Origin of the sequence: Paractinoplanes ovalisporus, from assembly GCF_016834655.1 — a bacterium.
Classification (GTDB): domain Bacteria; phylum Actinomycetota; class Actinomycetes; order Mycobacteriales; family Micromonosporaceae; genus Actinoplanes; species Actinoplanes ovalisporus.
In genome coordinates this window covers 1-56,643 of sequence record NZ_JAENHP010000017.1, presented here as the reverse complement: position 1 = coordinate 56,643, position 56,643 = coordinate 1, and the positions used below count along the sequence as shown (strand labels likewise).

The 56,643-nt window shown below is 70.6% G+C and carries 46 protein-coding genes, 1 tRNA gene and 3 pseudogenes (1 of these 50 only partly in view); 29 read left to right on the top strand and 21 right to left on the bottom strand.

Annotated features, from left to right (window positions below; genetic code table 11):
* The 4 genes in view from JIG36_RS36155 to JIG36_RS36140 are tightly spaced (at most 20 nt apart) and all read right to left on the bottom strand, a layout consistent with a single transcriptional unit that may run on beyond the window.
* On the bottom strand, positions 1-412 hold the beginning of the coding sequence (locus JIG36_RS36155; protein WP_307873050.1) for a LacI family DNA-binding transcriptional regulator. 623 nt of this gene lie to the left of the window's left edge; 412 of the gene's 1,035 nt are visible here — the first part of the coding sequence; the start codon lies at positions 410-412; the stop codon falls past the left edge of the window.
* A gap of 20 nt (positions 413-432) precedes the next feature.
* Positions 433-1,323 carry a carbohydrate ABC transporter permease gene (locus tag JIG36_RS36150; protein ID WP_203380936.1) on the bottom strand — a complete coding sequence of 297 codons (891 nt, stop codon included), beginning with the start codon at positions 1,321-1,323 and terminating at the stop codon, positions 433-435.
* Between the two features lie 2 nt (positions 1,324-1,325).
* Positions 1,326-2,222 (bottom strand): carbohydrate ABC transporter permease, encoded by an 897-nt coding sequence (locus JIG36_RS36145; protein WP_203380935.1) that lies wholly within the window; start codon positions 2,220-2,222, stop codon positions 1,326-1,328.
* The gene (locus JIG36_RS36140; RefSeq protein ID WP_203380934.1) at positions 2,219-3,526 is read right to left on the bottom strand and encodes an ABC transporter substrate-binding protein; all 1,308 of its coding nucleotides are present in this window, start codon (positions 3,524-3,526) and stop codon (positions 2,219-2,221) included. The genes JIG36_RS36145 and JIG36_RS36140 overlap by 4 nt, the downstream gene beginning before the upstream one ends.
* Before the next feature lie 253 nt (positions 3,527-3,779).
* Here JIG36_RS36140 and galT point away from each other — a divergent pair, with 253 nt between their 5' ends.
* The 3 genes and pseudogenes from galT to JIG36_RS54395 all read left to right on the top strand — a co-directional run.
* Positions 3,780-7,040 carry a galactose-1-phosphate uridylyltransferase gene (galT, locus tag JIG36_RS54400; RefSeq protein WP_203380933.1) on the top strand — a complete coding sequence of 1,087 codons (3,261 nt, stop codon included), beginning with the start codon at positions 3,780-3,782 and terminating at the stop codon, positions 7,038-7,040.
* 232 nt (positions 7,041-7,272) lie between these two features.
* On the top strand, positions 7,273-7,824 hold the full coding sequence (locus JIG36_RS36130) for an EF-hand domain-containing protein (RefSeq protein ID WP_203380932.1): 552 nt from the start codon (positions 7,273-7,275) through the stop codon (positions 7,822-7,824).
* A 117-nt stretch (positions 7,825-7,941) separates the two neighbouring features.
* Positions 7,942-8,580 (top strand): annotated as a pseudogene (locus JIG36_RS54395) (phosphatase PAP2 family protein); the annotation flags it as partial.
* Positions 8,581-8,622: 42 nt separating this feature from the next.
* On the opposite strand, the gene JIG36_RS36120 reads toward JIG36_RS54395, so the two are convergent.
* Positions 8,623-9,306 (bottom strand): response regulator, encoded by a 684-nt coding sequence (locus tag JIG36_RS36120; protein ID WP_203380931.1) that lies wholly within the window; start codon positions 9,304-9,306, stop codon positions 8,623-8,625.
* Positions 9,307-9,313: 7 nt separating this feature from the next.
* On the bottom strand, positions 9,314-10,696 hold the full coding sequence (locus tag JIG36_RS36115; RefSeq protein ID WP_203380930.1) for a sensor histidine kinase: 1,383 nt from the start codon (positions 10,694-10,696) through the stop codon (positions 9,314-9,316).
* 177 nt (positions 10,697-10,873) lie between these two features.
* Here JIG36_RS36115 and JIG36_RS36110 point away from each other — a divergent pair, with 177 nt between their 5' ends.
* Positions 10,874-11,329 carry a nitroreductase/quinone reductase family protein gene (locus JIG36_RS36110; RefSeq protein WP_203380929.1) on the top strand — a complete coding sequence of 152 codons (456 nt, stop codon included), beginning with the start codon at positions 10,874-10,876 and terminating at the stop codon, positions 11,327-11,329.
* Between the two features lie 3 nt (positions 11,330-11,332).
* On the opposite strand, the gene JIG36_RS36105 is transcribed toward JIG36_RS36110, so the two are convergent.
* Entirely contained in the window at positions 11,333-12,673 is a 1,341-nt protein-coding gene (locus tag JIG36_RS36105) for an FAD-dependent oxidoreductase (RefSeq protein WP_203380928.1), read from the bottom strand.
* A 12-nt stretch (positions 12,674-12,685) separates the two neighbouring features.
* Positions 12,686-12,781, bottom strand: a pseudogene (locus JIG36_RS52640) (superoxide dismutase, Ni); the annotation flags it as partial.
* Positions 12,782-13,093: 312 nt separating this feature from the next.
* On the opposite strand from JIG36_RS52640, the gene JIG36_RS36100 reads away from it, so the two are divergent.
* The 8 genes from JIG36_RS36100 to JIG36_RS36065 all read left to right on the top strand — a co-directional run bounded on the left by JIG36_RS36100 (position 13,094) and on the right by JIG36_RS36065 (position 22,033).
* Positions 13,094-14,023 (top strand): hypothetical protein, encoded by a 930-nt coding sequence (locus JIG36_RS36100; RefSeq protein WP_203380927.1) that lies wholly within the window; start codon positions 13,094-13,096, stop codon positions 14,021-14,023.
* A 109-nt stretch (positions 14,024-14,132) separates the two neighbouring features.
* A complete protein-coding gene (locus JIG36_RS36095; RefSeq protein ID WP_203380926.1) occupies positions 14,133-14,900 on the top strand; it encodes a vWA domain-containing protein in 768 nt (255 codons plus the stop codon).
* Positions 14,893-15,720 carry a protein phosphatase 2C domain-containing protein gene (locus JIG36_RS36090; protein ID WP_203380925.1) on the top strand — a complete coding sequence of 276 codons (828 nt, stop codon included), beginning with the start codon at positions 14,893-14,895 and terminating at the stop codon, positions 15,718-15,720. Before JIG36_RS36095 ends, JIG36_RS36090 begins: the two co-directional genes overlap by 8 nt.
* Complete coding sequence (locus tag JIG36_RS36085; RefSeq protein ID WP_203380924.1) at positions 15,717-16,970, top strand: protein kinase domain-containing protein; 1,254 nt, start codon at positions 15,717-15,719, stop codon at positions 16,968-16,970. The genes JIG36_RS36090 and JIG36_RS36085 overlap by 4 nt, the downstream gene beginning before the upstream one ends.
* Complete coding sequence (locus JIG36_RS36080; RefSeq protein ID WP_203380923.1) at positions 16,967-17,575, top strand: 4Fe-4S single cluster domain-containing protein; 609 nt, start codon at positions 16,967-16,969, stop codon at positions 17,573-17,575. The genes JIG36_RS36085 and JIG36_RS36080 overlap by 4 nt, the downstream gene beginning before the upstream one ends.
* Complete coding sequence (locus JIG36_RS36075; RefSeq protein ID WP_203380922.1) at positions 17,572-18,618, top strand: hypothetical protein; 1,047 nt, start codon at positions 17,572-17,574, stop codon at positions 18,616-18,618. Before JIG36_RS36080 ends, JIG36_RS36075 begins: the two co-directional genes overlap by 4 nt.
* On the top strand, positions 18,606-20,501 hold the full coding sequence (locus JIG36_RS36070; protein ID WP_203380921.1) for an AAA family ATPase: 1,896 nt from the start codon (positions 18,606-18,608) through the stop codon (positions 20,499-20,501). The genes JIG36_RS36075 and JIG36_RS36070 overlap by 13 nt, the downstream gene beginning before the upstream one ends.
* Complete coding sequence (locus JIG36_RS36065) at positions 20,498-22,033, top strand: hypothetical protein (protein WP_203380920.1); 1,536 nt, start codon at positions 20,498-20,500, stop codon at positions 22,031-22,033. Before JIG36_RS36070 ends, JIG36_RS36065 begins: the two co-directional genes overlap by 4 nt.
* A 39-nt stretch (positions 22,034-22,072) precedes the next feature.
* On the opposite strand, the gene JIG36_RS36060 is transcribed toward JIG36_RS36065, so the two are convergent.
* Positions 22,073-22,336 carry a hypothetical protein gene (locus tag JIG36_RS36060; protein WP_203380919.1) on the bottom strand — a complete coding sequence of 88 codons (264 nt, stop codon included), beginning with the start codon at positions 22,334-22,336 and terminating at the stop codon, positions 22,073-22,075.
* 280 nt (positions 22,337-22,616) lie between these two features.
* Between JIG36_RS36060 and JIG36_RS36055 the strand changes: the two genes are divergently transcribed.
* From JIG36_RS36055 to JIG36_RS36045, 3 genes are all read left to right on the top strand, one after another.
* Positions 22,617-23,303 (top strand): sigma-70 family RNA polymerase sigma factor, encoded by a 687-nt coding sequence (locus tag JIG36_RS36055; protein WP_203380918.1) that lies wholly within the window; start codon positions 22,617-22,619, stop codon positions 23,301-23,303.
* The gene (locus JIG36_RS36050; RefSeq protein ID WP_236048944.1) at positions 23,296-24,726 is read left to right on the top strand and encodes a nitric oxide synthase oxygenase; all 1,431 of its coding nucleotides are present in this window, start codon (positions 23,296-23,298) and stop codon (positions 24,724-24,726) included. Before JIG36_RS36055 ends, JIG36_RS36050 begins: the two co-directional genes overlap by 8 nt.
* 67 nt (positions 24,727-24,793) lie before the next feature.
* Entirely contained in the window at positions 24,794-26,116 is a 1,323-nt protein-coding gene (locus JIG36_RS36045) for a TIGR04013 family B12-binding domain/radical SAM domain-containing protein (RefSeq protein ID WP_203380917.1), read from the top strand.
* Here JIG36_RS36045 and JIG36_RS36040 read toward each other — a convergent pair.
* Positions 26,097-26,693: a sigma-70 family RNA polymerase sigma factor gene (locus tag JIG36_RS36040; RefSeq protein ID WP_203380916.1), complete on the bottom strand. Its 597-nt coding sequence runs from the start codon at positions 26,691-26,693 to the stop codon at positions 26,097-26,099. The genes JIG36_RS36045 and JIG36_RS36040 overlap by 20 nt on opposite strands.
* Positions 26,694-26,740: 47 nt before the next feature.
* Between JIG36_RS36040 and JIG36_RS36035 the strand changes: the two genes are divergently transcribed.
* Both JIG36_RS36035 and JIG36_RS36030 read left to right on the top strand, forming a co-directional pair.
* Positions 26,741-28,222, top strand: a complete 1,482-nt coding sequence (locus JIG36_RS36035) for a serine/threonine-protein kinase (protein ID WP_203380915.1) — start codon at positions 26,741-26,743, stop codon at positions 28,220-28,222.
* 84 nt (positions 28,223-28,306) lie between these two features.
* Positions 28,307-28,714: a hypothetical protein gene (locus JIG36_RS36030; protein ID WP_203380914.1), complete on the top strand. Its 408-nt coding sequence runs from the start codon at positions 28,307-28,309 to the stop codon at positions 28,712-28,714.
* On the opposite strand, the gene JIG36_RS36025 is transcribed toward JIG36_RS36030, so the two are convergent.
* Positions 28,711-29,118 carry a nuclear transport factor 2 family protein gene (locus tag JIG36_RS36025; protein WP_203380913.1) on the bottom strand — a complete coding sequence of 136 codons (408 nt, stop codon included), beginning with the start codon at positions 29,116-29,118 and terminating at the stop codon, positions 28,711-28,713. The two genes, JIG36_RS36030 and JIG36_RS36025, sit on opposite strands and share 4 nt — an antisense overlap.
* Before the next feature lie 195 nt (positions 29,119-29,313).
* Between JIG36_RS36025 and JIG36_RS36020 the strand changes: the two genes are divergently transcribed.
* Positions 29,314-30,165: a helix-turn-helix domain-containing protein gene (locus JIG36_RS36020; RefSeq protein WP_203380912.1), complete on the top strand. Its 852-nt coding sequence runs from the start codon at positions 29,314-29,316 to the stop codon at positions 30,163-30,165.
* Between the two features lie 194 nt (positions 30,166-30,359).
* Here the strand turns inward: JIG36_RS36020 and JIG36_RS36015 are convergent, their stop codons facing one another.
* The 3 genes from JIG36_RS36015 to JIG36_RS36005 form a co-directional block, all read right to left on the bottom strand.
* Positions 30,360-31,841 carry an LPXTG cell wall anchor domain-containing protein gene (locus JIG36_RS36015; RefSeq protein ID WP_203380911.1) on the bottom strand — a complete coding sequence of 494 codons (1,482 nt, stop codon included), beginning with the start codon at positions 31,839-31,841 and terminating at the stop codon, positions 30,360-30,362.
* 129 nt (positions 31,842-31,970) lie between these two features.
* The gene (locus tag JIG36_RS36010) at positions 31,971-35,489 is read right to left on the bottom strand and encodes an NB-ARC domain-containing protein (RefSeq protein WP_203380910.1); all 3,519 of its coding nucleotides are present in this window, start codon (positions 35,487-35,489) and stop codon (positions 31,971-31,973) included.
* 31 nt (positions 35,490-35,520) lie between these two features.
* Positions 35,521-35,757, bottom strand: coding sequence for a hypothetical protein (locus JIG36_RS36005; RefSeq protein WP_203380909.1), 237 nt, complete (start codon positions 35,755-35,757; stop codon positions 35,521-35,523).
* Between the two features lie 110 nt (positions 35,758-35,867).
* On the opposite strand from JIG36_RS36005, the pseudogene fdh reads away from it, so the two are divergent.
* From fdh to nrfD, 3 genes and pseudogenes are all read left to right on the top strand, one after another.
* A pseudogene (fdh, locus tag JIG36_RS36000) lies at positions 35,868-39,119 on the top strand (formate dehydrogenase); the annotation flags it as partial.
* Positions 39,118-40,209 carry a 4Fe-4S dicluster domain-containing protein gene (locus JIG36_RS35995; RefSeq protein WP_203380907.1) on the top strand — a complete coding sequence of 364 codons (1,092 nt, stop codon included), beginning with the start codon at positions 39,118-39,120 and terminating at the stop codon, positions 40,207-40,209. The pseudogene fdh and the gene JIG36_RS35995, both read left to right, overlap by 2 nt.
* A gap of 245 nt (positions 40,210-40,454) precedes the next feature.
* Positions 40,455-41,420, top strand: coding sequence for an NrfD/PsrC family molybdoenzyme membrane anchor subunit (gene nrfD, locus JIG36_RS35990; RefSeq protein ID WP_203380906.1), 966 nt, complete (start codon positions 40,455-40,457; stop codon positions 41,418-41,420).
* Here the strand turns inward: nrfD and JIG36_RS35985 are convergent.
* Entirely contained in the window at positions 41,359-41,751 is a 393-nt protein-coding gene (locus JIG36_RS35985; RefSeq protein ID WP_203380905.1) for a MerR family transcriptional regulator, read from the bottom strand. The two genes, nrfD and JIG36_RS35985, sit on opposite strands and share 62 nt — an antisense overlap.
* 153 nt (positions 41,752-41,904) lie before the next feature.
* Positions 41,905-42,918: a selenide, water dikinase SelD gene (gene selD / locus JIG36_RS35980; protein ID WP_203380904.1), complete on the bottom strand. Its 1,014-nt coding sequence runs from the start codon at positions 42,916-42,918 to the stop codon at positions 41,905-41,907.
* A 55-nt stretch (positions 42,919-42,973) separates the two neighbouring features.
* Between selD and JIG36_RS35975 the strand changes: the two genes are divergently transcribed.
* Positions 42,974-43,066 (top strand) — tRNA-Sec (locus tag JIG36_RS35975).
* A gap of 2 nt (positions 43,067-43,068) precedes the next feature.
* Here the strand turns inward: JIG36_RS35975 and JIG36_RS35970 are convergent.
* The 3 genes from JIG36_RS35970 to JIG36_RS35960 are packed head-to-tail and all read right to left on the bottom strand — an operon-like array spanning position 43,069 to position 45,000.
* Positions 43,069-43,851, bottom strand: a complete 783-nt coding sequence (locus tag JIG36_RS35970) for a hypothetical protein (RefSeq protein ID WP_203380903.1) — start codon at positions 43,849-43,851, stop codon at positions 43,069-43,071.
* Positions 43,841-44,083, bottom strand: a complete 243-nt coding sequence (locus tag JIG36_RS35965; RefSeq protein ID WP_203380902.1) for a hypothetical protein — start codon at positions 44,081-44,083, stop codon at positions 43,841-43,843. Before JIG36_RS35965 ends, JIG36_RS35970 begins: the two co-directional genes overlap by 11 nt.
* A 14-nt stretch (positions 44,084-44,097) precedes the next feature.
* Positions 44,098-45,000 carry a LysR family transcriptional regulator gene (locus tag JIG36_RS35960; RefSeq protein WP_203380901.1) on the bottom strand — a complete coding sequence of 301 codons (903 nt, stop codon included), beginning with the start codon at positions 44,998-45,000 and terminating at the stop codon, positions 44,098-44,100.
* A 72-nt stretch (positions 45,001-45,072) separates the two neighbouring features.
* Here JIG36_RS35960 and JIG36_RS35955 point away from each other — a divergent pair, with 72 nt between their 5' ends.
* On the top strand, positions 45,073-45,486 hold the full coding sequence (locus JIG36_RS35955) for a RidA family protein (RefSeq protein WP_236048940.1): 414 nt from the start codon (positions 45,073-45,075) through the stop codon (positions 45,484-45,486).
* An 88-nt stretch (positions 45,487-45,574) separates the two neighbouring features.
* Here the strand turns inward: JIG36_RS35955 and selB are convergent, their stop codons facing one another.
* Positions 45,575-47,536: a selenocysteine-specific translation elongation factor gene (gene selB, locus JIG36_RS35950; protein WP_203380899.1), complete on the bottom strand. Its 1,962-nt coding sequence runs from the start codon at positions 47,534-47,536 to the stop codon at positions 45,575-45,577.
* 137 nt (positions 47,537-47,673) lie between these two features.
* Positions 47,674-48,969, bottom strand: coding sequence for an L-seryl-tRNA(Sec) selenium transferase (gene selA / locus JIG36_RS35945; protein ID WP_203380898.1), 1,296 nt, complete (start codon positions 48,967-48,969; stop codon positions 47,674-47,676).
* A 31-nt stretch (positions 48,970-49,000) separates the two neighbouring features.
* Here selA and JIG36_RS35940 point away from each other — a divergent pair, with 31 nt between their 5' ends.
* From JIG36_RS35940 to JIG36_RS54390, 6 genes are all read left to right on the top strand, one after another.
* On the top strand, positions 49,001-49,783 hold the full coding sequence (locus tag JIG36_RS35940; RefSeq protein ID WP_203380897.1) for a hypothetical protein: 783 nt from the start codon (positions 49,001-49,003) through the stop codon (positions 49,781-49,783).
* Positions 49,784-49,787: 4 nt separating this feature from the next.
* Positions 49,788-52,610: an ATP-binding protein gene (locus tag JIG36_RS35935; protein ID WP_203380896.1), complete on the top strand. Its 2,823-nt coding sequence runs from the start codon at positions 49,788-49,790 to the stop codon at positions 52,608-52,610.
* Positions 52,603-53,613, top strand: coding sequence for a class I SAM-dependent methyltransferase (locus tag JIG36_RS35930; protein WP_203380895.1), 1,011 nt, complete (start codon positions 52,603-52,605; stop codon positions 53,611-53,613). Before JIG36_RS35935 ends, JIG36_RS35930 begins: the two co-directional genes overlap by 8 nt.
* A 43-nt stretch (positions 53,614-53,656) precedes the next feature.
* Entirely contained in the window at positions 53,657-54,286 is a 630-nt protein-coding gene (locus JIG36_RS35925) for a dienelactone hydrolase family protein (protein ID WP_203380894.1), read from the top strand.
* Entirely contained in the window at positions 54,283-54,915 is a 633-nt protein-coding gene (locus tag JIG36_RS35920; protein WP_203381064.1) for a phosphoribosyltransferase, read from the top strand. Before JIG36_RS35925 ends, JIG36_RS35920 begins: the two co-directional genes overlap by 4 nt.
* A 151-nt stretch (positions 54,916-55,066) precedes the next feature.
* Positions 55,067-56,125: an MFS transporter gene (locus JIG36_RS54390; RefSeq protein ID WP_307873049.1), complete on the top strand. Its 1,059-nt coding sequence runs from the start codon at positions 55,067-55,069 to the stop codon at positions 56,123-56,125.
* The last annotated feature ends 518 nt before the right edge of the window (positions 56,126-56,643 follow it).

Below are 56,643 nucleotides of genomic sequence, written 5' to 3'. Positions count from 1 at the left end.
GGGACACCAGCAACACGCCGTCGACGTGGCCACCGGAGAGGTAGGCGACCGTACGGGTGCGCTCCTCGGGGGTCGAGGCGATCATCAGAATCAGCGTCAGCTCACGGTCGGACAGCGCCTGGGCCACCCCGCGCAGCAGCACGGAGAAGTTCGGGTCTTCGAACAGCAGGTGCTGCGGCTCGGTGAGCAGGAAGGCGATCGACCCCGACTTGCCGGTGGCGAGCGAGCGGGCGTGCGGGTTCGCCGTGTATCCCGTACGGGAAATGGCCTCGCGGACGCTGCGGACGGCCTCGGGACTCACCCACTCGCGGCCGTTGAGGACGCGGGAGACGGTGGCGTAGGAGACCCCGGCCTCGCGCGCGACGTCGCGGATGGTGGGCCGCTTGCGCCCAGGTCCGGACGGGGTTGGCACGGTGGGGATCATAGCTGTCATCAGGCTTTCACCGCGCCCGCGCCGAGGTCGACCCGCCAATAGCGCTGCAGGGTCAGGAACAACACGACGAGCGGGATGATCGACAGGAACGCGCCGGTGACGACCGAGGTGTACATGGCGGGCTGGGTGGCGCCCTGGTTGAGCAGTCCGCTGAGCCCGACCGTGACCGGGAACAGCTTGTCGTCGCCGAGCATGATGAACGGCAGCATGTAGTTGTTCCAGATCGCCACGAACTGGAACAGGAACACGGTCACCAGGCCCGAGCGCATCATCGGCAGCGCGACCCGGACGAAGGCGCGCCAGTCGTTCGCGCCGTCCATCCGGGCCGCCTCCAGGACCTCGTTGGGCACGGTGGCAGCGGCGAAGATCCGGCACAGATAGATCCCGTACGGGGAAATGAAGCTCGGCAGGAGCACGGCCCAGTAGGTGTTGGTCATCCCCACCTTGGCCAGCAGCAGGTATTGCGGCACGGCCAGGATCACCGCCGGAACCAGCACGCCCGCCAGCACCAGGTTGAAGACGAGCGACTTGCCGCGGAACGTGTACTTGGCCAGGGCGAAGCCGGCCATCGCGCTGACCAGCGTCGACACCGCGGCGCCGCCCCCGGCGAAGACGGCCGAGTTGACCATCCAGCGCCAGTAGAGCCCGTCGCGATAGCTGCTCAGGAACGCGATGTTGTCGAACAGGTGGGTGCTGGGCATGAACGTGAACGTGTTGAACAGCTCGCTCGCGCTCTTGGTCGAGGCGACGAGGACCCAGAGGACCGGCAGGAGGCAGTACGCGGCCCCGAGCAGCAACAGCACGGTGGCGGTGGGGCTGGTCCGTCGGAAGGCCGCGGGTTTCGGAGCCGGCCGGGCGGCGACCGGAACCGGCGCGATGTCAACCGCCATGATCAGTTCTCCTGACTGAAGGCCCGCGAGCCCACGAGCTTGAGGAACCCGTAGGAGATGACGAACGTGGCGGCCGCGATGATCACCGAGGTGGCCGCCGCGGAGTAGATGTCGTTGCGCACGAACGCGTCCCGGTAGACCTTCATCAGCGGGGTCCAGGTGGTCGAGATGGTGTTGCTGAGCGGCCGCAGCGTCATCGGTTCGGCGAAGACCTGCAGCGTGGCGATGAGCGAGAACAGGAACGTCATGACCAGCGACGGCCCGATCACCGGGATCTTGATGCGCAGCGCGATCTGGATGTCCGAGGCGCCGTCGATGCGGGCCGCCTCGAACAGGTCGGTCGGGATGGCCCGCAGCGCGGTGTAGAGCACGATCATGTTGAAGCCGGTGCCGCCCCAGACCGCGATGTTGGCGACCGCGTAGAGCACCCAGGAGGAACTGAGCGCGTCCGGCGCCGTGATGCCGACGCGGTCCAGCACGTCGACGATCGGGCTCACCCGCGGCAGGTAGAGAAAGCCCCACAGGAGCGAGGCGATCACGGCCGGGACGGCGTACGGAAGGAAGATCGAGGTTCTCGCGAACGTGCCCACCCGGGTCCGTCCGGCGTCGAGCAGCAGGGCCATGACCAGCGCCAGGCCGAGCATGACGGGAACCACGATCAGCCCGTACGCCCCCACGCGCAGCACACTGGGCACGAACTCGGGGTCGGTCAGCGACCGGGCGTAGTTGCCGAGCCCGGCCCACACCTCGGTGCGGGCGCCCGCACCGAGGCCGAGGCCGCTGACCTTGACCCGGCGCAGGCTCAGATAGCCGGCGTAGACGATCGGTGCCGCCAGGAACGCCGCGAACAGCACCAGCGCCGGGGCGAGGAAGGCGTACGGCGCCCCTTTGGTTTTCATCCGGCGACGGTGAATCCGGCGTTCTTCAGGTCACCGACGGTGGCCTGCTGGATGGTGTCGAGCGCGGCGCCGAAGTCGGCCGCCTTCTTGCCCTCGGCCGCCTTGCCGAACGCGTCGTTGTACGAGCTGTAGGCCACGTTGACGTTGGGGCCGTAGGTGAACGGCTTGGTGATCTTCCCGGCCTCGGCGGCGATCGTGTAGAAGTCGGGCTGGTTGCTGAAGAAGGCCGGCGGCTGGGTCAGCGCGACGCTGGTGGCGTCGTTGGCGGCCGGATAGACGTTGGCCGTGCCGGCGAGGGCCTTGACCGCGGCCGGGTCGGTGTTGAGCCACTTCACGAACTCGGCCGCCTGGGCCTTGTGCTTGCTCTGCGAGGTGACGCTGGTGGCCGAGCCGCCCCAGTTGCCGTTGGCCGGGGCCGCGGCGTCCCAGTTGGGCAGCAGCGCGGTCTTCCACTTGCCCTTGGTCGAGGCCGCGTTGCCCTCCAGCACGCCCGGGCCCCAGACCGCACCGAGCCAGCCGACCTGGGTGCCGTCGTTGAGGGCGGCGTTCCACTCGGGCGTGTACATCGGCTTGTTGTCGATCACGCCCTCCTGCACCAGGCCACCCCAGTAGTCGGCGACCTTCTTCGTGGTGGCGTCGTTGATCGCGACCGTCCACGACTCGCCCTGCACGCCCCACCACGAGGCGCCCGCCTGCTGCGAGAGGCCCGCGAACCAGCCCGGGTCGTTGGAGGAGAACGTGCCCAGGTACTGCTTCGGGTTCTTCTGGTGGATCGTGCGGGCGGCCGCCGCGTACTCGTCCCAGGTCTTCGGCACCTGCACGCCGGCCTTGTCGAAGACGTCGGACCGGTAGAAGAACATCATCGGGCCCGAGTCCTGCGGCACGCCGTAGAGGGCCTCGCCGCCCAGGGTGACCGCGTTCCAGGCCGACTCGGGGAACTTCGCCTTGAGGTCGCCCGCCTCCTTGGCGATGTCGGCCACGGCGTCGGCCGCCACCAGGGTCGGGATCTTCTGGTATTCGGCCTGCATGACGTCGGGGGCGCCGCTGCCGGCCTTGATCGCGGTGAGCAGCTTGGCCACGGCCGGGTCGCCGCCGTCCTGCTTGTTGACGGTCACCTGGATGTTCGGGTGCGAGGCGTTCCAGCCCTCGACGACCTTGTCCATGTTCGGCGCCCAGCTCCAGTAGGTGAGCGCGACCTTCTCGTCGGGGTTGGCGGCGGGGGTGTCGTCGGAGTCGTCGGAACTGCACGCGGCGGTCGTCAAAATCAGCGCCGCGGCGAACACCGAGGCGAGCGTCTTCTTCATCGGTACTCCTCGATCGATGGGGCCGCGGAGGCGCGCGACCTGGTCGCTGCCGGAAGAGACGTGCGTCACCGAACAGGACCTGTGACCGGTTACAGTGATGGTCCTTTTCATGATTGTCAAGGCCTTGCGTCGGGGCGGTTAAGCCGATGTATCGTGCGGGCTCAGGAGCCTGTGACCGGTTACAGGTATTGAGGGAGGCCCCGTGCTGTCAGTCGCACATCGTCCGTGGTCCGAGCCGCCGCGGCGGCCGCGGATGAGCAACGACGAGGACGTACGGCCGGGGGTTGCCCTGACCAGCCGGTCGGTGCTGAAGAGCGGCGTCCCGGTCATCCCGGTCTCGGGCGAGCTGCACTACAGCCGGGTGCCCCGCGACCGCTGGGCCGAGCGGCTGCGCCAGATGCGCGCGGGCGGCGTCACGGTCGTCGCCAGCTACGTGTTCTGGCTGCATCACGTGCCGCGCCGCGGCCAGCCCCGCTTCGACGGCAACCTCGACGTGGCCGCCTTCCTCGACGAGGTGCGCAACGCCGGGCTCGACATGGTGCTGCGGATCGGCCCGTGGTGCCACGGCGAGAGCCGCAACGGCGGTTTCCCCGACTGGGTGCAGCGGGCGCCGGTCGCGCACCGCACCGACGACCCGGCCTATCTGGAGCTGGTCGAGGAGTGGTTCGGGCAGCTGGCCGCGCACACCGGCGGCGCCGAGCTGCTCGGTGTGCAGCTCGAGAACGAGCTCTACGACCAGCCCGGCCACCTGGTCACGCTCAAGCGGCTGGCCCGCGCGGCCGGCATCACGGCCCCGCTGTGGACGGCGACCGCGTGGGGCGGCGCCGACCTGCCCGAGGGTGAGGTGCTGCCGCTCTACGGCGGTTACGGCGACGGGTTCTGGGTGGACGCCGGCGCACCCTGGGACCCGACGTTCCGCGACCACTACTTCTTCTCGCACGTCTGGGACGACCCGGGCATCGGCGCCGACCTGCGGCGCATGCACGAGGCGAAACTGAGCACACCCCAGCCGCGTACGCCGTCGCCGCTGTTCCCGCCGGCCACCTGCGAGCTCGGCGGCGGCATGGCGACCGCCTACCACCGGCGGCCCTGGCCCGGCGCGCTCGACGTGGCGACGATCGCGCACTGCAAGATCGGCAACGGATCGGCCTGGCAGGGCTATTACATGTACGCCGGAGGGACGAACCCGGCGCTGCCCGGCGGCGCCCAGGAATCGCACGCCACGGGTTACCCGAACGACCTGCCGCCCCTGGGATACGACTTCCACGCGCCGATCGGGGAAAGCGGGGTCCTCACCGCCAGCCACGCCGAACTGCGGCGGCAGCACGCCTTTCTGGCTGCCTTCGGAGACCGGCTCGCGGAAATGCCGTCAACCCTTCCCGCCGTACGGCCTCAGGGCGTGGAAGATTCGACCACGATGCGCTTCGCGTTGCGCGGCGACGGGGAGAGTGGATTTCTCTTCCTCGCTTGGCACCAGCCGCATTTCCCGTTGCCGCCGTACGCCCGGGCCCAGTTCCGGGTCGACCTCGGAAACCACGAACTGACGCTGCCCTCGTCCCCGGTCGACATCCCGGCCGGAACGATTGCCTGCTGGCCCCTGCGGCTGAGGCTCGGCGGCGGGCTCCTGGACTGGGCCACCGCCTCGGCGCTGACGGTGCTGCCCGGCGACGTGCCGACCCTGGTGCTCGTCGCGGCCGAGGGCGTCGACGTGACGTACTCGGCCGACGGGGTCGTCGCGGCCGCTTCCCCGGGCCTTTCCCCGGTGCGGCTCGGCGCTTTCGACCTGCTCGTTCTGCCCGCCTCGGAGGCGGCCGCGGTCTGGGTCGACGAGGACGGCCCGCGGCGGCGCCTGCTGCTTTCCGGAGACGAATTGCGGTGGGGCGCGGACGGCCGGGTCGACGTTCTCACGACCGGCACGCCGTCGGTGCGGTTCTACGATCCGGTGGCCGGGGATTTCACGGACCTCCCGCTCGACGGCGAGGTTTCCGGGTTCACCACCGAGGCGGCCCGGGAATGCGTTCGCCCGGCGGCGGCGACCGTTCCGGTGGCGTACGGGAAATACGACGGCCGGCAGTCGGCGCCCGGCCCGGAAACGTTCGACGAGCTGGCCGCCGTTCACCGCCTGACCGTTCCGCCGCTGACCGAGGGAATCGACGCCGTTCTGCGTATCGAATGGGCGGGCGACGTCGGGCAGCTGCGCGTGGACGGGCGCCCGGTCACCGACCGGTTCTGGGACGGCTCGGCCTGGACCGTGAACCTGCGCGACATCGGCTGGCGGCCCGGCGCCGAGCTGACCCTGCACCTGCTGCCGCTGGCCGCGGGGTCGACCGTGTCGCTGCCGCACGAGGCCCGCGAACGTCTGCTCGCCGCCGACGGGCAGCAGCTGCTCGAGGTCGGCGCGGTGCGGGTGATCGGGCGGGCGACCTGGCGCGAGCGCGGGCACCGGGTGCGCAGGACGGTGCGGCACATGGCGGACGGGCGCGAGATCATCTACTACGACGACACCTGGCCGTTCGTACCGCGCAAGGCCGTTGACCCTCGGCCGCTGCCGGTGGGCGGGGCGCAGCCGGAGATGCGGCTCGACCCGCTGACCGGGGAGTGGATCGCGATCGCGGCGCACCGCAACGACCGGACCTTCCGGCCCACGGCCGACCCGTTGGCGCCGACGGTCCCGGGCGGCGTCCCGACCGAGGTGGCCGAGGCCGCGTACGACGTGGTGGTCTTCGAGAACCGCTTCCCCGCGTTCTCGCCCCGGGCGACGGGCACGCTCGAGCTGATCGACGGGGACCCGCTGTGGCCCGTCCGGCCGGCCTCCGGGCGTACGGAAGTGGTCTGCTTCTCGTCCTCTCTGGAGGGCTCGTTCGGCACCCTGTCGCCGTCGCGCGCGCGGACCGTCATCGACGCCTGGGCCGACCGTACGGTGGCGCTGTCGGCTCTTCCCGGCGTGGAGCACGTGTTCGCGTTCGAGAACCGGGGACGCGAGATCGGGGTGACGCTGCCGCACCCGCACGGGCAGATCTACGCGTTCCCGTTCGTGCCGCCCAAGATGGCGCGGATGCTGTCACGGGCGGCCGCCCACCCCGGCCGGCTGTTCGCCGACATCCTCGCGGCCGAGCGACGCGCCCGGACCCGGGTCGTGGCGTCGACCGAGCACTGGACCGCGTACGTGCCGGCGGCCGCGCGCTGGCCGGTCGAGGTGCACCTGGCGCCGCACCGCGACGTGCCCGACCTGCCCGCGCTGACCGACGACGAGCGTGACGACCTGGCCGTGATCTATCTCGACGTGCTGGGGCGGCTCGACCGCTACTACGACGAGCCGCTGCCTTATATTTCCGGGGTCTTCCAGGCGCCCGTCCGGCAGGGGCGCGACCTGTTCCGGCTGCACCTGCAGGTGTTCTCGGTGCTGCGCGCGCCCGGCAAGCTCAAATATCTGGCCGGGGTCGAGTCGGCGATGGCGTCCTGGGTCAGCGACACGACCCCGGAGCGGGTGGCCGAGCGGCTGCGTGCGCTCTGAGGGCGCGTCGCGCCGCAGCTCTTTGTGCGGGCCGATCAGGAACGCCCGGTCGCCGGGCGGGGCGGGTTCAGCCGGGCGCCGGCGGGAGCCCTCGCCGGCGCCCGGGCCCCTGCAATGTCCCACCGTAGATACATGATGGTCAATAAGTTGGCTGCGCAGGTTTGTTGCAGCAGCCGTCGCCCTCTCCCTCGGATAGGTTGGTGCCAAGCTACGTATATGGGGGCGAAGGCATATGACCGACAGCGCTGATGATCCGATCGCCGTCAAGCTGGGGCATCTCTTCGGGGCGAGCGACACCGACCGCGACGGATTCGTCGACTGGAGCGACTATGAGCGCCTGATCAGTCGCTACCTCGACGGGTACGGCATCGCGGCCGAGGACAGCCGTGCGCATGCGTTGTGGGCTGCCTATCAGACGTACTGGTCGGAACTGCTGCGCCAGGTGGACGGCGTCGATCGGCTGTCCAAAGAGCAGTTCGTGGCGGCGAACAAGGCGGCGGGCGCCGACCGGAGCGGGTTCACCATGGCCGAGCTGGTCCCGCAAGCGATCTTCGACGTGATGGACACCGACGCCGACGACACCATCAGCAAGCCGGAGTACAAGGTGTTCCTGGAGGCGTGGGGAGTGTCGGACCTCGAGGCGCTGAACGTGTTCCTGGAACTGGACACCGACGACGACGGCCGGATCAGCCGCAGCGAATTCGTCGGTGCCATCCGGGATTTCTTCACCTCACCCGAGCTCGACTCGCCCGCCAGCCTCTTCTTCGGCCACATCGAACGGTAGATCGCCGGGCTCCCGGGGAAGGGGGACGCAGGTCGGTCAACCCTGACGATCGTCGGGGGTGCGGGATTGTCGTTCGAGTCGGGTTTCCCGTTGTTTCCGCTTCTACGGTCGGCCCCCATGAAACGAGAAACACGAGCAACCCGCGGGACTGGTCGATTGCTGGCTGCTGTTGGCGTTCTGGGAGCGGGGGCGGCGTCAGTCGCCTGGCTTTCCCCGGACGGGTGGGGTCGGGCCGGGGTGGTGCAGGTTACCGGCGGTGTTTCGGTGTCCGGCTACCGAGCGGTCATCGGGGCGGTAGGCGACATGCCGTCGTGGTTCGGGCCGGCGCTGGAGGTTACTACCGACGGAACGCTGGTGTTCCTCGGCCTGCTGCTGACTGGGATGTGGTGGATGGCGATGCGCCGCGAGGACCTACGAGGGGTTGCCGGGGCGGGGCTCACCGGCGTCGGCACCGTGGTGGCTTACGTCGTCAGCGAAGCGCTCAAGCTGGTCGTTGATGAGGAACGGCCGTGTCGCGTGTTGCGTACGGGGATCGAGCTGACCGCCGATTGTCCTGAGAGCGGGGATTGGTCGTTCCCGAGCAACCACGCCACCTTGGCCGCGGGGCTGGCCGTTGGGCTGGCGGTGCTGTGGCCGCGCCTTGCCGCGTTGACGCTACCGGTGGCCGGGGCGGCCGCGTTGCTGCGGGTGCTTGTGGGAGTTCACTACCCGCACGATGTCCTGGCCGGTGCGACGCTCGGCGGGGCGGTGGTGGCGGCTGCAATTCTGGCGTTCCTGCTTCCAGCTCAGCGGGCGGTGTCAATACTGCTGCGGAGGCGGTGGAGCAGCGACCCCCGCTTCGTGGGCGACCACCGCGGCCGCGGCCCGATTCTCCACACCGAGTCTGGCCAGGATGGAACTCACGTGCGCCTTGACCGTTCCTTCGACCACGTGCAGCCGTCGGGCGATCTGCCCGTTGGACAGTCCGCTGCCGAGGAACACCAGCACCTCCCGTTCCCGGGGGCTGAGACCGTCGACCCGGTTCCGGGCGCTGGAGCGGCGCGTGGCCTCGGTGCCCGCGCCCGTCGCGGCGAGGTGGGCTACGACGCGGGCCGCGACTGCCGGTGACAGGTAGGCGGCGCCGTCGGCCACCGCGCGGACGCCCCTGATCAGTTCCTCGGGCTCGCCCGACTTGATCAGGAAGCCGGCCGCACCACCGCCAAGCGCCCGCAGGATGTAGTCGTCCTCCCCGAACGTCGTCAAAATGATCACCTGCGTGGCCGGCACGGTTCTGCGGAGCTCCGCCATCGCCTCGATGCCGTTCATGCCGGGCATCCGAATGTCGAGGACAGCCACCGCAGGCCGGTGCCGCCGCGCCAGCTCGACGGCGTGCCGGCCGTCGCCGGCCTCACCGATCACCTCGATGTCCGCATCAGTGGTGAGAACCGCGCGTAGTCCGGCCCGGATCATCGGCTCGTCGTCGGCAATCAGTACGCGAATCATCGGCAGCTCACGAGATGAGCGAGTCGCGGGACACCAGCACGTCGTCGCGGAAGCAAAGCCGGTAGGCGTCTCCGGACCGGTCGTCGAAGCGATCGGCCGTCATCGCGTAGTACTCGCACGTCAGACCCTTGTCGATCGGCTCGGCGGCCGCCGGCGGGTTGCGCGCCTGCCGATGTGGCAGGACACTCTCCAATTCGGATCGATCCTGCCCGATGCGCAGACGGGCGTAGTCGCCCGGGTGCAGGACCGCCCGTGCCGCGGACAGTGTCTCCCAGCCCGCCAGAGCCCCGCTCAGCAATCCCCCGGTCAACAGCGGCACCATCACCGCTATGCCCAAGGACCGCCCCGCCCTCCGCCGGACGCGGCGATGCTCCTGCGGCAACGGCCGGTCGGCCCGAGAGGCCACCGGGGGTGGCACCGTGGTCCGCGGGATCCGCGCCGTGACGGCGAAACCTCCGTGGTGCGGACCGTACTCGAATGTGCCGCCGACCAGCCGCATCCGTTCGGCCAGGCCGACCAGACCACGCCCGCCGCCGGGCCGGGCCGGCCCTCGGGCCGGTGACGGGCCGTTCTCCACCACGATCGTCATCTCGGTCGCCGTGTACGTCACGGAAATGGTCGCCGTCGCCCCGGGCGCGTGCTTGGCCACATTGGTCAATGCCTCCTGCGCGACCCGGCGCATGGCTCGCTCGGCCATCGTCGGCCGATCGCTCGCCTCCCCTTCGATGGTCAGCTTCACCGCCAGCCCCGATGCGGAAGCCGAAGCCGTCAGCGTTTCGAGATCCGGGCCGTCGACGTCCATGGGGGCGCTGTCCGCCTGCTCACGCAGAACCCCGATCACCTCGCCGAGGCGTTCCACCGCGGCTCCGGCCCGGACCCTGAGGTCGGCGGCGGCCTGGCGATGCTGCTCCTCCAGGCCGGGCGCCAGTTTCAACGCGCCTGCGGACAACGCGATCAGGCTCAGGTCGTGACCGAGCAGGTCATGCATGTCCTGGGCGATCCGCGCCCGTTCCTGCAACCGAGCTTGCTCAGCGACCAGCCGCTGTTCACGCTGCGCCTGCTCGGCCCGTTCCCAGCCGGCCCGAACCAGATCCTGATATTGGCGCCAGAATCGCCCTGCGAACCACGGCGACATCGCGCCGGCCACGAACAGGATCAGGAAACGGCTCGCCAGCGGCAACCAGCCGGGCACGACTGAGAACACCACCACACCGGCCGAGAGCACCGCCACCAGCGCGAGCACCGTCGGACCGGTCCGCCCCGGGCGGCGTCCGGCCAGGAACGCGGTGACCACTGCCGGCAACAACCACCACCCACTCACCAGGCCCAGACCGGCGAACACGACCGCGAACCCGGTCAGCAAAAGCCCTGGGTCAACGGCCCGTCCCATGGCAGCCGCTCCAGCGATCGTTGCGCGCTTCACCCAGGCGACCGTACTGGCCGAAGGCACAACGCGACACTGTCGAAAGACAAATCAGCGTACGTACGGAGCGGTGAGCGGGTCAGAGCCGCCGGGGCCTCGTCGGAGGCCGCGGGACGGTTGCCGAGGGTGGTTAGCGTCGGAGGTATGGCTGTCCGGGTTCCGCCTCGCTGGGTGGTGCGTACGGCGTGGGCGATTCATCGCGGGATCTACAAGGTGACCGGTGGGCGTGTGGGGCTGTCGAAGCCCGGGCCCGCGAAGTACGGAACGCTGCGGCTGACGACGGTGGGCCGGCGCAGCGGCCAGGCCCGGTCGGTGCTCCTCGCCTATTTCGAGGACGGCCCCGACCTGGTGCTGATGTCGATGAACGGCTGGGGCGAGGGACACCCGGCCTGGTGGCTCAACCTGCGGGAGCACCCCGACGCGACGGTCGAGGTCGACGGCGCCCGGCGGGAGGTGCGCGGACGCCGTACGGACGGTGACGAGCGGGCGAGGCTCTGGGAACGCTGGCACGTGTACGACAAGCGGCTCGACGAATGGGCCGCGTTGCGGAGCACAGAAGCCGTGGTGATCGTTCTGGAGCCTCGCCCGGTGGCCGCCTGAGACCTAGATGCCGTTGCTGATGTCGATCATGTGCTGGCGCGGGACGACCTTGACGCGCTTGCGGTTGTGCGGGGCGCCGAGGCCGATCTCGTGCTCGTCCAGGCGCTTCCAGCCGTCCCACGTCGTGTAGCTGATGCCACGCCGGTCGAAGTAGGGCAGCACGTCGCCCTGCGCGGCCGGCGTCAGGCTCTCGACGTCGGCCAGCAGACTGGCGACCGTCTCGCTGGCGTCCTTCTTGGTGTGGCCGATCAGGCCGACCGGGCCCCGCTTGATCCAGCCGGTCGCGTACAGGCCGGGGACGCGCTCGCCGTCGAGGTCGAGCACCCGTCCCGCGTCGTGCGGGATGGTGCCGGTGACGTGGTCGAACGGCAGGTCGGCGATGGGCCGGCTCAGGTAGCCGATCGCCCGGTAGACGGCCTGCACGTCCCAGTCGGTGAACTCGCCGGTGCCGCGTACGGTGCCGTCGCCGGTCAGCTCCTGGGTCTCGGTGCGCAGGCCGGTCACGCCGGTGTCGTCGCCCAGGATCTCGGCCGGCGCCTGCAGGAAGTGCAGGTGCAGGCGGCGCGGACGGTCGCGGGGGTCGCGGGCGCACCAGTTCTGCAGCACGTCGACGCACATCTTGAGCGAGCGCTTGGCCCGGATCGCGGCCAGGCTGCCCTCGTCGAACTCCATGCCCTCGGGGTGCACGATCACCTCGACGTTGGGCGACTCGTCGAGCTCACGCAGCTCCATCGGCGTGAACTTGACCTGGCCCGGGCCACGGCGCGAGAACAGGTGGACGTCGGTCACCGGGCTGGCCAGCAGGCCCTGGTACACGTTGTCGGGGATTTCGGTCTCGAGCAGTTCGTCGGCGGTCTTCGCGAGCACCCGGGCGACGTCGACGGCGACGTTGCCGGCCCCGATCACGGCCACCTTGGTCGCGGTCAGAGGCCATTCCCGGGGTACGTCGGGATGGCCGTCGTACCAGGAGACGAAGTCGGCGCCGCCGAAGCTGCCGGGCCGGTCGATCCCGGGGATGTTCAGCTCGCGGTCCTTCTCGGCGCCGGTCGCGATGATCGTGGCGTCGTAGAACTGCTCGAGCTCCTCCGGCTTGACGTCGACGCCGTAGTCGACGTTGCCGATGAAGCGGATCCGCGGGCTCTCCAGCACGTTGTGCAGGGCCACGATGATCTCTTTGATCCGCGGGTGGTCGGGCGCGACGCCGTACCGGATGAGCCCGTACGGGGTCGGGAGGCGGTCGATGATGTCGACCGTGGCGTTCGGGGCGGCCTTGGTGAGAATGTCGGCCGCGTAGATGCCGGCCGGGCCGGCGCCGATGACGGCGACCCTGAGAGGGCGATCCATATACGTCTGTCCTCAGCTCTGCTTCGTAGCCCAGAAGATCTTCGAGATCTCGTCGATCTTCGCGAGCAGCTTGTCGGCGACCTCGACGTCGGCCGATCCCTTCGCGCCGCGGTGCCGCCGGCTTGCTGGCCCCGTTAATTGTTAGGCTCGCCTAACTTAGAACCTCAACCTAACTTCAGGTCAAATCATGATCGGGAGACTCCGGTCACACCGCGGGCGGGCCGGGGGCGTCCGGCCCTGTCGCATTAAACGGCGCTAAACGATTAATTAGGGCTTCGAATTGGCGGCGCCGGATGCTCGTACGATCATTTTCGGCAGGCGCACCGATCGGCTCCGAGGTGACGGACTTTCGGTTATTTCCGCTGTCGGGTAACGCACCGGAGATGACCTGTGCGGGGTCGGAAGCCTAGATTTTTTCGTATGACTGGCACGGTGGTCGACCGGATCCGGCCGATGGCCGTCGCGATCGCGACGGCCCTGCTGAGCGGCGCCGTCATCGTGCTGAGCCCACTGCTCGCGGGCGCGTGGGCGTCGGATCGCAGCGTCACCGTGGTGAATCTCGCGGGCTATCCGAATATCAATGACAGCCTTCTCGACCGCGAGCTGGAGAAGGCCGGCGGGCCCGCCGATATTCTGATCATAATTCCGCCCGCCGATCTTGAATCCGGGGCTCCGGATTTCGACTGCTCGAACGAGGCGCTGCCGAAATCCTGCCCCGTGCTGCACGACTTCCCCCGGCGGATCGTCGCCAGCGACGTGACCGCCTTCACCACGACGTTGATCGCGCTCTACCGCGCCGGACCGGACGACGAGGGCCAGAACGTCTATGTGCGGACCGGTGAGAGGCCACTGAGCGACACGGTCGCCTGGGGCGTGGCGTGGAAGGTAGGTCTGGTGATGACCGTCGTTGCCGCGGCTGCCGTCTTCGTCGCCCTGCGCCGTCGTTCGCGCGTGCTGCCCGCGTACACGTCGGCGGCGAGCCCGGTCCCGCCGCCGTCACCGTCACCATCGGCGGAACCCGCGCCCGCGCGTGTCACGCAACCAGCAACCGGGCGGGTCCCTCAACCCGCGGCCGGGCGGGGCGGACAACCCGCCCCGGTGGCGCCGACGCCGATCTCCGACCCGCTGCCGGCCGACGCGATCCCGCCGCCGGGCACCGCCGTGGTGGCCCGCACCCACTTCGGCCCGTACGGGGGTTACGTCGACGCGGGCGGCGTCGTGCTGTGGGCGCGCCTGATCGACCCCGGCGGCGGAGTGGTCCCCGGCCAGTCGATGACCGTCATCGGCCCGGCCCGCGCCCAGGACGCCCTCGTCGTCTCCCCGAACGTCACCGAGGAGGTCCGGCGATGAATCCGGCGGCGATGAAATTCCACGGCGAGGAATCTGGCGGCGAGGAACCCACCCGTCATCGAGGAGGTCCGGCCATGAGGACCCCGAATGTCACCGAGGAGGTCCGGCGATGACGATCGACGCCCTGCCCGTCCGCCAGTCCCGCAATCGCACGCTCATCACGCTGGTCCTCGACACGTCGTCGTCGATGCGGCAGACCGGGGCGATCGACGAGCTCAACGACGCGCTGCGCAAGTGGTGCGAGGAGCTGCGCGGCAACGACGCCCTGCAGATGTCCGGCGAGATCGCGATGATCACGTTCGGCAAGGACCACGTGCAGGCCGTCGACCCGAGCGGGCGGGTCAGCGGCAACACCCCACGCCCGTACGTGCCGCTGCGGGACTTCGACCCGCCCACGCTCGAATCGGACGGCGTGACCCCGATGGTCGAGGCCATCCAGTACGCGCTGGACGTGCTCAGCGTGCGGCGCAACGAGCTGAGCGCCGAGGGGGTCGGGCTGGCCTACCGGCCGATGATCCACCTGATCACCGATGGCGTGCCGACCGACCCGTACGGGAATCGCACCGACCGCTGGCGTGACGTGGCCGCCATGCTGCGCCAGCACGAGGCCGGCAAGCACCTGCTGTTCTTCGCGCTCGGCGTGCGCGGGGCCGACCAGGCCGTGCTCAGCGGGCTCGCCCCCAAGGCCTGGTTCCTGCTCGAGGACACCGACTTCAGCAAGGTGCTGCGGCTCGTCTCGACCAGCATCGGCTCGGCCCAGGCGGAGTCGCGGGATGCGCCGGCCGACGTCATCTACGACCACTTCCAGCGCGACAACCGCAAGCAGGACGAGATGCGGCGCTGGCTCGAGCGGGAAGGCGCCGTCGACGATGGTTAGCAGCCGGCTCGACTCGGGCTGGCGGGTCATCTCGGCCTCGGTGGCCGGCCCCAACCACGCCAGCGTCGGCGTGGAGAACCAGGACAGCATGCGGACCGGCGTGGTCGGCAAGGGCCTGCACCTGCTCGCGATCGCGGACGGCGCCGGTTCCCAGCCGCGGGCCGCGCACGGCTCCCGGCTGTCGGTCGACGCCGCCCGTGACGCCGCGGACCGGGTCTTTCCGGTCGCCCCGCGCACCCTGGCCGAATGGCGGGCCGCTTCCCATCGGTTCGCGGCGGCCTGCCTGGCCCACTTCGACGACCTCGTCGACCGGGCGCTGACCCCGCTGCGGGCCCGCCCGACCGCCACCGGGGCCAACATGGCGGCCCGGGCCGAGTTCGCCACCACCCTGCTGGCGCTGGTGGCCGATCCGCCCTTCTACGCGTACGTCTGTGTCGGCGACGGTTTCCTGGTCATGGAACGGGTGCCCGGCGGCTCCCACCTCGTGCTGCCGCCGCCCTCGGGCCGGGACACGGCCAGCGAGACGGTGTTCATGACCTCGCCCGGGCGGGAACGCGACCTGCGCTACGGGGTCGTCGTCGACACCGCGGTCTGCGGCATCGCGCTCTGCACCGACGGGCTCATCGACGGGCTGCTCGACGCCACCCGCGCGTCCGACGGCCGTACGCATCTGCGGGCGCCGGAGGACTTCGACGCCTACTTCGCGGCGTTCCGGGCTCCCGGTGTGGACGGCAGCGAGCTGAGCCGCAAGCTGCAGTCGCGGGAGTTCGCCGCCTCCTCCGGGGACGACAAGACCATGGTTCTGGCGGTGCGGAAATGACCGTTCTCACCCTGCGGACCCTGACCGGGCGGCCGGTGCAGATCCTGGTCGACCAGGAGATCGGCAGCGGCGCCGAGGGCGTCGTCTATCCGGTGGCCGACTCGCCCCACGTCTGCGCCAAGCTCTATTCCGACTTCACCCGGGCCGCCCAGCTCGGCCCCCGCATGGAGGCGCTGACCGGTCTCTCGCCCGTGCTGTGGGGCGGCGACTGCCCCGAGCACCTGCACGTGGCGTGGCCCCGCACGACGCTGCGCGACCACAGCGGCCAGCTGCGCGGCGTGGTGGTGCCCCGCATCGACGGCACCCCGATGCTGCGGCTGCTCGACCCCGGGCGGCGGGCCGACCTGCTCGACGAGGCCACCTGGCGGTCCACGTTCGCGGTGGCGGCGCGGGTCGGGCGGCTGTTCGACATGTTGCACGGGGCCGGTGTCGTGATCGGCGACGTCAGTCCGTCCAACGTGCTCGTCGACCGGCACGGCCACGTCACGCTGCTCGACTGCGACGGCGTGCAGTTCACCGACCCGCAGACCGGCCTGCTGCACCGGGGCGAGAAGTTCACCCCCGAGTACGCGGCGCCCGAGGTGCTCGACGGCCGGCCCCTGAGCCGCGAGCACGACCTCTTCGGGCTCGGCGTGATGATCTGCGAGCTGATCATGGAGGGGCAGCACCCCTTCGGGGGTGTCTCGACCGCGCAGCCGCCGTCGGAGAGCGTCGAGCAGAACATCAAACACCACAACAACCGGGTCACCCGGCCCGACCGCCTGGTGCCCTCGGCCGACGCGCTGACCGCCGAGATCCTGCCGGGCAAGATCCTCGACCTGATCCGGCAGTGCTTCGAGGAGGGCTACGAGCGGCCCGAGCGGCGTCCCAACGGCCGGGCCTGGGCGTACGAACTGGACCAGGCCGCTTATCAGATGATGGGATGCCGCTACAACCCGCGGCACGCCTACCACCGCTCGTCGGTCGCCTGCGTGTGGTGTGCGCGGATCGTCGCCGGCTATGGGGACCACTTCCCGCCGCCGGCCGACTGGACGATGCCGCTGGACGCGCCCGTGCGGGGCGGCCTGATGCTGGCCCCGGCCCCGACAACGTTGTCTACCTATCCGGCGCCGCCGGCCCCGGTGAACGGCCGGGAAGCCGCGCCCCCGGCCGTCGTACCGTCGCGGTCGTCCAAGCAGCTCCGGACGATTGCCCTGATCGCCCTGATCGCCCTGATCGTGCTCGTCATCATCGTCGTGGCGGCTCTATGACCGGGCCGACCGTGCGGATCGCCGCGCTGCACCCCTCCTGCACGGTTCTCGGGCCGGGCCGCCGCTTCGTGGTGTGGGTGCAGGGCTGTCCGCTGAACTGCCGCGATTGCGTGAGCCCGCAATGGATCCCGGCCCGCGGCGGCCGCGTCGTGCCCGTGGCCGAGCTGGCCGACCGGATCATCGCCGAGGCCGCCGACGGGCTCACCCTCTCCGGCGGCGAACCGTTCGCCCAGGCCGACGCGCTGGTCCGGCTGGTCGAGACGGTCCGCCGGCGCCGTGACCTGTCGGTGCTGTCCTACAGCGGCTACACGATCGAGCACCTGCGCCGGCACGGCACACCCGACCAGCACCGGCTGCTCGACCGGCTCGACCTGCTGATCGACGGGCCCTACCGGCCCGACCGGCACGCCGACCTGCTCTGGCGGGGCTCGGACAACCAGCGCATCCACCGCCTGACCGACCGGCACGCCGACCTGCCCGGTGCGGCCGGACCGGGCGCCGGGCTGCAGTTCGAGGTGGGCGCCGACGGGTCGCTGAGGTGGATGGGCGTGCCGCCGGTGCCGGGCTTCCGCCGGCGCCTCGAACAGGCCATGGGGTCGCCATGAGCGGATCACCCAAGTACAGCTTCGCCAAGTTCGGCCGCCAGGTGAACGAGCAGTTGCTGCGCGACCAGCGGGCCCGCCGGGAGCGGCGCGAGCGCGCGGCCGTCCAGGAACGGGACAGCGCGCTGCGCGACGAGCGCCGGGCCGCCACCGAACGGCAGCGCCGGCTGGCCGCCGAGGTGTCGGACACGGGCCTGCGCCAGAAGTTGGCCGAGGCGCAGTCCCGGCTCGACCGGGTCACCACCGAGTCGGAACTGGCCGCCGCCACCGGCCTGCTCGACCAGGTGGAGCGCCGCAACGCCGGGCCGCGGGCGTCCTTCGACCTCGTCGCCGCCCAGCGGGCCGAACGCGAGCGGCAGCGCCGGGCCGGCGACACCCGCATCCGGGAACTGACCGCCCGGCTGCGCGCCCTCGAGCAGGACGCGCGGGCGGCCGGGGTGCCGCTGCGCGACGGCGCCCGGGCCGCGGAGGCCCTGGAACTGCTGAGCGCCCAGGTGGTGCACGGCGACATCGCCGACGTGCTGCGGCTCTGCTCCGGCCTCGAGAAGCGCCTCGACGCCAGCGAGGAGGCCCTGGACGCCGCCATCGACCAGCTCAGCCGCCGCCGGGCCATCCTGGGCTCGCTGATCAAGGCGTTGCCCGAGGTCGGGTTCGCCGTCGACCGCGGCAGCCTGAGCGAGAGCGCGGACGGCGCCATCGGGCTGCGCGCGGTGCGGGCCGGCGGCGAGACCATGGCGGTCGTCGTCGAGCCGGCCGACGAGGGTGGCCACCGGGTGCTCTACACCTCGGACCGTCTGCAGCAGGAACAGCGGCAGGGCCGGGGCGAGGCCGCCTGCGCCAAGTTGGTCGAGGTCATCGACACCGTGCAGGCCTCGGCCGGCCACGACGGGATCGAGCTGAGCGCCGTCGGGTGGGACGGCCCCGACCGTCCGCCCCCGCCGCCGCACAACGCCACCCGTCGTCCGCACGCCGAGGAGGCCGCGGCCCGTCGACCGCACGCCGAAGAGGTGAAGCAGCAGAAGGGGCGGCCGCCGTGGGCGCATTGACGGCCCCGCGCGGCGCGCCGTGGCTGATCCGCGCCTATCACGAACTGCAGCGCCGGCGGCATCTGGTGGTGCACGGCAACGTCGATGACCTCGTACGGTGGAACGACCGTTACGAGCCGTTCGCGGTGACCCTGGTCGACTTCCTGGCGGTGGCCGGTTTTGAGGTCATCGTGCGCTACAACCTGGTCGACGGGCTGACCTACTGCACCGAGAGCAGCCGGGAGTTCGTACGCGGGCATCTGAGCGATCGCAAGGTCCGCACGGCCCCGCCGATCAACCGCCGGGACCGTCCGGCCACCTCGGCCGACGTGCTCGAGCAGCAGTTGCTGGCGGCGGGGCAGGCCCAACCCCGTACGGCGCTCGATGTTCTCGCCGTGGCATTGCGGCTCATGACCCAGACCGAGAAGCCGTGCGTGGTCATCGTCGAGTCGGCCGACCTGCTCGTCGGGGCCGCCTCCGAGCTCAGCGCCGACCACGTGGAACAGGTGGCCTATGTGCGCCGGCTGCTGGCCTCGGGCGCCGCCGCCCCGCCCGGCGAGCAGCGCCACCACAACACAATGATCTTCGTGACCCGGGAGCTGGGGTCGCTGCCGACCTGGCTGCGCCGCGACAACCCGCACGTGGCCACGGTTCTGGCCGATCGGCCGGGGCTGGCCGAGCGGGCCGCCTTCCTGCGCGAGAGCGTCCCGGCCTACTACGGCGCGGGCGAGATGACGGCCGAGGCCCGCGACACCGCGACCCGGGTGCTCGCGAACCTCACCGACGGCATGACCATCGTGGACATCGGCGCGCTCAGCGTCACCTCGCAGGTCGCCCGGATCGCGCCCACCATGCCCCGCCGGCTGGTCGCCCGGCACCGCTTCGGGCTGCGCGACGACCCGTGGGAGCAGCTCGACATCTCGAAGATCAAATCAGCCGAGGAGCTTCTCTCGCGCCGGGTGGTGGGTCAGCTTCCCGCCGTACGGGCGGTGACCGACGTTCTGGTGAACGCCCGTGTGGGACTGGATTTCGTCTCGGACGGCCAGCAGACCGGAACCCGTCCCAAGGGGGTGTTCTTCTTCGTCGGGCCGACCGGGGTGGGCAAGACCGAGCTGGCCAAGGCGCTGGCCGAGCTGGTCTTCGACGACGAGTCGGCGCTGCGCCGCTTCGACATGAGCGAGTACAGCCAGGAACACACCAGCGAGCGGCTGACCGGGGCGCCGCCCGGTTTCGTGGGCCACGACCACGGCGGCACCCTGACCAACTGGGTGCTCGAACGGCCGTTCAGCGTGCTGCTGTTCGACGAGATCGAGAAGGCCCACGAGAAGATCATGGACAAGTTCCTGCAGATCATCGACGACGGCCGGCTCACCGACGGGCAGGGCCGCACGGCCTACTTCACCCACTCCATCGTCATCTTCACCTCGAACATCGGGGCCGGGGACCTGCGCCGTACGTTCGGCGACCCCTCCATGTCGTACGAAGCGGTCAAGGAGCACTTCACCCAGGCGGTGGCCGACCACTTCACGACCACGCTGCGCCGCCCCGAACTGCTGGGCCGCCTCGGCAGCGGCATCGTCGTGTTCGACCTGCTGCGCGAGAGCGTCATCGCCGGCATCTGCGACAAGTTCCTCGACCAGATCCGCACGTCGGCCCGGGCGCGCGGCTACGACCTCGTGTTCGACCGTACGGCCATCGGTCGCGCGGTCATCGACGAGCTGACCCGCCGCGGGGTGGCGCTGGGGGCCCGGCAGATCCGCAGTCCGCTGCTCGAACAGTGGGTGCGGGTCCCGCTCAACCGCTGGGTGCTGGAGAACCAGCCACCGCCCGGCACCCGCATCTTCGTGCACCGAGCGGACACGTCACCTCCGTTCGTAGTCGACGCCATGGACGATCCGTCATGAGCTCGCCGCCTCCCATGTCCAACCCCGACGACATGGACAGCCTGGTCGTCGAGGTCGCCTACTACGAGAACCTGGGGTCGCTCGACCGCGACGACTTCGACCGGTACGTGCGGGCCGAGGCCACCCTCGAGAACATGATCAGTGCCGAGGCGGCGCGGCGGCAGAAGGACTTCGGGTTCGCCGAGGCCGAGGAGTTGCTCGACCAGTTCCTGGCGCTGAACACCTCGCAGCGCGACATCGCCGAGCGGGAACGCGCCCGCCCCGGCCTGGACGACGACTACCGGCGCCAGCTCGACTACATCGGCGCCGCCACCGCGGGCAACATCCTGCTCGCCGAGGGCCAGCAGCACGCCAACCGGGCCGAGCAGCGCCGGCTGGCCAGCGACTACGACTCCGCCGAGAAGCACCTGCGCGAGGCGATGCGCTGCTTCGCCCAGCTGGCCCGCAGCGACGTGCCGCTGCAACCGGTGGGGGAGCTGCGCTACACCCTGTCCGAGGCCACCGGGCAGATGATGGCCGGGCTCGCCCACATGCGGGCCGGTGACTTCAAGGGCGCGTATCAGAGCCTCGACCGTACGCACGTCGCGTTTGACGAATTGCTGGCGCAGGCCGAGGAGGAGCACGCCCGGGCCGGTGACGCCAACGACCCCCAGTTCGAGGAGCTGCGGCGCGACCTGGCCGACAGCATGCGCTACGTGCAGGCGGTGCAGAGCTTCGCCGAGGTGCTGCGGGAGGCCCAGAACGGCAACTACCGCGACGCGGTCGTCTCGGGCCAGGAGGCGGTCGCCCACTTCGAGCGGATCGTGGCCGAGGCGGTGGCCCGGCAGGCCTCCCGCAACGCCCATTCGCTGTTCGAGATGGAACTGGCGCGGGTCAACGGCTGGCTCAGCTGGGTGAGCGGCGAGCTGGCGGTCGACGAGGGGCGCTGGGCCGCTTGCCGCGAGCACATCCGGGCCGCCCGCGGCCACTGGAACCGCGCCGCCCGGGCCGCCACCCGCAACTTCTACATGGGCATCATCGCGCAGCGCCCCGAGGACGGAAACACCGACATGCTGCTGCAGAGCACACTGCGGCGCTGCGACCGCGAGCTGGCGTTCCGGATGGAGATCGACGCGTTGAACGCCAAGCTCACCCACTCCAACCGCATCGAGATCCAGGCCGTCGGCCAGGGAGGAAACGCCATGCCGTCGTCAAGCAACTTCAACTTCAACGCCCCCGTCAGCTCCAACATCATCGGCAACGAGGCCAGAATCGAGTCGGCCACCGCCAACCAGGCCAACGCCTCAACCGACCTGCGCGAACTGACCCGCCAGCTGGCCGACTTGCGAGAGGTCCTGGCCGGCGCGGCCCGCACCCCTCAGGAACGCGAAACGGTCGAGGCCGTGACCGCCGCCCACGAAGCCGCCGGCCGCAACGACGAGGAGGCCACCCGAACCAACCTGGCCCGCGCCGGCAAGTGGGCCCTGGGGGTCGCCGAGCAGTTGGCCTTGGCCGCCGCAACCGCCGCCATCAAGCTGGCCATGGGCGCCTGACCGGCCCGCCCGGCTCACCGTGCGGTGGCTTGGCCGCGATCATCTCCTGCGTGACCTTGTGGCGGCGATCAGACCACCCACGGCGCCGATCACTGTCGCAAGTGCCGCGAGTGCACCAGGCACACCGGAGGCGGAGCCGGCGACCAGCATCGAAACCACAACAACCGTCACGACGAGCAGAACGCAGACAAGCGGAAACCAAGGTCCGTGTACGAATTCCCTTCTGGTTTCCTGACGACTGATGTCATCGTCCTCGACGGCCTTTCTTTGATCCACTTCATCGGTCATCGTTTCCGGCTCCATTTGATCAAGGCTCTGATGGGATCATTCAACGGGGTTCGGTCTCCACGGCGGTAACTGCTACCGTTCGCCGGTGACGGTGTGGCTACTGCGGCGCATTCACTTCGGACACAAGGCATATGTCTCGGAATTGAGCTGATCCCACGATCACTCACTCCATCAGGTGAATGCGTCGGCAGGGCCGTGGGTTGGATGACTGCGGCCGACACACAAGACCTGTCAGTCAGGTTTGCTCGCGTGATCACGGCGCGGCGACGCGAGGGGAGGGTGAGTGTCGTCTGGCATGAGCGCTGATCAGCCGGCAGGCGAGCATGAACATCTAATTGGGGACGCGAAGCTTTTCCATGAGTTTCATGCAGATAACTTCAGCGGTGCTCGATACAACAGATTTCTTGACGGGCTGATGGCCGCTGGAGCTGGGTACATCGCGGCTGGACTGAAGAGCGGTGCAGTGTTCGCCGCCTGCCGACGGCGCAATGCGAGCATTCGCCTGTCCTTTCCAGTGGGTTGGAACCACTCGGACTGCCGAGAGGTCATGTTAGCTACTGTTGCGGCGGCCTTGATAAGGTTTTACGACGAGGCGATGGTTGAAGGCGGCTGGCAGCCCGCCGGCGGAGCAAGTCTGACCACCCACTTCATCAACTACTGCATTGATGCGCTCCCGAACGAACTGCGCCGGTGGAGCAAATTTACCCATGCCGCTCAGTTCACAGACACCCTCGACGGGCTGGAAGACAGAGTAGATACGGGATTCGGGCCGGCGGAACTCGCAGCCATGGCGGACGAACTGCGATGCGCGATGCTTGAGTTGAGTCGAGACGACCAGCAGATTTTCGAGCTTCGCTCGGCCGGATACTTGACGGACGAGATCGCGGCGATCCAAAACACCACGTCGCGGGCGATAGAAGGAAGAATCTATCGGGCCAGGAAGCGTCTTGAGGGCAAGCGGAGGGGCGCGGAAGATGAATGACCGTAGCTTCACAAGTCCCACCTACTATTGCCCGTCTCATGATGAGCGTGCGCCCTTCAGTGATATCGACTATCTGATAGAAAATTCATCACTGGGTTCGAAGGATTCACTGCTTCTGCAATCGAAGGTCGACCCGTCCGACGTGGACGAGATCCGCGCTCTAGCAGGTTTTTCGGCGCGGACCGCAGTTCGGGTGAAGCGTCATTCTCCTGGGCAGCGAGCCGGAATGTGCGAAACGGTGGTCGATAAGGAACAAGCGTTGGAATTTCTTGAACTCTACTATGGAGAAAACGGCAATCTTGATGGTCTGGAGCTGCGCAAAAAAGCTGTTGTCGAAGCGATCGAAAGGACCGGAACCTACGTTCACACAAAATCCGAGCTGACCTTCGGTGCCCGTGTGGCGTGGCGCAACGCGGACCGCTGCATCGGCCGGCTCGACTGGAGAAGTCTCACCGTCCGCGATCTCAGAAGAGTCACCACCGCGGACGAGATATTCAGTGAACTTGTCCAGCATCTGAGCCTTGCCGGGCAGGGCTCGATCCGGCCGATGGTCTCAATCTTTCCGCCGGCCGTGCCAGGGCTCCCCTTCGCCAACGTGTGGAATGACCGCCTCATTGGATATGCGGGCTATCGGCGGATTGAAAACACTTTGGTAGGCGATCCGCTGCACGTGGAATTTACTGCTGCCGTGCATGCTCTTGGCTGGCAGGGTAAGGGTGAGAACTTCGACGTTCTCCCCTTGGTGGTCGAGACGCCGGCCGAAGGGGTGAGGCTCTACGAGCTGCCGGAAAGGGCTATTCGTGAAGTGCCTGTCACGCATCCCGAGTACGGCTGGTTCGCCGAATTGGGGCTGCGCTGGCACGCTGTCCCGGCGATCTCCAACATGCGGCTCGCCATCGGTGGGTTGCATTACCCTCTGGCGCCCTTCAACGGCTGGTTCATGGGCACTGAGATTGGCGCGCGCATCCTCGCCGCCGATGACCGATACGACATGCTTCCAGTCATCGCGTCCAGGTTGCGTCTGGACACAAGCCGTGAGTCGACGCTGTGGCGAGACCGGGCGCTGGTCGAACTGAACCGCGCCGTCCTCTGGAGCTTCGAACGAGCCGGCGTCAAGATCTCCGACCATCGTTCCGAGTCCCAGCGGTTTCTCGCCCACATCCAAAATGAGGAGAGGGCTGGACGGTCGGTGCCGGCCGATTGGTCCTGGATCGTTCCGCCGATGTCCGGCTCGCTCACCCCCGTCGTCCATGGCGGCTCCGAGGCGACGGATATTGGGCCTGCCTTCTATCTCGATGAGGAGGGGCGCCGTTTGGCCGCCATGGGGCGGCAGTCGCTCGATGAAGACAGCATCTCCAAGATCGGGTCTTCTGGATCCGACCTGTACGTTCACGATCGGTGCGAACGGAGCTGGCATCGTTAGCTAGACAACCGACAACACTGTGGCTCGCAGACGGAACTCCGCTCCGGTACCTGGCAAAATCGCGGGCATGAGTGAGCCGGAACTGGTGCTGGTGCTGCGTTACCGCAAGGCGGTGACGTACGGCTTTCACGTTCTGCTGGGTGCGCTGGGGGAGCACGAGACCGCGACCCGCTACGAGGTGCGGTTCGGCTCGACGCCCGAGGAGACGGCCGAGCACATCCGGGCCGGGGTTGACGCCGGGGCTCGTGTGCTCGTGCTGTGGTCGTTCTACTCACCCGACGCGGCGGGGATGGCCGAAGAGCTCAAGGCCGTACGAGCCCTGGCCGACGGGCCCCGGGTCACGCACATCGCCGGAGGTGTGCACGCGACCGCCGAACCCGTGCAGACGCTCGACGCGGGATGGGACGTGGCGGCGGTCGGTGAGGGGGAGTCGACGCTGCTCAGCCTGGTGGACTCCCAGGGGGACCCGACGGGGATCACCGGGCTCGCCTACCGGGATGCGGCGGGAGCCCTGATCCGTACGGGGAAAGCTCGTCAAAGGCCGTTGGACGACTTCCCGGGTTTCGCGCTGAAGTGGGACCGGTTCAACGCCCTCGAGATCACCCGGGGGTGCGTGTACGCGTGCCGGTTCTGCCAGACACCGTTCATGTTCTCGGCCCGGTTCCGGCACCGCAGCGTGGCCAACGTGCGCTGGCATGTCGACCAGATGCGGGCCCGGGGGCTGCGCGACGTCCGGTTCATCACGCCGACCGCGCTCTCCTACGGCAGCCAGGACGAGTCGCCCAACCTGGCCGCGGTCGAGGAGCTGCTCGCGACCTGCAAGGAGGGGATCGGGCCGAACGGGCGGGTGTTCTTCGGGTCGTTCCCGAGCGAGATCCGGCCCGAGCACGTGACCCGGGAGACGCTGCGGCTGGTCCGCCGGTTCTGCACCAACACCAACATCATCGTGGGCGCGCAGTCCGGCTCCGACCGGGTGCTGGGCGCGGCCAAGCGGGGGCACGGCGTCGAGGAGGTGCGCCGGGCCGTGCGGCTCGGGATCGAGGAGGGCTTCCAGATCAACGTGGACATGATCTTCGGGATGCCGGGGGAGGACCGCGCCGATGTGGACGCCTCGCTCGGGCTGGCCCGCGAGCTGGCCGATCTGGGGGCCCGGATTCACGCGCACACGTTCATGCCGCTGCCGGGGACGCCGTGGCGCGACGCGCCGCCCGGAGACGTCGACCCGGCGACGATCACCGAGGTCGACCGGTTGTCGCAGCGCGGGGCGCTCTACGGACACTGGCAGAAACAGCGCGCCCACGCCCAGCGGCTGGCCGCGGCGGCCGAGGCCTATCCGCGCCCGGGCCGCAGCCGCACCATTCTGCCGACGGTCAGCCGGAGTCCGGAATAATATTCAGATAAACGGCCAGAAGGCGCCGGGCCCGCGAGATCCGCGACCGCACGGTACCCAGCGGCAAATTCATGATCTCGGCAATTTCCTCGTACGATCTCTGGTCGATCTCGCGCATGTGCAGCGCCTCGCGATAGGGCTCGGGCAATCGGCGCATCGCGTTCTCGACGTCGAGCCGGGTCGCGGCCATCGAGCTCATCCGCCGCAGCGCACCGGCGGCCGCCGCGGGCTCGGGTGGGTCGTCGGTGGGGGTGCCGCCGCGTGACTTGCGGCGCAGCGTCTCGAGGGCCGCGTTGACCGCGATCCGGTGCAGCCACGAGGTGAAACGCGAGCGTCCCTCGAACGTGGTGATGCCGCGGGCCACCGCGATCAGCGTTTCCTGAGCGGCGTCCTCGACGTCGGCGGCGTCGGCCAGCACCCGCCGGGCGCCACCGTGCGCGAGCCGCCGGGTGTGGATCTCGCGGAGCAGTTCCTGCAGATCGCGGCGCGACCCGGCGGCCGCCCGCAAAGCTATTTCTTGAAGATCGTCGTGTGATTCCGGCAGTCGTCCGGGTGATTGCTCGAATGGCGACGGCACCCGGGAATGGTATAACCGGCGGTATTCGCAATCGCCGAAGGGGTCGCATGGCGGACTTTGCATTCATCGGTCGTTATCGAACGGTCCGCCGGCTCGGCAGCGGCGCCTTCGCCGACGTGTTTCTCGCCGTCGACGAAGACCTCGAGTCGCCGGTGGCGATCAAGGTGCTGGCCGAGCGGTGGGCGTTCGACCCCGACGTCCGCGAGCGTTTCCTCAACGAGGCCCGGCTGCTGCGCCGGCTCGGTGGCGAGCGGCTGGTCAGCGTGCACGACATCGGCCAGACGCCGGACGGGCGGCCCTATTTCGTGATGCCGTACGCGGATCGGGGCACGCTGGAGGAACGCCTCGCCGAACTGGCCGCGGCCGGTCGGGTGGTGCCGCCGGACGCCGCGTTCACGGCCGTGCGGGCGGTGGCCCTCGCGCTGCGCCCGGTGCACGAGGCCGGCGTGGTGCACCGCGACGTGAAACCGGGCAACGTGCTGATTTTCGGTGGAGGCGGAAGCGGAAGTGGGAGTGGCGGCGACGGGGACGCGTCGCCCCTGGTCGCGGCGGACGAGCGGCTCGTGCTCGGCGACTTCGGCCTGGCCAAGGACCTGAGCCAGGGCGGCACCGCGCTGAGCCTGCCGGTCGGGACCCCGGGATACATGGCGCCCGAGCAGTCCGATGCCGGGGCCGCGGTCGACCAGCGCGCCGACGTCTACGCGTGCACCGCGCTGCTGACCCGCATTCTGGCCGGGCGTCTGCCCTCGGGCGGCGCGCTCGAGGAGTCGCTGAGCGGCGAGATCGGCCCGGCCGTACGCCGTACTCTGCTCTCCGGCCTCGACCCGGCTCCCGCCCGCCGGCCCGCGTCGGCCGGGCAGTGGCTGTCCGACCTCGACACCGCGGTGGCGGCCGACCGGAAACCCCGCCGTCGCCGTCTTGTCCCGCTGCTCGCCGCCGCCCTGGTGGTCGCCGTCGGCGTGGCGGCGGCCGCCTTCGTTGCCTGGCCGCGTCCGGAAGCACCGGCGGCCGCGCCCGCGCCCGCGATCCGCTTCGAGGAGGTGTTCGACGACACCCGCTCGATCTCGCTGCGGGTGCCCGCGGCGTGGAGCCAGCACTGGGGCAACGGCTGGCATCCGGGGCAGAGCCCGTTCTATGGCAACGTCAACGTCGGCCCCGGTCTGAACGCCTCGCCCAACGTCTCCGACTGGTTCACCAAGGCGGCCGTCCCGGGCGTGTTCGCCGGTGTCTCGTCGCGGGTGGTGAAACAGGGGAAGTTCAGCCCCGATTTCATGCGGCAGTACTTCGGGCCGAACGGCTGCACGGCCGCCGCCGGGGGACCGTTCCGTCTCGACCGGCTCGGCCTCACCGGCGTACAGGGGGAATGGTCCTGTCCCGGCGGCATCCGGTGGCGATATGCGTACGGATGGCCCGCGCACCACCGCTACCTGGTCGCGCTGGAGATCAAGCTGGTCGCGCCGGACCAGGACCAGGCGTGGACCGAGGCCCTGGCCAGCGTCGCCGTGCACACCGAACCCCCGAACGGGTGACCCGGGAACTTTCCGTCGCCGCCCCTGCTCCTACGTGCGACCCGTTGCCGACGTGGCGGCGGGCATGAGCACCAGGAGCCCGCCATGCGCCGTCTTTTCTCCGTCCTCGCCGCCACCGCAGTCGCCGCTGCGCTGTTCGCCGTGCCCTCGACCGCGCAGGCCGCCTCGTCCGGGCGGGTCTGGTTCCACGCCGGTGACCAGTTCATGCCGTCGATGCTGTGGAAGTTCGACGGCGCCGGCACGGGTTACAAGCGCAGCTACATTCCGAGCCTGACCGGGTGGCCGGTGCAGCGCCAGACCGGCTTCAGCTACCAGCGTTCCGGGGCCACATACAACCTGACGACCTTCCCGTACGGCGGTACGCAGCGCATCGTGGGCCTGCGGTACTCGTCGGCCACGGACGTCTGGGTGGTCAGCAACAACGGCTTCACGGAGACGTGGCTCGGGTGCCGCTCGGCCGGACGCCCCGTGTACGCGCAGGTCGCCTGCTAGCTGGCGGGCGCGCTGCGGGCGTAGAAGGCGGCCAGGTCCGCCGGGTTCTTGAGATACACGTCGATCCGGCGGCTGACCTCCCCGGCGATCTCGTGGACCTCGACCATCGTGAGCGGGAACTGCTCGCCCGTCGCGTGCGCGGTCAGGGTGCCCTCGAGGACGCCGATCGCCTTGCCGTCTCCGCCGTCATAGACGGTGAAGCCGGCCAGGGCGACGGCCGCATGGCTCATCATCACGCCCAGGACCGACTGCAGGAAGACGTCGCGGCCCCGGTTGACGCCGCCGTAGGGAAGCTCGGCCGGCTCGTCGACGACGACGTCGGGATCGAGCCGGGCGAGCACCCCCGCGACGTCACCCTTGCTCAAGGCCTCGTACAGCGATCGCAGAACCTCGGTCGTGTTCATGTTCATCCCATCTGTCCGTCCGGATCCGGTTCGGCCCGTTCACCCGGGCCCGTTCACCCGGGGCCGTTTCGCTCGGGCCCGTTTCGCTCGGGCCCGGGGACCATGAAATCCGCCGGCGGGCGGGCCAGAAAGACTCCGCTGTGAGGGGTACTGCGAGAGACCCCCAGGGCCGACGGACGAGCTACCGTGATCGTCATGAACGGACGCGACGACGCCGGCCGGTTCCTGCGGTCCCGTCGTGACCGGATCACCCCGCACGACGCCGGTGTCACGTTCCACGGGCAGCGCCGGGTGCCGGGGTTGCGCCGGGGCGAGGTCGCCGAGCTGGCCGGCATCAGCGTCGAGTACTACACCCGGCTCGAACGAGGCGATCTCCGCGGGGTGTCGAGCGACGTTCTGGCCGCGATCGCCCGCGCGTTGCGCCTGGACCCGGTGGAACAGCAATATCTGCGCGATCTCTCCCGTGGGGTGAACGAGCCGGTCGGCAGCCGGCGCGCGGAACCCGAAGCGGTCCCGCTGCCCTGGTCATTGCGGCGCATCATCGAGTCGATGCCCGGCCTGCCGGCGTTCGTCAACAACCACCGGCTGGACACGCTCGCGGCCAACAAGCTCGGCCGGGCCCTGTACGCACCGATGTGGGATGACCCCGCCAGCGGTCTGAACGCCGCCCGCTGGGGGTTCCTCCACCCGGCGGCGCGCGATTTTTACCTCGACTGGGAATCGATCACCGGCTTCGCCGCCGGGGCGTTGCGGGCCGAGGCGGCCAAGCGCCCGGACGACAAGATCCTGGCCGACCTCATCGACGACCTGTCGACCCGCAGCGAAGACTTCCGCACCGCGTGGGCCGCCCACACCGTCAACCTCTTCCGCGACGACAAGCGTCTGCGGCACCCCGCCGTCGGAGTGATCGATCTCCGGATGGAGGTCCTGGAGGTTCCGGACGACAGCGGCTTGTCCGTCGTCGTCTACACACCGATCCCGGGCACGGGCGCGGAAGAAAGCCTGAAACAGCTCTCCGCCTGGTGGTCCGACGAAGAGTCGTCCTGAGCGGCACCTCCGCCTTTATCAGGGCCCGGATCGTCTCGGCGTCGCCGGCCTGCCGCACGATCGCGGTGGTCGGCGGCCCTGACCGGGCGGCCGCTGCGGCGCGTGCGAGCCCCACGGCGACTGAGGCCCGGCCCGCGGCGGCGGCGCTACCGGTGGCCGGTGCGTCGACCGGCGGGGAGTGAGGGGCCGGGCGCTCAGCGGCGACGGCGCGTGAACGCCATGGCGGCCGCTCCCGCGAGCAGCAAGGCCAAACCGATCACGGCAACGAGTGTGGTGTTGCTGCCGGTGATCGGGAGGCCGCCGCCTCCGCCGCCCGCGCCGCCCCCGGCGGCCGCCGCCGTGATGACGATCGCGGCGTCGTCGTCGGCGGGATCGGAGTCGCCCTGGGGTGCGATCGACGGGCCGACCACCTGGGTGAAGATCTTGCCGCGCAGCGTGCCGGGGCGGTCGACGCGCAGCTTGAACTCCCACGTGGTGGTCTCGCCCGGGTAGTACGGCGACCAGGAGATGTCGTCACTGAAGCAGTAGATGTTGCCGTCTTCGTAGTGGGCGCCGGCCGGCCACGGCGGCGGGACCGGGCTGTTCATGTTCCAGGGCATGCACAGCTTCGGAGTGCCGACCACGGTGGTGCCGGCGGGCGGCGTGACCCCGACCGTCAGGTACGAGCCGAGCTCCGCGCCGTACCCCTCCAACCGCGCCGGGCCGTTGTTGCGCACGCCGACCCGTACCGTAATCGTCTCTCCGGGTTTGGCCTTCGCGGTGGCGCCGATCGCGTTGATGTTGGACTTGTTGACACCGGTGATGGTCATGGAGAAGTCGTCGTCGTTGGCGCTCGGCCCGACGTCGGTCTGCGGCGCGGCGGCCCGCATGACCGGCGCCAGCTCGAGCTGCGGGCCGCTCGTCCCGGCCGGCAGCTTGCCCTCGCGGTCGATCCAGTCCTGTTCGGTCGACCACTCGAACCGGGCGCCCCACTTGGCCGGCGCCCAGAGCGTCTTGGCCGCGATCAGCGGGAACGGTGTGGCCAGCCGGTATTCCTGACCGGGCGCCAGTTCATCGGCGAACCGGCAGGCGAATCCGTGATCGATCCGGGCGCAGTTCCGCCGTGCTTCAAGACCGAACCCTTCCGCTGTACGGAGGGAGAGCACCACGCCGTTGATCGGCTCGTCGCCGTTGTTGCGGACCCCCGCGGCCAGATCGGCCCTGGCCCCGGTGGCGATGCTCACGTCGTTCTGCAACTCGACCGCGGCCAGGTCGACGCCCTCGGCGATGGTGATGCGGCCGGTCGCGCTCGCCCGCGTGGTGCCCGCAGCCACGGCCCGCGCGGGCAGGGTCGCGGTCGCCCCGGCTTCGACGCCCGGCTTCGCGGTGATCCGCAGCCGCAGATCGAGGGAGAACGTGCGCGGGGACGGGCAGCTGATCTTGGTCGTGGTGATCGTGCACGGGTAGTCAGTGGTGATCGTGACCAGCCGGGAGGCCTCGGTGACGTCGAGCTCGATCGCGAACGGCGACGGCTGGTTGTTGCGCTGCGCGCTGAACATCGCCCACGCCTCGCCGGTGCCACCGGGCGCCACGCTGACGTTGCCGACCCGCAGAACCTCACCCGGCGCGGCCTGCGCGACGGCAGCCGGAGCCAGGGCCAGGGCCGCGCCCAGCAGGGCGGCAATGATCCGGCGCATCAGTTTCTCCTTCGCGACGCCACGCGGGCGCAGGTTCCAGCAAGCAGCAGGCCAAGCCCGAGGGCGACGGCCGGAGTCCCCGCCCTCCCCGATCCGGGTGACGGGAGCGGATGCAGATTAGACCCCTGATCAGCCGCTGCGCAGCCCTGGTTCGGAGTGTCTTTCCGGCGAGTCGTGGGCCAGCCTGCGGAACGTGAACCGGTAGAGCCCGGCCTCGCCCCCGACGAACAGAACATTGCCGCCGGAATCCCATGCGCAGTGAGCTATCGGCTGCTCGAGACGCATGACTGCGACACAGCTGAAAGTCGTGAGATCCCAGACCCGTACGGACTGATCCCGACCCACCGAAGCCAGCAACCCTCCGTCGACGGCGACGGCCAGATCGGTCGCCCCGCCCACGTGCCCGTCGAGGTCGCGAAGGTGTCGTCCCGTGCCGGAGTCCCAGATCCGGATCCAGGGCTGCAGGCTCGCCGACGCCAGCCATGTGCCGTCGGGGGACGCCGCCAGCGCATGGACCTCGGAGGTCTGGCGGATGAACACACGCTCCGCGCCAGTGGCCGCGTCCCAGATCTGGATCACGCGCCGCGCACCGTCGGAACCACCCGGTCGGGCTCGTCCCTGGCAGGCGGCCGCCAGCCAGGAGCCGTCCACGGCGACGGCCAGTGCCGTCACGTAGCGATTGCGGCAGCTCAATCGCATCAGCTGCATGTGGGTGTCGGCGTCCCACAGATGGATCGAGCCTTGGCGGTGGCTGGTCGCGAACCAGGTTCCGTCGTGGGATTGCGCCGCCCGGTCCGCGCGTCGGGGAGGTGACCCGTCCAGGACCTCCCCGGTCTTCGAACCCCAGGTGAGGACACCACGGGCGACCGCGGCTCGCAGCCAGGAACCGTCCGGCGCCGTCCCCAGAATCTGGTAGGGCTCGCGGGCGTAGCCGTCGAGCCTGAACCTCGTGGCGGCGGTGACCCCGTCGATGATGCGTAGCCCGACGGTGCCGGCCGCGGCCAACCATGTTCCGTCTGGCGCGACGGCCAACGACGTCACCCGCGACGGCGGTCTCGTGCTGTCTTGAACAAGAGCAGCGGCGGCCGGGTCCCAGACACGGATCGTTCCGTCGTCGCTTGATGAAGCCAGCCAGGAGCCGTCCGGGGCGAAAGTCAGGTCAGTGACGGTCGACATGTGCCCGGCCAGCTCCGAGAGCAGGAGACCTGTGCCGGGGTGGCGCAGTTCGACCTTGGCGTCGCTGCCGGTGGCGAGCCACATGCCGTCCGGCGAGCACGCCAGCGCCTTCAGCGTGCCGGGGCGGTCGACCATTCTCTGGCTTTCGGAAGGGACGGCGGGATCCCAGACAGTGAGTTCACCAGAGAAGGCGCCCGCCACGATGCTCCGGCCATCAGAGTGAACTGTGAGGCTGGTGATCGGAAGCGTACGGAAGCTCTGTTGCTCGGTTCCCGTTGCCGTGTCCCAGGTCCGGATGGTGCCCTCGGCCGAGCCAGATGCCAGCCACCGGCCGTCCGGCCCGACGACCAGAGCCACGAGCGGTTCGGTCTGCGCGCGAAGCTGGCGAAGTTCTTTTCCCGAGCCGGTGTCCCAGATCCGGATTGTCGAGTCTTGAGAAGCCGACGCGAGCCAGGTGCCGTCGGGTGAGATCGCGACGGCGGAGACCGGCAAGCGATGCCCGGACAATCGCAGTCGCTGGCGACCCGTCCGGCTGTCCCAGAGACGTACCGTCCGGTCGGCGCCCGCCGAGGCGATCCAGGTGCCGTCCGGGGAGATCTCGATCGCGGCCGTCCAGTTCTGTTGGCAGTCGATGCGGCGGAGCTGCCGGCCGGTGTGCGGGTCCCAGATCCGGATGGTGCGGTCGTCACCGGCCGACGCCAGCCAGGACCCGTCCGGCGCGATGGCCAGGGCGCGGACGGCGTCGTCGTGACCGGTGAGCGTCCGCCGGAGCGCGGGGTTCGGAACGTCGGGCAGCGGCCAGTCGGCAACCAGACCTGGCCAGCCGGCCGTCTCGGCCGCCGCCCGGGCAGGCGGGCCCCAATCCGCGTCGTGGGCCGTCCGGCTGTAGAAGATGTCGACGGCCGACGACTCGGGCAAAGTCGGGCGCACGAGGTGGCTGATCTGGCCGAGCAGCCGCCGGAGACGTTCGGCGCGGGAGCCCTCGACGAGGCTGAGGTCGGCGTGCGGCGCGAGCGGACCGGATGCCCGGAAGCGTGCTTCGGCCCAGCGGAAGTCGGTGGCCACCGCCTCGGCGACCTCGCCGCGCCCGGCCGCGATCAGGTGCTGGATCAGGTGGTCGCCGAGGTAGCGGTTCGACACCGGCTGACGCCAGGCCTCACTGATGTCGGGGACCGCCGCTTCGACCAGGAAACCGTGCAGATCTCGTATGCGGGACTCGCCCAGTTCGGCGCCCAGGTAGTCGCGGACGACGTCGTGAAGGGTGATCGTTCCGTTGTCCGCGGCCGTGATCAGCGCCAGGCGGGCGAGCTTGCCGCACAGCGCCACGCTTTCGGGCCGGGACCGGTCGCTCGTCCGCTCCCAGAGGGCACTCACCAGGCTCTCGGGGATCGTCTCGTCCTCGGCGAAGACGGCCAGCTCGGTGAAGAGCTGCCGTTCGGCCTGGTCGAGCAGGCTCGTGCTCGCCTCGATGGTCGCGGCGATCGCGTCGTCGCGTTGGTCGGGGTCGTCGAGGTCGAGCTCGCGCACCGGCACGCCGGTCAGGTTGTCGATCGAGGAGACACCGCGGCGCAGATGGCTCAGCAGCTCGGTCGCCAGAGACCCGGCGTCGGAGCGCAGCCTGAGCTGTTCGACGAGGATCTTGTTGAGCAGGCGCAGGAGCAGGGGCCAGCGCCCGGTTTCGGCCAGCAGTGACTCAACCAGGGCAGGGGAGAGCTCCGGAAGCCCGGCGGTGAGAACCTTGCGGGCCTGCGACGACGACATCTGGTCGACCTTGACCGGCACGCCGTCGGCGCCGACCAGGGCTGGGTTGCGGGTGGTGACCAGGCGGGCGGCCCGGCCCGCGACCGGGAAGGCCGCCAGCTGGTCGTCGAACCACACGTCGTCGAGAATCAGCAGGCGCCGGGGGCCGGCGGCGAGCACGGCGGCCAGATGGTCGGCGGCCTGGCGGACGTCGGTGAACGGCTGGGCGCGGTCGGGGGCCAGCTGTCTGACCAGGTCGTTCACCTGCTCGACGAGGCCGCCGCGGCGGGTGTCGCGGCCCAGGGTCACCCAGTAGACCCGGCCGCGGAAGCGGCGCAGGATGCGGCGGTCGGAGCGGACCATGCGGGCGACCGTCGTCTTGCCGAAGCCGCCCGCGCCGTGCACCGCCGTGGTGATGCCGACCGTGCGGGCGCCTCGGCGTCGCAGGGCTCGGACGATCAGGTTGACCTCGGCCGGGCGGTCTTCCACCCACGGCTCGACCTGGTGCCGGGCCGGGACCAGCGCGACCAGACGGTTGTCGACGACGTGGGCCGAGACCAGGGCAGCGACGGAGACCGCGACGACCGAGGCGGCCACCCACCACAGGTAGTGGCTGTCCATCGTGGGGAACCACGGCGCCCGGGAGCCGGTGGCAGCGTTGATCGCGACACCGGACAGGGCCGCGGCGAGGGCGGCCAGCAGCGCCGCACCTCCGACCCGCAGCGTTCGCACCCCATCATGTAAGCGCAGGGGTGCGACAGAATCACCCTCCGAACGGGCGGTCGGCCGGGCGGTCGCCGCCGTCGCATTCGTCCGGTGGTTCCGTCTCGGGCAGGAGGTCGAAGAGGTCGGGGCCCTCGTGGCCGACGTCGATCGAACGGCCGACCAGGCCGAGCTGGGTGGCGCAGTCGCGGCCGAAGCCCTTGACCATGCGGTCGGCGCGCGTGAGGTGCCCGCAGCGGGGACACCGTCGCATCTCGGCGTTCGTGGAGCTGGCCATCGGTCCAAGTATCGCCGCCGGGCGCTATGTCGGCACGATCTGTGGACAACCTCGCGGAGCGCGCGTGTGGTCCGGGTGCGGGGCGCCCGTACGGGGGCTAGGGTTTGATCGTGGGCGTCAAGACGTGGATCGAAGGCTGGCCGGTCTATCGGCAGCTGACGGGCACGGACCCGCTCGGGCGGGGAGCGGCCGCCCAGTCCAGGAAGTCCAAGGAGCTCACGGCCCGCACCGAGACCGCCGACCGGGTCGCCAAGTCGGTCTGCCCCTACTGTGCGGTGGGGTGCGGGCAGCGGATCTTCGTGAAGGACGAGAAAGTTGTCCAGATCGAGGGCGACCCCGACAGCCCGGTCTCGCGGGGGCGGCTCTGTCCCAAGGGCTCGGCCAGTCTCAGCCTCGTGAACAGCGAGCGCCGGCAGCAGAAGGTGCTCTACCGGAGGCCGTACGGGAAAGACTGGGAAGAACTTGATCTTCCGACGGCGATGGAGATGATCGCCGATCGGGTGCTCGCGGCCCGCGACGCGACCTGGCAGGACGCGGACGAGCACGGGACGGCGCTCAACCGTACGTTGGGAATCTCCAGCCTCGGCGGGGCGACGCTCGACAACGAAGAGAACTACCTGATCAAGAAGCTGTTCACCGCCATGGGCGCGATACAGATCGAGAACCAGGCGCGTATTTGACACTCCGCCACGGTTCCCGGTCTGGGAACCTCCTTCGGCCGGGGCGGGGCCACCGGATTCCTCCAGGATCTGGCTAACGCCGACTGCATCGTCATCCAGGGCTCGAACATGGCCGAGGCGCACCCGGTGGGCTTCCAGTGGGTCGTCGAGGCCAAGAACCGGGGTGCGAAGGTCATCCACGTCGACCCGCGGTTCACGCGTACGAGCGCGCTGGCCCACACGTATCTGCCGGTGCGCGCGGGGGCCGACATCGCGTTCCTGGGCGGCGTGGTCAACTACATCCTCAGCAACGAGAAGGACTTCCGCGAGTACGTGCTGGCGTACACCAACGCGTCCATGCTCGTCAGCGAGGACTTCCTCGACACCGAGGATCTCGACGGGCTGTTCAGCGGCTACAACCCCGAGACCAACACGTACGACCAGTCCAGCTGGATGTACGCGGGGCAGGAGCACGAGGGGCAGAGCCACGGCGAGTCGCACGCCGACCGCGAGACGGCCAGCGCCCAGCAGCACGAGTCGCACGGCCCGCCGGTGCCCGCCGACGTGCCCCGCGACCCCACTCTGAAGGACCCGCGCTGCGTCTATCAGATCCTCAAGCGGCACTACTCGCGCTACACGCCGGAGGTCGTCGAGCGGCTGTGCGGCGTACCGCAAGCGAAGTTCCTCGAGGTCTGTGAGGCGTGGACCGCGAACTCGGGCCGCGAACGTACGACCGCGCTGGTCTACTCGGTGGGCTGGACGCAGCACAGCGTGGGCGTGCAGTACATCCGCACCGGCGCGATCATCCAGCTGCTGCTGGGCAACATGGGCCGGCCGGGTGGCGGGGTGATGGCGCTGCGCGGGCACGCCAGCATCCAGGGCTCGACCGACATCCCGACGCTGTTCAACCTGCTGCCGGGCTACCTGCCGATGCCGCACTACAAGACGCACGAGACGTTCCGGCAGTGGGTCGACGACATCCGCCATCCGGGGCAGAAGGGCTTCTGGGCCAACGCCGAGTCGTACGCGGTGAGTCTCATGAAGGCGTACTTCGGTGACGCGGCGACGGCCGAGAACGACTGGGGTTACGGCTGGATGCCGCGCCTGACCGGCGACCACGGCACCTACCAGCAGGTCCTCGACATGATCGACGGGAAGATCAAGGGGTACTTCCTGCTCGGGCAGAACCCGGCCGTCGGTTCGGCCCACGGGCGGGCCCAACGGCTGGGTATGGCCAACCTGGACTGGCTCGTGGTCCGCGATCTCTACATGATCGAGAGCGCGACGTTCTGGAAGAACGGGCCCGAGATCGCCACCGGGGAGATGTCGCCCGAGGAGTGCAAGACCGAGGTCTTCTTCATGCCGGCCGCCTCCCACGCCGAGAAGGAGGGCACGTTCACGCAGACCCAGCGCATGCTGCAGTGGCGGGAGAAAGCTGTCGACCCGCCGGGCGACGCGCGCAGCGAGCTGTGGTTCTTCTACCACCTCGGGCGGATCATCCGGGAACGGCTGGCTGGATCGACCCGTACGCGGGACCAGGCTCTTCTGAATTTGACCTGGGACTACGGCTCGGGTGACGAGCCGGATGGCGAGGCCGTGCTCAAGGAGATCAACGGGTACGACCTCACCACCGGCAAGCTGCTGAGCACGTTCAACGAGATGAAACCGGACGGCTCCACGTCGGGTGGCTGCTGGATCTACACGGGTGTCTTCGCCGACGGCGTCAACCAGGCCAATCGGCGCAAACCGGGGCGTGAGCAGAACTACGTCGCGCCCGAGTGGGGCTGGGCCTGGCCGGCCAACCGGCGCACCCTTTACAACCGCGCGTCGGCCGACCCGGAGGGTAATCCCTGGTCGGAGCGGAAGAAGTACGTGTGGTGGGACGCCGACAAGGGCGAATGGGTCGGCGAGGACGTGCCCGACTTCGAGAAGAAGAAGCCGCCCTCCTATCGGCCGCCCGAGGGCGCGTCCGGCGTCGAGGCCATCTCGGGTGACGACGCGTTCATCATGCAGGGCGACGGGAAGGGCTGGCTCTACGTGCCCGGTGGCCTGATCGACGGGCCGATGCCGACACACTACGAACCGGCCGAATCGATGGTGCGGAACCCGCTCTACGGCCAGCAGGCGAACCCGACCCGCAAGGTCTACGACCGCTCCGACAACCCCACCAATCCGAGCCCGCCCGAGCGACATTCCGAGGTTTTCCCGTACGTCTTCAGCACCTCCCGCCTCACCGAGCATCACACCGCGGGCGGCATGAGCCGGCAGCTGGCCTACCTGTCGGAGCTGCAACCGGAGATGTTCGTCGAGGTGTCACCCGAGCTGGCGGCCGAGCGCGGCCTCGAGCACACGGGGTGGGCGCACATCGTCACCGCCCGCGCCGCCATCGAGGCCAAGGTGCTGATCACCGACCGGCTCGTGCCGCTGCGCATCGAGGGCCGCACGGTGCATCAGCTCTGGATGCCGTACCACTGGGGTGGCGAGGGCCTGGTCACCGGCGACTCGGCCAACGACCTGATCGGGATCACGCTCGACCCCAACGTGCTCATCCAGGAGAGCAAGGTGGGCACCTGCGACATCCGGCCGGGCCGCCGCCCCACCGGGCATGATCTGCTGCGGTACGTGCAGGATTATCGGGAGCGGGCGGGGCTGGTTCCCGGGCACCACACACCGATCGTGACCGTGGAGGAGCCGGACGACGATGGGCAGTAACAGCCTGTACGGGCCGGTCGATCCCGCGCCCGACGCCGGGTACACCGATGCGCCGCCGCGGATGGGGTTCTTCACCGACACGTCCGTGTGCATCGGGTGCAAGGCGTGCGAGGTGGCCTGCAAGACGTGGAACGCGGTGCCGGACGACGGGTTCAACCTGCTCGGGCAGTCGTACGACAACACGGGCGGGTTGAGCGCGGATTCGTGGCGGCATGTGGCGTTCATCGAGCAGCCGTCCCGGGGGTCGCAAGCGTTTCTCGGGCTCCCGACCGGGCCTTCGTCGGCTCCCGCGGCCAATGTTGTCGCGTCCCAGCAAGTCGTGCCGACCGGGACCGAGCCGGGTATCCCGCCGGCCGTCGACGCCCTCGCCGCGGCGGCCACGGCCGGCACTGAGTTCGTGGGCGCCGGCCCTAAGTTCCACGGCGCCGGCACCGGGTTCCACGGCGCTGGCCCTGAGTTCCTTGGTATGCCGGGGACGGATCTGCCGGGCCGTACGGACCCGGCGCCGCGCAGCGACTTCCGCTGGCTGATGATGTCGAACGTCTGCAAGCACTGCACCCACGCCGGCTGCCTCGACGTCTGCCCGACCGGCGCGCTCTTCCGCACCGAGTTCGGCACGGTCGTCGTGCAGGACGACATCTGCAACGGTTGCGGTTACTGCATTTCCGGATGCCCGTACGGGGTGATCGACCGTCGCGAGGGTGACGGGCGCGCGTGGAAGTGCACGCTCTGTTACGACCGCCTTGGTGACGGACTGGAACCGGCGTGCGCCAAGGCGTGCCCGACCGAGTCGATCCAGTTCGGTGAGCTCGACGAACTGCGGGAGCGGGCCCGGGCCCGGGTCGAGAAACTGCACGCGGAGGGCGTCGCTTCGGCCCAGCTCTACGGGGAGAGCGAGGACGACGGTGTGGGCGGGGACGGCGCGTTCTTCCTGCTCCTCGACGAGCCCGAGGTGTACGGGTTGCCGCCCGACCCGATCGTGCCGACGCGCGACCTGCCGCACATGTGGAAGCGGGCGGGGTGGGCGGCGTTGACCATGGCCGCGGCGGCTGTGGTGGCGTTCGCGGGGAGGCGTCCGTGAGCCCCGCTTCTCCCGCGCCTTCTCCCGCGCCGGACGGCGGTTCGCAGCGCTCCGGTTCTCACGGGCCGGGCGGCGGTTCGCAGCGTTCCGGTTCTGACGGGCCGGGCGGCGGTTCGCAGCGTTCCGGTTCTCACGGGCCGGGCGGCGGTTCGCAACGGTCCGGTTTTCGCGCGGCGGATAGCGGCTCGCAGGGCTCGCAGCGCTCCGGTCGTGATGGGGGCAAGCGCGGCGGCGGTGACCGGTCCATGGTTCCGCGCGCCGACTTCCAGTCCTACTACGGGCGGCCGATCGTGCGGCCTCCGGTGTGGACCCACGACATCGCGATCTACCTGTTCACCGGTGGGCTGGCCGCGGGGTCGGCGCTGCTCGCGGCGGGTGGGCAGGCGACCGGTGACGTCGTGCTGCGCCGGGCCGGCCGGGCGGCGACGATGGGGGCGCTGGGCGCGAGCGCGTTCTTCCTGATCAAAGACCTGGGCCGCCCCGAGCGGTTCCACCACATGCTGCGCGTGGCCAAACCGACGTCCCCGATGTCGATGGGCACCTGGCTGCTGAGCTTCTTCGGTGGCGCGGCCGGTGTGGCGGCGGCGGCCGAGGTCGCGCCGCTGCTGCCGGAGCGCGGCGTGCTCGGGCTGGCCCGGCGGGTGCTGCCACCGGTGGGCGCGGCCGCGGGCTACGGGGCGGCTGCGCTTGCTCCGGGGCTGGCGACGTACACGGCCGTGCTCTTCGCCGACACTGCGGTGCCCAGTTGGAACGCCGTCTACCCGGATCTGCCGTTCATGTTCGCCGGAAGTGCGCTGGCCAGTGGCGCCGGCGTCGGGCTGATCGCGGCCCCGGGCAAACCGGCGCGGCGGATGGCGGTGGCGGGCGCGGCGGTCGAGCTGGCGGCCGGGCACCGGGTCGAGAACAACTACGGGCTGCTCAGCGAGCCCTACCACCACGGACGGCCGGGCAAGCTGCTGCGGCTCGCGCGGGCGTTGACGGTGGCCGGGGCGGTGGGGGCGGTGGTCGGGCGGCGCAGTCGGGTCGTGTCGGCGCTGGCCGGCGTGTCGTTGCTGGCGGGTTCGGCGCTGACCCGTTTCGGCGTGTTCGAGGCTGGTGTCGAGTCGGCCAAGGACCCGCGCTACACCGTGGTGCCGCAGCGGGAACGGCTCAACTCACGGGCAGCGACTCCTGGTGAGCCCGGGCCATCTCCCCGTACAGGGAAATCTTGATGTCGAGCATCGCGAGGTCCTGCTGCAGCTCGTCGATGCGGGCCAGGACGCGCTCGCGGTGCTCGACAAAAAGCTGCAGACGGTCAGTGAGCGTTTCGTCGCCGGCTCGCACCATCTCGGCATAACGGCGCATTTCCCGTACGGGCATGCCGGTGCTCCGAAGCCTGATCAGCAGCCGCAGCCAGCCGATGTCGTCGTCGCAGTAACGACGGCGGCCGGCCGAGTCGCGGTCGATCGGCTCGACCAGGCCCTCCTGCTCGTACCAGCGCAGGGTGTGCACGCTGAGGCCGACCATGTCCGCGGCCTCGCCGACGGTGACTCCGTTCGCCATACCCGTACCCCCGGTTCGTCCGCTTTTCGGAGCGCTGCGGCGTTCACTTTTCAGCACTCGCTGCGGCCCTCAGCCTTCCAGTTAGAGTGCACTCGAAGTCAAGCGCCGCCGTACCGCCTCTCGCCGGTTGCTTCTCGCCGGTGCGGATCCTTGTTATCGCACCACTTCGAGTGTCGTGCCGTCGGCGCGGGCCGGGATCAGCTCGCCGATCACCGGGTAGCCCGGCACCTCACCGGCCACGAGCAGCCCGCCCGAGGTCTGGGCGTCGGCCAGCAGCAGCAGTTCGTCCTCGTCCACGCCGGCGTCGAGGTGCGGGCGGACCCAGTCGAGGTTGCGGCGGGTGCCCCCACTGACGTACCCGTCCGCGAGCGCCTGCCGGGCCCCCGCCAGATAGGGAACCTTGGCTGCTTCGACCCGGGCCGTGACGCCGCTGGCCCGGGCCAGCTTGTGCAGATGGCCGAGCAGCCCGAAGCCGGTCACGTCGGTCGCGCAGACGGCTCCCGCTCCCAGTGCCTTTGACGAGGCGGCCAGGTTGAGCGTGGTCATGGCGGCGACCGCCTCGTCGAACACCTCGCCGGTCGCCTTGTGCCGGCTGTTGAGCACTCCGACGCCGAGCGGTTTGGTGAGTGTCAGCGGCACCCCCGCCACACCGGCGTCGTTGCGCATGAGCCGTTCCGGATCGGCGATGCCGGTGACCGCCATGCCGTACTTGGGTTCCGGATCGTCCACGCTGTGCCCACCGGCCAGATGACAGCCGGCCTCCCGCGCGATCGCCAGCCCACCCGCCAGCACTTCGGCCGCGAGCTCCATCGGCAGCAGATCCCGGGGCCAGGCCAGCAAATTGACCGCGACGACAGGCGTGCCACCCATCGCATAAACATCGGAGAGCGCATTGGCCGCGGCGATGCGTCCCCAGTCGTACGCATCGTCAACCACCGGAGTGAAGAAGTCGGCGGTCGCCACCACAGCCGTGCCCGCAGCCAAACTGACCACGGCCGCGTCATCCCCGTCATCCAGCCCGACGAGCAGCTCACCGGGCCCCTTGGGCGTGCCGGTCCCGACCAGCCCCGCCACCACGGCTTCGAGCTCGCCGGGCGGGATCTTGCAGGCACACCCCCCACCGTGCGCGTACTGGGTGAGGCGCGGTGCATCGGTGGTCGTCACCACCCCACTCTGGCATGCCGCCCACCGCCCCGCCCACCGCCCCGCTAGTGTTTGCCCCGGAGGCGTTCAGGTGGCTGGTGCCCCTCCCGGTCTTCAAAACCGGTGCAACTCGGCATCCGAGTTGGGCGGGTTCGATTCCCGTCCGCCTCCGCTCTACTCCGGGACGTAATGGTCGAAGTCGCGGCACAGCTCCGACCGGTCGTGGTCGGCAGCGCCGTTGAGAAGCGCGATGAGATTGCGGTTCTGGGCCATCGACGAATAGGCGACCTCGTCGTTGCACACGGTGCGTGACGTAACGTCGTCGTTCGGGATGATCTCGATAGAGCCGTCGAAGTTCAGCACGATGGTATTGATGTCCTGCACGGCGACGACGTATACGACCCTCGGGGCAGGCCATTGACGGTTCTCGACAATCTCGAGTGGCATCGGCGCGGTGAGGGAGAAGACCTGCAGGACAGCAATCGCGGCAATGGCCGGGGGCAGGGCGACCAGAAGCTTCCGGTGCCAGCCATGCCGTGCGGCGGGAATCCGGCTGCGGCGCCAGATCAGGAAAGCGCTCGACCAGCAGACCGCGATCACCAGTCCGGTGAGGAGCCACGAGAAGGTTGTGATCGCGGCGAGGAAGGCCGCACAGGCGCTCGCGGCGGCGTATACCCAGTTGATCCATGGCTTCAGGGTGTCCGGCTGCATGATGTGCGCGACCCACACGAGGGGGATGGCCGCCGCAGTGACGCCGAAACGTATGGCGTCGTAGAAGGCGGACATCAGCAACCCGGTCACCGGAACGTGCTGGGTCAACACGCGCAGCGATTGAGAGTCACCCCTGGACAGATGGATCAGGGAGGCCAGGGCAATCAGGGCGGGGAGGCCGGCGAGTGCGAAGGTCGCGAACCATTTGATGGCGGTGGGAACGACGGGTGGATCGTCAGTCGTCATCGTCGCTCGTCATCTGCGTTTTCTCGCTGCCGGGGGGTCGGCGTCGCCGATCGGGGCGTGACCCTCTGCGCTTGACGGTCTCGCTGATCAGGGAGAGGACGAGAGCGATGGTAGCGACCAGAAATCCGAGCACGGTCGCCCAGGTGTCCGGATTGCGCACGGATGTCACGCTCACCAGCCACCACGCGAAGCCGAGGAAGAGGAGCGGGACTGCGACCCAGAGGATCCTCACAACCTCATGATGGCTCAGCGGGTCCACAGAGGGTCGACAGCCGCGGCCAGGAGGGGAAGAAAATGATCGACGGTGGCGGGGTGGGTGCGGCCGGCGGGGGTGGCGGCGTAGATGCGCCGGGTGGGCTCGTCGTCTCGGTGCAGGCGCAACAGGGCCACGTCGGCCGGCTTGCTGCGCATGGCCAAGGCTGGGATCAGGGCCACTCCCAAGCCGGCGGCTACGCAGCCCAGCTTGCCGGTCCAGTCGGCGGCGACGATGTCGATGCGCGGGTGGAAACCGGTGGGCAGGGCGGCCCGCAGCAGCGTTGACTCGGCGTCGGCGGAGCCTGCTATGAACGCGTCGTCGGCCAGGTCGGCGAGGCGGACCGTACGGCGTTTGGCCAGGCGATGGTTGCGGGCGACGGCCACCAGCAGGCGCTCGTCGAGGAGGTGGTGCAGTTCGAAGCGCGTGGTGTCGATCGGGCCGGCGGGGGACTCGCTCACCACGGCCACGTCGGCCTCGCCTGCGGCCAAACGGTCCAACAGGGTGGGGGTCAGGCCTTCGACAAGACTTAAGGCCACTTCCCCGTACGCACCCCGGAAGCGCGCCAGGGCCCGGGGGACCAGAGCGGCCACGGCCGTGGGGAAAGCGCCCACCCGAAGCCGGCCGGTGCTCAGCGTGCGGAGGTCGTCGACGGCCCGCCGAGCGGTGACCAGCTGGCCGAGGATCGCCTCGGCGTGCGGGAGCAGGGTGCGGCCCTCTTCGGTGAGGGTGACCCCGCGGGGTACCCGGTCGAAGACGGGCGCGCCGACCTCGGCCTCCAAGGCGGCGATCTGTCGGGACACCGCCGACTGGGTGTAGCGCAGGCGCCGGGCGGCCGCGGTGATCGAGCCGGAGTGGGCGACGGTGCGGAACACGTCCAGCAACACGGTATCCATGACCCGGCAGCATGGCACGTATGCGTGACATTCGCTGGTGGCATGGCTGGGTGCGGGCCTAGCGTCGTCGGCATGGTGAAGATGACGCTCGACAACCCCGCTTCGGTCGCCGCGCCGTTCGGGGACCGGTTCGCGCACGTGGCCCGCGTCGATGTGGGTGGCGGGGCGCTGCTCATGCTGACCGGGCAGGTTGCGGTGGACGACCACGGTGAGGTGGTGGCCCCGGGCGACGCGGGCAAGCAGGCCGAACGCATCTTCGAGATCGTCGGCGGCCTGCTCGAGGCGCACGGTTCGAGCCTGGCCGGTGTGCTTCACATCCGCACGTTCATGACCAGCCTGGACGACCTTCCGGCGTACGGGGCGGTCCGCCGCCGCCTGTTTCCCGCGCCCGGCCAGAACCCGCCCGCCAGCACGACGGTCGAGGTGAGCAGGCTGTTCCTGCCCGGCGCGGTGCTCGAGATCGAGGTAACCGCGGTTGCGCCGTGATCGTAAGCCCACCAGCGGGTCAGAGGGGGCTGGCGGAGGGTGAGCAGGCCGGTGACACTCGGCCGAGGTGGTGGCGGGATGTGGTGGGTCAGCGGAGGCGGCGGCGGTCGTCGGCGAGGCGTTCGGTGATCGAGCGGCGGTCGAGGAGTTCGAGGAGCGGCACGGCCACCCGGCGGGTGGTATCGAGGGCGCGCCGGGCCTCGCTCAGGGTGAACGGCTGCGGCACGGCGCCGAGTGCTTCGGCGGCCGCTTCGACGGCGTTGGCGGCCAGCACCACCTGAGGTGACAGCTGGATGACGAGGCCGGTGCGGGCGGCGGCGGCCAACTGGCGCGGGCCCAGGCCGAGGGCGGTCAGATCGTTGGCTTCGGGGGCGGTGAACGGGCCGAGGCCTTCGAACGCCGTGGTCACGAGGGCGATCAGCTCTTCGGGCGGCCCGGAGGCACTGGTCGCCACCCGTCCGCCGCGGATGGAGAGCGGCGGCCGCACCAGTGCGGTGACGAGCGCGCGGTCGGGCAGTCCGAGGCGGTGCCGCAGCGCCTCGATCGGCATGCCGGGCTCCAGCGGATGCTCGCGCTGATAGGCCGCGACCTCACCGGGCAGTCGCTCGCCCAGAGCCGCCCAATAGCCAGGATCGGCGAACCAATCCCCGGCAACCGGCTCCGCGCCGGCTCGTGAAGCTGAGGAGGGGGCGTCGGCAGTGGCTGAGGAGGAGGGGCGGGCGTCGGCAGTGGCTGAGGAGGAGGGGCGGGCGTCGGCGGTGGCTGAGGTGGGGGCGACGGCAGCGTCTGACGAAGGGTGGGCGCCGGCGGCGGAAGGGTGACGGGCGGCGGTGGAGGAGGGGTGGGAAGCGCGCTTCGGAGCCGCCTGCGAGGGGGCCGTCGTGGGTGTGGGTAGGGGGACGCCCATGGCGGACAGGTCGGCGGCCCTCATCAGGAGGCGGCGGGACAGTTCGCTCTCCAGGGACGGGTGGCCGTCCATCGTGGTCAGGATGTCGGCTCGGGCTGCGGCGGCGCCGCGACGCTGGAGGGTGGGTGGGGTTACGTCGAGGACCGTCACGCCGCCGGCCACGTGGTGACGGCCGGGGTCGCGTAGCAGCAGACGGTCGCCGATGCGTAACGGCAGGGGGCGCGCCAGGCGCAGGCGGGCGGTGTCGGAACCCAGAGGCCGGACGCGTACGGGGACAGCAGCTGAACCGGCATGCAGTGTCATCGCGGCCGGCAGGTCGGCCACCGGATCACCGTGCAGGCGTATGTCGATCAACTCGGTGGGTCGGAAGCGGCCGGGGGTCAGCAGGGCGTCGCCCCGGCTCACGTCGTCGCGTGCGGCGCCGCGGAGGTTGACGGCCACCCGGGACACGGCGTTCACCACGTCTACCGGCTTCCCGAGAGACTGCAGACCCCGTACGCGCACGGTGGTCCCGCCCAGCGTCAGCTCGTCGCCGGTCCGTAGGACGCCCGCGCCCAGCGTGCCGGTCACCACGGTGCCGGCGCCCTTGACCGTGAACGCCCGGTCGATCCACAACCGCACCGGCGCATCGTGAACCGGAGCTGGAAGCCGGCCGATCAGCTGGTCGAGTTCGGCCCTCAGCAGGTCCAGGCCCTCGCCCGTGGTTCCGCTGACGGCCACCGAAGGCACGGGTCCGAGCGGCGTCGCGGCGATCCGGTCGAGGGCCTCCGCGGTGGCCCGGTCGGGGGAGGCCAGGTCACTTCGGGTCACGACGAGCAGCCCATGCCGTACGTCCAACGCCGCCAGTGCCGAGAGGTGTTCGGCCGACTGGGGCATCCAGCCCTCGTCCGCGGCCACCACGATCATCGCGGCCGGGACGGGACCGATGCCGGCCAGCATGTTCGGCACGAAGCGCTCGTGGCCGGGCACGTCGACGAACGCGACGGTCTCGCCCGAGTCCAGCGTCGTCCAGGCGAAGCCCAGGTCGATCGTCATGCCCCGGCGGCGTTCCTCGGCCCACCGGTCGGGTTCCATGCCGGTGAGCGCCCGCACCAGCGTCGACTTGCCGTGATCGACGTGCCCGGCGGTGGCCAGCACACGCATGTCAGCCCACCCGGCAGACAACGGTCGGCAAGCAAAACAGGCGCATGTCAGACGCTCGGCCGGCGGCGGTCGGCCGCGGGGGCGGGAGCGCGGAAGACGCGCGCCCGGCAGCGGCCGGCGGACGGGACGGGCGCATGTCAGACCTCCTGCGCGGCGACGGCGATGACCATGTCGGTCAGCACGCCGTCGGCCTCCTCGGGGACGCATCGCAGGTCGAGCAGCAACCGTCCCCGGTCGACCCGCCCGACCACCGGTGTGGGGGCGGTGCGCAGCGGACCCGCGTACGGGGAAGGCAGTGAGAGTGACCACGACGGCAGCGTGACCTCGGGCGCGCCGCCACCGCCCACCACCGCGTCCGATTCGACCACCTCGACCGAAATGTCCCGCGCGGCCAAAGTAGCCTGCACCCGCAAAGTGCGAGCACGCAGAGCAACCGGATCGTAATGCAGAGCGTCACGAGTTGGGGTGGTCGGACCGGTGAGGGTGGCCTGAAGAGCGGCCAACGTCAGCTTGTCGACCCGCAGCGCCCGAGCCAGCGGATGCCGCCTGAGCTGGTTGACCAGAGCGGACGACCCGAGCAGCAGCCCGGCCTGGGGCCCACCGAGCAGCTTGTCCCCACTGGCGATCACCAGCGACGCGCCCTCACCGAGCGTGGTCGCCGCGTCGGGCTCGAAGGGCAGCAGCGGGTCGGGCGCCAGCAGGCCGGAACCGATGTCGGCGACCACCGGCGGCCCGAGCAAGGCCAGCTCGGGCAGCGAAGCCGCGCTGGTGAAACCCCGTACGACGAAATTGGAGGGGTGGACCTTGAGGATGAACCCGGTGGCGGGGCCGATCGCGCGCTTGTAGTCGGCCACCGACGTACGGTTCGTCGTGCCGACCTCGCGCAGCCGCGCCCCGGTCGACTCGAGCAGGTCGGGCAGGCGGAAACCGTCGCCGATCTCCACCATCTCGCCCCGGCTGACGATGATCTCGCGGCCGCCCCCGGCCAGGGCCGTGGCCGCCAGCACCAGCGCGGCCGCGCCGTTGTTGACCACGTGGACGTCTTCGGCGGCCGGAATCAGGCGGTGCAGTGCGGTCAGCGCCGTGCGGCCCCGCTTGGCCCGGCGGCCCGTGGTCAGGTCGAGCTCGACGTCGGTGTGCCCGGCGGCGGCGACGATCGCCTCGCGCGCGGCGGCCGAGAGCGCGGCCCGTCCCAGGTTCGTGTGCAGCACGACGCCGGTCGCGTTCAGCACCGGCCGCAACCCGCCGGGCAGGGCGGCCAGCGCGGTGGTCACCACCTCGTCCGGCTTGAGCTCCCCCTCCCGTACACGCTGAAGCGTGGCCACCACCGCGGCCTTGACCGCCGCCCGGCCCTCGGACCGGGTCGCGGCCGCCAAACGGGGATCGGCCAGAATCACGTCCGTCCGCGGAACGTGGCGCCGAGAGTCCACCATGACCTGAAAACTACCCGGGGAGGTGGCGCGGGTGCCGTTCGAGATCGACTTTCACGACAACGACGCCATGATCTGGAGCCGGCCGCTCACGCTGCTGGTCTCGGCGGCCGGCGCGGTGCTGATCGGGGTGGCCTTCGTGACGCCCTGGACGGAGTGGCTCGTCATCCTGGGGGTGGTCGCGCTGTTCGTGGCGATCAGCGGCTACATCGGGTCCACCCTGGAGACGAAGTTCGGGCAGGTTCCACTGGCCCAGCCGTCGGGGGTGCGGTCGCACGCCGGGCCCCGCCGCCGGTCGATGCGGCGCAGCAGCGGCGTCCCGTACGTCGCCGTCGCGCTCGGCGTGCTCCTGGTCGCGGCGTCCGACGGGTTTCCGCTCGTCGCAGCCATCGGGCTCGCCCTCGTGCTGGCGGGCCTGATCGTCGGGCCCGCGGCCGGGTTCGTGGTCACTCCGGAGTTTCTGCACATCGACACCGCGTTCCGTCGCATCAGCGTCCCCCGGCATCTGATCGGCAAGTTCGAGCACAGCGACCTCGAGGTGCGGCTGCGCCTGGAGAACCGCGACTTCGTCGACATCCGGGTCGACTCGCCGATCATGGAATACAGCTCGCGCGGCTACTGGATGAACGCCCGCTGCCGGGTCCGTACGACGGCCCGGCTGGTCCGCATGCTCGACGCGGTTCCCGCCGTCCCCGGCCCGCAGCAGGTCGTCACGCACCGGCGGCGACCCCTGATGATCGCCGTGATCGTGGTGGCGGCCGCGGCGATCGTTGTCCTCGCGGCCTATGGCGTCGCGACGACACCGTGGGAAGAGTGAGCATGTGCGCGTCGAGGTAGGTCTGCTCGGCCCGATCGAGCTGCGGCGGGACGACCGGCCCGCCGCCCTGCCCGGAGCGCCGCAACGCGCCCTGCTGGCCCGACTCGCGCTGGCCGGGGGCCGGGTCGTGCCGACCGGCGACCTCCTCGACCTGCTCTGGGGCGACGACCCGCCCGGCAACGCCACCGGCAACCTGCACAGCTACGTCTCCCGGCTGCGGCGGCACACCGGCGCCGACGCGATCCGGCGTGAGCCCGGCGGCTACCGCCTCGACCTGCCGGTCGACGTCCAGCGGGTCGAGCGGATGGCCGCTGCTGCTCGCGACCAGCCCCCGGAACGGGCGGCCGAGACGTTCGCCGCGGCCCTGCGGGTCTGGCGCGGCGACCCGCTGGCCGACGTGGCCGACCGGCTCGCCTTCGCGCCCGACGTCGCCCGGCTCACCGAATGGCGTCACCACCTGCGCGAGGAATGCCTCGACCGGCGGATCAGCGCGGGCCACGCGGCGGGGGCGCTGCCCGAGATCGAGGAGTACGCCACCGCCGAGCCGCTGCGCGAGCGGGTCCACCTGCTGCACATGCGGGCGCTGCACCAGGCCGGCCGCACCGCGGAAGCGCTGGGCGTCGCTCGTGCGTACCGGGAAAGGGTCGTCGACGGGCACGGGGTGGATCCGTCGCCCGCGCTCGACGAGCTGCGCGGACGCATCCTGGCCGAGGACCCGGCCCTGCGCCCCGGGGTCACGGCGCCGCCGCCGCGCCGGCCCGACCGGTTCTTCGGCCGGCACGACGAGATGGCCGCCCTGCGGGCCGCGCTGGCCGGCGGGCGGTTGACCACGCTGGTCGGCCCGGGCGGGGTGGGCAAGACCCGGCTGATGACCGAGGCGTTGAACGGCGGCGAACTGGTGGTCGAGCTGGCCGAGCGTTCGGTGCCGGACGACGTCGCGACCGCGGTGGCCGGTGCGCTCGGGCTGCGGGCCGCTCCCCGGGGCGGGGCCGCCGCGATCGCGAGCCGGCTCGGTTCGGCGCCCGCGCTGCTGGTGCTGGACAACTGCGAACACCTGCTTGACGCCGTACGGGAAATGGTCGAAGAGATCCTGCTGAGGTGCCCCCGGGTGCGTGTGCTCGCCACCTCGCGCCAGAGGCTGGGCGCGACCGGCGAGCGGGTGCTGCGGCTCGGACCGCTGCCCGAAGCCGACCGGGTAGCGCTGTTCTGCGACCGGGCCGCCCTGCTGCGCGCCGACTTCGGTGACGACGACCGCACCCGGGCTCTGGCCGCCGAGGTGTGCGGGCTGGTCGACGGCCTGCCGCTGGCGGTCGAGCTGGCGGCCCGGCGCGAGTCCGTCTTCGGGCTGCCGCACCTGCGCGACCGGCTCCACGCGGGACTGCACGTGCTCGAACCGGCCCGCGGCGGCGACCGCTCGACCGCCGTGACCGCGACCGTCGAATGGTCGTACCGGCTGCTCGACCCCGACGCCCAGCGGTTGCTGGACCGGCTCGCCGTCTGCCGGGGCGGGTTCGGCCTCGACATCCTGGCCTACCTGGCGGCCGGGGAGAACCTGCTGGCCGAGCTGGTCGACGCGTCCCTGATCACCTGCGACCTCGGGGCCACGCCGCCGCGGTACCGGCTGCTCGAGACCGTACGTCACGTGGCCCTGGCCCACCTCGGACCCGAAGACGAGCGTGCGGCCCGCGACGCCCACGCCCGCTGGATGCTCGACTTCGTCACCGACCTGCTGCGCCGCCAGCGGGTCCGCAATCCCGACACCACGCCCGCCCTGCGCCGCGAACTGGCCAACCTGCAGGAGGCGCTGGCCTGGCTGGCCGACCGGGACGAGGGCGCACGGCTGGCCGCGTGGCTGGCCGCCGCCGGCTCCGACGCGCCCGACCCCGGGCTGACCGCCCAGCTCGTCCGGTTCGCCCCCGAGCGGGTCGAGACCGAGGCTGACGTGCTGCGGGCCCTCGCCGCGGGCACCGGACAGTGGCTCGACGGGCGCCTGGCCGAGGCGGACCGGCTGCTCAGTGCCGCGATCGACCGGCTGCCGGAAGGGCATCCGCTGGGCGGGGCGGCGCTGCTGGGACGGATCTCCACCTCGATGTTCGCGGGCGACGCCGACCGCGTACGGGCCGACGCGTCACGTCTGCGGGCGGACCGCGCGGCCCCGGCCTGGACGCGCTCGACCGGACTCTGCTGCGCGGCCCTGATGGACGCCTACGGCGGGGACGCCGCCGCGGGGCTGCGCCGGCTGGAGGCGTACGGGACGGAACTCACCGCCGACCCGCTGGACGGATTTGTGCCGTTCACCCGCGCCGAGCTCCTGGCCGGCATCGACCCGGTGGCCGCGCTCGGGTTCTACGACGAATCGCTGCGGCGCACCGAACGGGCCGGGCTCGGCTACACCGCGAACATCGCCCGGGTCGGACGGGCGGCGCTGCTGATCCGGACCGGCCGGCACGACGAGGCGATCGGGGCCTGCGCGGACACCATCGTGCGGGTGCGCGCCGCCGGGATGACGGCGCAGCTGTGGACCGTCCTGCGGCTCACCGCCGAGCTGCTGGCCGGGCTGGGCGACCCGGACACGGCGGCCGTGATCGTGGCGGCGGCGGACGCCGACCCGTACGCGCCGGCGGTCATGGGCCCGGACGTCGAACGCCTGGCCCGGCTGCGCGCCCCGGATCCGCCGCCGCAGGACGTCGAACGCCTGGCCCGGCTGCGCGCCCCGGATCCGCCGCCGCAGCCGGAGGACGTGGTCGAGACCGCGCTCGAACGCCTCCGGCAAGCGGCGAGCAAGGTCGTGGCAAGCGCCGGCCCGCACCGTACGGGACATGACTGACACCTTCACCGAACAACTCCTCACCGACTTCGCCGGCACCGGTACCACCGCGCTGACCGTGCTCGGTGACCGTCTCGGCCTCTACCGCGCGCTCACCGGCGCCGGGCCGACGACCGCGGCCAAGCTCGCCGCCACCACCGGCCTCAACCCGCGGCTGGTCACCGAGTGGCTGACCGCCCAGGCCGTCTCCGGTCAGCTGGTCAGCGACGGCGAGACCTTCGAGCTGCCGGCCGAACACGCCGCCGGGCTGTCCCTGGTCGGGGGCGCCGAGATCGTCGCCGGGTACTTCCTGACGCTCGACAAGCTCGAGCGCGCCTTCCGCGGCGACGGCGGGCTCCCGTACGCCGACATGCCCGCCTGCGTGCACCACGGCATCGAGCGGTTCTTCCGTACGGCCTACGAGGGCTTCCTCGTCCAGGCCTGGTTCCCCGCCGTGCCCGGCCTGGTCGCCCGGCTCGAGTCCGGCGCCCGGGTGGCCGACGTCGGCTGCGGCCACGGCTTCGCCACGACCCTGATCGGGCAGACCTGGCCGGCCACGACCGTGACCGGGTTCGACAACCACGAGCCGTCGATCGCGATCGCCCGGGCCGGCGCGCTCGAGGCCGGCGTGGACAACGTCGAGTTCCGCCGCGCCGACGCGTCCGCGGTCACCGGCCCGTTCGACGTGGTGTTCTTCTTCGACTCGCTGCACGACCTCGGCGACCCGCCGGCGGCGCTGCTGGCCGCCTACCACGCGCTGACCGAGGGCGGCCTGCTGGTGGCGGTCGAACCGTGGTCGGCCGACGACTTCACGACCGTCATCGGCAACCCGGTCGCGCGGGCCAACTACAACGCGTCGACGGCGCTCTGCACGCCGGGATCGCTGAGCCAGCCCGGCGCGTACGGGCTGGGCACGCAGGGCGGACCGGCCAAGCGCCTGCAGCTGCTGGCCGACGCCGGGTTCGCCGACCCGGTGGTGGCCGCGGACACCGGACTCAACCTGGTGCTGGCGGCGCGAAAGTAAAATTCGGACGTATGGGGCGGGCCGTTCGGGGTACGCCCCATACATGTCGTTTCTGATCGCGGAGCGGGAGCTCGACGGCGACCTCACCCTGCCCATGAACGCCACCGGCATCGTGCTCTTCGCCCACGGCAGCGGCAGCTCCCGGCACAGCCCCCGCAACCGGGCGGTCGCCGAGGCGCTGAACCAGCGCGGCCTCGCCACCCTGCTGGTCGACCTGCTCACCCACGAGGAGGAGGTGCGCGACGCCCACGCCCGCGACCTGCGCTTCGACATCGGGTTCCTCGCCGACCGCCTGATCGGGCTCACCGACTGGCTGACCGAGAACGACCAGACCATGCGACTGCCGGTCGGGCTGTTCGGGGCCAGCACCGGCGCGGCGGCGGCGCTGGTCTGTGCGGCGGCGCGGCCTTCCGTCGTACGGGCCGTGGTGTCCCGGGGTGGACGGCCCGACCTCGCGGGACCGGCGCTGATGCAGGTCGACGCGCCGACCATGCTGATCGTGGGGGAGAACGACAAGGCCGTGCTCGACCTCAACGAACAGGCCCGCAACACCATGACGACCACGGCCGAGCTGCGGGTCGTTCCCGGCGCCACCCATCTGTTCGAGGAACCGGGCGCCCTCGACACGGTCGCCGAGGAGGCGGGCACGTGGTTCACGACGCACCTGAGATGATCTTTGCCGACCGGGACGAGGCCGGCCGCCTGCTCGCCGAGGCGGTCGCCGACCAGGTGCGACGGCGTCCCGGCCCGGCCCCGCTGGTGCTGGCCCTGCCGCGCGGCGGGGTCCCGATCGGCGTACGGGTCGCGGCCCGCGTCGGCGCCGAACTCGACCTCGTGATCGCCCGCAAGATCGGCCTGCCCAGCCGCCCCGAGTTCGGCGTGGGCGCGATCGCCGAGGACGGCCCACCGGTCTTCGCCGACAACTACGACCCGGCCGAGTTCTCCGACGTCGTCGCCGAGGAGCGGGCCGAGCTGAGCCGCCGGGTGCGGGAGTACCGGGGCGACCGGCCCCCGCCCGACCCGACCGGCCGCGAGGTCGTGGTGGTCGACGACGGGCTCGCCACCGGGGTCACCGCCCGGGCCGCGCTGCGCTGGTTGCGTACGCGGAATCCGCATCGCCTTCTGTTCGCCGCGCCGGTCTGCTCGCCCCAGGCCCGCGACAACCTGGCCGGCGACGCCGACACGGTGATCTGCCTGAGCGCGCCGCCCGCCTTCCGCGCGGTCGGCCAGTGGTACGAGGACTTCACCCAGCTCACCGACGCCGATGTTGATCGTGCGCTCCGGGGATTTGCCAGCACCTGACCCCTGCTGTGTACGATCGTACATATGAGCACCCTGGTCGCGGCGCCCACCCGCCGTGCGCGCATCGCCGTCGCCGCCCTGTTCCTGACGAACGGCGCCGTCTTCTTCAACGTCGTCCCCCGCTACCCCCCAGATCAAGGCCGACCTCGGCGTGAGCAACGCCCTCTTCGGCACCGCCCTGGCCGCGTTCCCGATCGGCGCGCTGCTGGCCGGCCTGCTCGCCGGCACCGCCATCCGGTGGTTGGGCTCGGCCAAGGTCGCCTCGTTCGGCATCGTGCTCATGACGGCGGCCACGCTGGCCATCCCGTTCACCCCGCACTGGCTGGCCTTCGCCGGGGTGCTGTTCCTGGTCGGCGCGCTCGACTCGATCGTCGACGTCGCCCAGAACGCCCACGGCCTGCGTGTCCAGCGCCTCTACGGCCGCTCGATCCTCAACTCGCTGCACGGCGTCTGGAGCATCGGCGCCGTGCTCGGCGGCCTGATGGGCGCGGCCGCGGCCGGCCTGTCGCTGCCACTCGCCGCCCACCTGACCATCTCGGCCGTCCTGTTCAGCGCGGTTGCCCTGGTGGCGTTCCGCTACCTGCTGCCCGGAGCCGAGGACGCCGAACGCGACGACCCGCCCGCCGCCACGGCTCCCACCCGGCGTTTCACCGGCGCCGCCATCCGCATGCTGGCCGCCCTCGGTGTGCTGGCGGCCGCCGGCGCCCTGGTCGAAGACGCCGGCTCGTCCTGGGGCGCCCTGTTCTTCACCGACGAGCTGCACACGGGCGCCGCCACCGCCGGTCTGGCCGTGGTCGCCCTGCAGACCGCCATGACCATCGGCCGTCTCCTCGGCGACCGCGTCGTCGACCGCTTCGGCCAGCGCACGGTCGTCCGCTCCGGCGGCCTGCTCGCCGCCGTCGGCATGGGGCTGGCGCTGGCTTTCCCCTCCGTGCCGACCGCGCTGGGCGGTTTCGCGCTGGCCGGCCTGGGCGTGGCGACCCTGGTCCCCGCGGCCATGCACACGGCGGACGAGCTCCCCGGCCTGTCCCCCGGCACCGGCCTGACCATCGTCAGCTGGCTGCTGCGCGGCGGGTTCCTGCTCTCGCCGCCGTTGGTCGGGTTCGTGGCCGACCTTTCGTCGCTGCGCGTCGGCCTGCTGACCGTCGTCGTGGCCGGCGTGGTGACGTTCGTGCTGGGCCGGGTGCTGGTCAACCGCCACACTGCCTGAAACCACACTGCTTTCGTACGGCTCGTCGTCGCCCCAACCGCACTCGGGCCGGACTCCGCCTTCGGCGGCTGCCGCGCGCGGCCCAGGCGTCGGGTCACGGCCGTAGCGCGCGACCGGGACGTTCCCGCTGGCCGGGCACGACGCGCGGCCACCATGCCGGCCGCGCCCGTGCCGAGCCCGGGTCGGCCGCCGACTCGGTGCCGCTTGTTGCCCCTCCACGTGCCGAGCATCCTGGCCCAACGGGCGCCGGCCGTGCGGTGCCCATGTGGATAACTCCCCAGTGTGGATAACCCCCAGCGGCGGCCCGCGAGAACATAGGCTTCCCGCGCCTCTTCCTTCTGACCCAGGGAGCTCAGGTTCAAGGGGTCGTCGCAACGCCTGATTTTGACGTGGGGTTGTCAGGTGTTCGAGGGTTCTGGTGCGGGCTGGGTCAATGGGTTGGGCAAGGCTGAACAGCGGCGCGCATATTTGGATCTTGTGGAACAGGGAGTAGGTACCGGCGAGGCGTGCCGGCGGGT

What these genes read in the sequence shown, in the direction of transcription:
- JIG36_RS36150 (WP_203380936.1), bottom strand. Translation starts at nt 1,323, where the DNA reads ATGGCGGTTGACATCGCGCCGGTTCCGGTCGCCGCCCGGCCGGCTCCG.
- JIG36_RS36145 (WP_203380935.1), bottom strand. Translation starts at nt 2,222, where the DNA reads ATGAAAACCAAAGGGGCGCCGTACGCCTTCCTCGCCCCGGCGCTGGTG.
- JIG36_RS36140 (WP_203380934.1), bottom strand. Translation starts at nt 3,526, where the DNA reads ATGAAGAAGACGCTCGCCTCGGTGTTCGCCGCGGCGCTGATTTTGACG.
- galT (WP_203380933.1), top strand. Translation starts at nt 3,780, where the DNA reads ATGAGCAACGACGAGGACGTACGGCCGGGGGTTGCCCTGACCAGCCGG.
- JIG36_RS36130 (WP_203380932.1), top strand. Translation starts at nt 7,273, where the DNA reads ATGACCGACAGCGCTGATGATCCGATCGCCGTCAAGCTGGGGCATCTC.
- JIG36_RS36120 (WP_203380931.1), bottom strand. Translation starts at nt 9,306, where the DNA reads ATGATTCGCGTACTGATTGCCGACGACGAGCCGATGATCCGGGCCGGA.
- JIG36_RS36115 (WP_203380930.1), bottom strand. Translation starts at nt 10,696, where the DNA reads ATGGGACGGGCCGTTGACCCAGGGCTTTTGCTGACCGGGTTCGCGGTC.
- JIG36_RS36110 (WP_203380929.1), top strand. Translation starts at nt 10,874, where the DNA reads ATGGCTGTCCGGGTTCCGCCTCGCTGGGTGGTGCGTACGGCGTGGGCG.
- JIG36_RS36105 (WP_203380928.1), bottom strand. Translation starts at nt 12,673, where the DNA reads ATGGATCGCCCTCTCAGGGTCGCCGTCATCGGCGCCGGCCCGGCCGGC.
- JIG36_RS36100 (WP_203380927.1), top strand. Translation starts at nt 13,094, where the DNA reads ATGACTGGCACGGTGGTCGACCGGATCCGGCCGATGGCCGTCGCGATC.
- JIG36_RS36095 (WP_203380926.1), top strand. Translation starts at nt 14,133, where the DNA reads ATGACGATCGACGCCCTGCCCGTCCGCCAGTCCCGCAATCGCACGCTC.
- JIG36_RS36090 (WP_203380925.1), top strand. Translation starts at nt 14,893, where the DNA reads ATGGTTAGCAGCCGGCTCGACTCGGGCTGGCGGGTCATCTCGGCCTCG.
- JIG36_RS36085 (WP_203380924.1), top strand. Translation starts at nt 15,717, where the DNA reads ATGACCGTTCTCACCCTGCGGACCCTGACCGGGCGGCCGGTGCAGATC.
- JIG36_RS36080 (WP_203380923.1), top strand. Translation starts at nt 16,967, where the DNA reads ATGACCGGGCCGACCGTGCGGATCGCCGCGCTGCACCCCTCCTGCACG.
- JIG36_RS36075 (WP_203380922.1), top strand. Translation starts at nt 17,572, where the DNA reads ATGAGCGGATCACCCAAGTACAGCTTCGCCAAGTTCGGCCGCCAGGTG.
- JIG36_RS36065 (WP_203380920.1), top strand. Translation starts at nt 20,498, where the DNA reads ATGAGCTCGCCGCCTCCCATGTCCAACCCCGACGACATGGACAGCCTG.
- JIG36_RS36060 (WP_203380919.1), bottom strand. Translation starts at nt 22,336, where the DNA reads ATGGAGCCGGAAACGATGACCGATGAAGTGGATCAAAGAAAGGCCGTC.
- JIG36_RS36055 (WP_203380918.1), top strand. Translation starts at nt 22,617, where the DNA reads ATGAGCGCTGATCAGCCGGCAGGCGAGCATGAACATCTAATTGGGGAC.
- JIG36_RS36050 (WP_236048944.1), top strand. Translation starts at nt 23,296, where the DNA reads ATGAATGACCGTAGCTTCACAAGTCCCACCTACTATTGCCCGTCTCAT.
- JIG36_RS36045 (WP_203380917.1), top strand. Translation starts at nt 24,794, where the DNA reads ATGAGTGAGCCGGAACTGGTGCTGGTGCTGCGTTACCGCAAGGCGGTG.
- JIG36_RS36035 (WP_203380915.1), top strand. Translation starts at nt 26,741, where the DNA reads ATGGCGGACTTTGCATTCATCGGTCGTTATCGAACGGTCCGCCGGCTC.
- JIG36_RS36030 (WP_203380914.1), top strand. Translation starts at nt 28,307, where the DNA reads ATGCGCCGTCTTTTCTCCGTCCTCGCCGCCACCGCAGTCGCCGCTGCG.
- JIG36_RS36025 (WP_203380913.1), bottom strand. Translation starts at nt 29,118, where the DNA reads ATGAACACGACCGAGGTTCTGCGATCGCTGTACGAGGCCTTGAGCAAG.
- JIG36_RS36020 (WP_203380912.1), top strand. Translation starts at nt 29,314, where the DNA reads ATGAACGGACGCGACGACGCCGGCCGGTTCCTGCGGTCCCGTCGTGAC.
- JIG36_RS36015 (WP_203380911.1), bottom strand. Translation starts at nt 31,841, where the DNA reads ATGCGCCGGATCATTGCCGCCCTGCTGGGCGCGGCCCTGGCCCTGGCT.
- JIG36_RS36005 (WP_203380909.1), bottom strand. Translation starts at nt 35,757, where the DNA reads ATGGCCAGCTCCACGAACGCCGAGATGCGACGGTGTCCCCGCTGCGGG.
- JIG36_RS35995 (WP_203380907.1), top strand. Translation starts at nt 39,118, where the DNA reads ATGGGCAGTAACAGCCTGTACGGGCCGGTCGATCCCGCGCCCGACGCC.
- nrfD (WP_203380906.1), top strand. Translation starts at nt 40,455, where the DNA reads ATGGTTCCGCGCGCCGACTTCCAGTCCTACTACGGGCGGCCGATCGTG.
- JIG36_RS35985 (WP_203380905.1), bottom strand. Translation starts at nt 41,751, where the DNA reads ATGGCGAACGGAGTCACCGTCGGCGAGGCCGCGGACATGGTCGGCCTC.
- JIG36_RS35970 (WP_203380903.1), bottom strand. Translation starts at nt 43,851, where the DNA reads ATGACGACTGACGATCCACCCGTCGTTCCCACCGCCATCAAATGGTTC.
- JIG36_RS35960 (WP_203380901.1), bottom strand. Translation starts at nt 45,000, where the DNA reads ATGGATACCGTGTTGCTGGACGTGTTCCGCACCGTCGCCCACTCCGGC.
- JIG36_RS35955 (WP_236048940.1), top strand. Translation starts at nt 45,073, where the DNA reads ATGGTGAAGATGACGCTCGACAACCCCGCTTCGGTCGCCGCGCCGTTC.
- selB (WP_203380899.1), bottom strand. Translation starts at nt 47,536, where the DNA reads ATGCGTGTGCTGGCCACCGCCGGGCACGTCGATCACGGCAAGTCGACG.
- selA (WP_203380898.1), bottom strand. Translation starts at nt 48,969, where the DNA reads ATGGTGGACTCTCGGCGCCACGTTCCGCGGACGGACGTGATTCTGGCC.
- JIG36_RS35930 (WP_203380895.1), top strand. Translation starts at nt 52,603, where the DNA reads ATGACTGACACCTTCACCGAACAACTCCTCACCGACTTCGCCGGCACC.
- JIG36_RS35925 (WP_203380894.1), top strand. Translation starts at nt 53,657, where the DNA reads ATGTCGTTTCTGATCGCGGAGCGGGAGCTCGACGGCGACCTCACCCTG.
- JIG36_RS35920 (WP_203381064.1), top strand. Translation starts at nt 54,283, where the DNA reads ATGATCTTTGCCGACCGGGACGAGGCCGGCCGCCTGCTCGCCGAGGCG.